Source organism: Burkholderia sp. S171 (assembly GCF_009766085.1).
Lineage (GTDB): Bacteria > Pseudomonadota > Gammaproteobacteria > Burkholderiales > Burkholderiaceae > Caballeronia.
The window spans coordinates 32,108-88,627 of record NZ_LMUF01000064.1 but is presented as its reverse complement, the minus strand read 5'-3'; the positions used below and the strand labels follow the sequence as shown (position 1 = coordinate 88,627).

Annotated in this window: 55 protein-coding genes (1 of these 55 running past the window's edge); 16 read left to right on the top strand and 39 right to left on the bottom strand. The window is 58.9% G+C overall.

The features are described 5' to 3' along the window. A protein-coding gene (alsB, locus tag GSQ93_RS35270) for a D-allose transporter substrate-binding protein (protein WP_158940612.1) crosses the window boundary here: on the bottom strand, positions 1-835 show its 5' portion. The gene continues 113 nt to the left of window position 1, outside the view; the window shows 835 of its 948 coding nt (coding positions 1-835); it begins with the start codon at positions 833-835; the stop codon falls past the left edge of the window. Positions 836-897: 62 nt separating this feature from the next. Further along, the gene (locus tag GSQ93_RS35265; RefSeq protein WP_158940610.1) at positions 898-2,034 is read right to left on the bottom strand and encodes a Gfo/Idh/MocA family protein; all 1,137 of its coding nucleotides are present in this window, start codon (positions 2,032-2,034) and stop codon (positions 898-900) included. A gap of 167 nt (positions 2,035-2,201) precedes the next feature. Between GSQ93_RS35265 and GSQ93_RS35260 the strand changes: the two genes are divergently transcribed. Beyond that, complete coding sequence (locus tag GSQ93_RS35260) at positions 2,202-3,449, top strand: ROK family protein (protein ID WP_158940608.1); 1,248 nt, start codon at positions 2,202-2,204, stop codon at positions 3,447-3,449. A gap of 158 nt (positions 3,450-3,607) precedes the next feature. Here the strand turns inward: GSQ93_RS35260 and GSQ93_RS35255 are convergent, their stop codons facing one another. The 8 genes from GSQ93_RS35255 to GSQ93_RS35220 form a co-directional block, all read right to left on the bottom strand. After that, positions 3,608-4,543: an SMP-30/gluconolactonase/LRE family protein gene (locus tag GSQ93_RS35255; protein WP_158940606.1), complete on the bottom strand. Its 936-nt coding sequence runs from the start codon at positions 4,541-4,543 to the stop codon at positions 3,608-3,610. Between the two features lie 9 nt (positions 4,544-4,552). After that, positions 4,553-5,521, bottom strand: coding sequence for an ABC transporter permease (locus tag GSQ93_RS35250; protein ID WP_158940604.1), 969 nt, complete (start codon positions 5,519-5,521; stop codon positions 4,553-4,555). Next, complete coding sequence (locus GSQ93_RS35245; RefSeq protein WP_158940602.1) at positions 5,518-6,450, bottom strand: ABC transporter permease; 933 nt, start codon at positions 6,448-6,450, stop codon at positions 5,518-5,520. The genes GSQ93_RS35250 and GSQ93_RS35245 overlap by 4 nt, the downstream gene beginning before the upstream one ends. Then, positions 6,447-7,916 (bottom strand): sugar ABC transporter ATP-binding protein, encoded by a 1,470-nt coding sequence (locus GSQ93_RS35240; protein WP_158940600.1) that lies wholly within the window; start codon positions 7,914-7,916, stop codon positions 6,447-6,449. Before GSQ93_RS35240 ends, GSQ93_RS35245 begins: the two co-directional genes overlap by 4 nt. 67 nt (positions 7,917-7,983) lie before the next feature. Then, the gene (locus GSQ93_RS35235; RefSeq protein WP_254074241.1) at positions 7,984-8,919 is read right to left on the bottom strand and encodes a substrate-binding domain-containing protein; all 936 of its coding nucleotides are present in this window, start codon (positions 8,917-8,919) and stop codon (positions 7,984-7,986) included. Positions 8,920-9,190: 271 nt separating this feature from the next. After that, the gene (locus GSQ93_RS35230; protein ID WP_158940596.1) at positions 9,191-9,943 is read right to left on the bottom strand and encodes an SDR family oxidoreductase; all 753 of its coding nucleotides are present in this window, start codon (positions 9,941-9,943) and stop codon (positions 9,191-9,193) included. Positions 9,944-10,091: 148 nt separating this feature from the next. After that, on the bottom strand, positions 10,092-11,486 hold the full coding sequence (locus tag GSQ93_RS35225) for an MFS transporter (RefSeq protein WP_254074223.1): 1,395 nt from the start codon (positions 11,484-11,486) through the stop codon (positions 10,092-10,094). A gap of 110 nt (positions 11,487-11,596) precedes the next feature. Beyond that, positions 11,597-12,547 carry an NAD(P)-dependent oxidoreductase gene (locus GSQ93_RS35220; RefSeq protein ID WP_367889803.1) on the bottom strand — a complete coding sequence of 317 codons (951 nt, stop codon included), beginning with the start codon at positions 12,545-12,547 and terminating at the stop codon, positions 11,597-11,599. Between the two features lie 62 nt (positions 12,548-12,609). On the opposite strand from GSQ93_RS35220, the gene GSQ93_RS35215 reads away from it, so the two are divergent. Then, positions 12,610-13,557 carry a 2-hydroxyacid dehydrogenase gene (locus tag GSQ93_RS35215; RefSeq protein ID WP_158940594.1) on the top strand — a complete coding sequence of 316 codons (948 nt, stop codon included), beginning with the start codon at positions 12,610-12,612 and terminating at the stop codon, positions 13,555-13,557. Between the two features lie 57 nt (positions 13,558-13,614). Then, positions 13,615-15,438: an IlvD/Edd family dehydratase gene (locus GSQ93_RS35210; protein ID WP_158940592.1), complete on the top strand. Its 1,824-nt coding sequence runs from the start codon at positions 13,615-13,617 to the stop codon at positions 15,436-15,438. Between the two features lie 38 nt (positions 15,439-15,476). Here the strand turns inward: GSQ93_RS35210 and GSQ93_RS35205 are convergent, their stop codons facing one another. Next, positions 15,477-16,535 (bottom strand): LacI family DNA-binding transcriptional regulator, encoded by a 1,059-nt coding sequence (locus tag GSQ93_RS35205; RefSeq protein ID WP_158940976.1) that lies wholly within the window; start codon positions 16,533-16,535, stop codon positions 15,477-15,479. 379 nt (positions 16,536-16,914) lie between these two features. On the opposite strand from GSQ93_RS35205, the gene GSQ93_RS35200 reads away from it, so the two are divergent. Next, the gene (locus tag GSQ93_RS35200; protein ID WP_158940590.1) at positions 16,915-17,157 is read left to right on the top strand and encodes a hypothetical protein; all 243 of its coding nucleotides are present in this window, start codon (positions 16,915-16,917) and stop codon (positions 17,155-17,157) included. A gap of 138 nt (positions 17,158-17,295) precedes the next feature. Continuing rightward, on the top strand, positions 17,296-17,544 hold the full coding sequence (locus GSQ93_RS35195; protein ID WP_158940588.1) for a hypothetical protein: 249 nt from the start codon (positions 17,296-17,298) through the stop codon (positions 17,542-17,544). 199 nt (positions 17,545-17,743) lie between these two features. Here GSQ93_RS35195 and GSQ93_RS35190 read toward each other — a convergent pair whose 3' ends face one another. Then, positions 17,744-18,217 (bottom strand): HU family DNA-binding protein, encoded by a 474-nt coding sequence (locus GSQ93_RS35190; protein ID WP_158940587.1) that lies wholly within the window; start codon positions 18,215-18,217, stop codon positions 17,744-17,746. A 495-nt stretch (positions 18,218-18,712) separates the two neighbouring features. On the opposite strand from GSQ93_RS35190, the gene GSQ93_RS35185 reads away from it, so the two are divergent. Beyond that, entirely contained in the window at positions 18,713-19,459 is a 747-nt protein-coding gene (locus GSQ93_RS35185) for an H-NS family nucleoid-associated regulatory protein (protein WP_158940585.1), read from the top strand. A gap of 198 nt (positions 19,460-19,657) precedes the next feature. Here the strand turns inward: GSQ93_RS35185 and glmS are convergent, their stop codons facing one another. Then, positions 19,658-21,487, bottom strand: a complete 1,830-nt coding sequence (gene glmS, locus GSQ93_RS35180; RefSeq protein ID WP_158940583.1) for a glutamine--fructose-6-phosphate transaminase (isomerizing) — start codon at positions 21,485-21,487, stop codon at positions 19,658-19,660. Positions 21,488-21,671: 184 nt separating this feature from the next. Here glmS and GSQ93_RS35175 point away from each other — a divergent pair, with 184 nt between their 5' ends. After that, the gene (locus tag GSQ93_RS35175) at positions 21,672-22,166 is read left to right on the top strand and encodes an Lrp/AsnC family transcriptional regulator (protein WP_158940581.1); all 495 of its coding nucleotides are present in this window, start codon (positions 21,672-21,674) and stop codon (positions 22,164-22,166) included. 20 nt (positions 22,167-22,186) lie between these two features. Here the strand turns inward: GSQ93_RS35175 and GSQ93_RS35170 are convergent, their stop codons facing one another. The 4 genes from GSQ93_RS35170 to GSQ93_RS35155 form a co-directional block, all read right to left on the bottom strand. After that, on the bottom strand, positions 22,187-23,740 hold the full coding sequence (locus GSQ93_RS35170; RefSeq protein WP_158940579.1) for a methyl-accepting chemotaxis protein: 1,554 nt from the start codon (positions 23,738-23,740) through the stop codon (positions 22,187-22,189). Between the two features lie 193 nt (positions 23,741-23,933). Beyond that, positions 23,934-24,449 carry a GNAT family N-acetyltransferase gene (locus tag GSQ93_RS35165; RefSeq protein WP_158940577.1) on the bottom strand — a complete coding sequence of 172 codons (516 nt, stop codon included), beginning with the start codon at positions 24,447-24,449 and terminating at the stop codon, positions 23,934-23,936. Continuing rightward, positions 24,446-25,636: an amidohydrolase family protein gene (locus GSQ93_RS35160; protein ID WP_158940575.1), complete on the bottom strand. Its 1,191-nt coding sequence runs from the start codon at positions 25,634-25,636 to the stop codon at positions 24,446-24,448. Before GSQ93_RS35160 ends, GSQ93_RS35165 begins: the two co-directional genes overlap by 4 nt. 27 nt (positions 25,637-25,663) lie before the next feature. Further along, positions 25,664-26,155, bottom strand: coding sequence for a RidA family protein (locus GSQ93_RS35155; RefSeq protein WP_158940574.1), 492 nt, complete (start codon positions 26,153-26,155; stop codon positions 25,664-25,666). Between the two features lie 340 nt (positions 26,156-26,495). Here GSQ93_RS35155 and GSQ93_RS35150 point away from each other — a divergent pair, with 340 nt between their 5' ends. Next, a complete protein-coding gene (locus GSQ93_RS35150; protein ID WP_158940572.1) occupies positions 26,496-27,989 on the top strand; it encodes an MDR family MFS transporter in 1,494 nt (497 codons plus the stop codon). A 222-nt stretch (positions 27,990-28,211) separates the two neighbouring features. On the opposite strand, the gene GSQ93_RS35145 is transcribed toward GSQ93_RS35150, so the two are convergent. The 5 genes from GSQ93_RS35145 to GSQ93_RS35125 all read right to left on the bottom strand — a co-directional run bounded on the left by GSQ93_RS35145 (position 28,212) and on the right by GSQ93_RS35125 (position 31,960). Continuing rightward, entirely contained in the window at positions 28,212-28,529 is a 318-nt protein-coding gene (locus tag GSQ93_RS35145) for an AzlD domain-containing protein (protein ID WP_158940570.1), read from the bottom strand. Further along, positions 28,526-29,227, bottom strand: coding sequence for an AzlC family ABC transporter permease (locus tag GSQ93_RS35140; protein WP_158940974.1), 702 nt, complete (start codon positions 29,225-29,227; stop codon positions 28,526-28,528). Before GSQ93_RS35140 ends, GSQ93_RS35145 begins: the two co-directional genes overlap by 4 nt. Positions 29,228-29,413: 186 nt before the next feature. Further along, positions 29,414-30,235, bottom strand: a complete 822-nt coding sequence (locus GSQ93_RS35135; protein ID WP_158940568.1) for an AraC family transcriptional regulator — start codon at positions 30,233-30,235, stop codon at positions 29,414-29,416. A 105-nt stretch (positions 30,236-30,340) separates the two neighbouring features. Continuing rightward, positions 30,341-31,414: an acyltransferase gene (locus GSQ93_RS35130; RefSeq protein WP_158940566.1), complete on the bottom strand. Its 1,074-nt coding sequence runs from the start codon at positions 31,412-31,414 to the stop codon at positions 30,341-30,343. 348 nt (positions 31,415-31,762) lie between these two features. Continuing rightward, positions 31,763-31,960 (bottom strand): type II toxin-antitoxin system VapB family antitoxin, encoded by a 198-nt coding sequence (locus GSQ93_RS35125; protein WP_158940564.1) that lies wholly within the window; start codon positions 31,958-31,960, stop codon positions 31,763-31,765. Between the two features lie 396 nt (positions 31,961-32,356). On the opposite strand from GSQ93_RS35125, the gene GSQ93_RS35120 reads away from it, so the two are divergent. Next, positions 32,357-33,148: a transporter substrate-binding domain-containing protein gene (locus GSQ93_RS35120; protein ID WP_254074240.1), complete on the top strand. Its 792-nt coding sequence runs from the start codon at positions 32,357-32,359 to the stop codon at positions 33,146-33,148. 875 nt (positions 33,149-34,023) lie between these two features. On the opposite strand, the gene GSQ93_RS35115 is transcribed toward GSQ93_RS35120, so the two are convergent. Beyond that, on the bottom strand, positions 34,024-34,212 hold the full coding sequence (locus GSQ93_RS35115) for a hypothetical protein (protein ID WP_158940560.1): 189 nt from the start codon (positions 34,210-34,212) through the stop codon (positions 34,024-34,026). A 112-nt stretch (positions 34,213-34,324) separates the two neighbouring features. Here GSQ93_RS35115 and GSQ93_RS35110 point away from each other — a divergent pair, with 112 nt between their 5' ends. Next, positions 34,325-34,720 (top strand): hypothetical protein, encoded by a 396-nt coding sequence (locus GSQ93_RS35110; protein ID WP_158940558.1) that lies wholly within the window; start codon positions 34,325-34,327, stop codon positions 34,718-34,720. Positions 34,721-34,951: 231 nt separating this feature from the next. Here the strand turns inward: GSQ93_RS35110 and GSQ93_RS35105 are convergent, their stop codons facing one another. From GSQ93_RS35105 to GSQ93_RS35090, 4 genes are all read right to left on the bottom strand, one after another. Beyond that, positions 34,952-36,553 carry a peptide chain release factor 3 gene (locus tag GSQ93_RS35105; RefSeq protein WP_158940556.1) on the bottom strand — a complete coding sequence of 534 codons (1,602 nt, stop codon included), beginning with the start codon at positions 36,551-36,553 and terminating at the stop codon, positions 34,952-34,954. Positions 36,554-36,787: 234 nt separating this feature from the next. Beyond that, complete coding sequence (locus GSQ93_RS35100; protein WP_158940554.1) at positions 36,788-37,006, bottom strand: hypothetical protein; 219 nt, start codon at positions 37,004-37,006, stop codon at positions 36,788-36,790. 266 nt (positions 37,007-37,272) lie between these two features. After that, positions 37,273-38,520, bottom strand: coding sequence for a multidrug effflux MFS transporter (locus GSQ93_RS35095; protein WP_158940552.1), 1,248 nt, complete (start codon positions 38,518-38,520; stop codon positions 37,273-37,275). A 4-nt stretch (positions 38,521-38,524) separates the two neighbouring features. Then, on the bottom strand, positions 38,525-39,490 hold the full coding sequence (locus GSQ93_RS35090; RefSeq protein WP_158940550.1) for a zinc-binding alcohol dehydrogenase family protein: 966 nt from the start codon (positions 39,488-39,490) through the stop codon (positions 38,525-38,527). 122 nt (positions 39,491-39,612) lie between these two features. Here GSQ93_RS35090 and GSQ93_RS35085 point away from each other — a divergent pair, with 122 nt between their 5' ends. After that, positions 39,613-40,536, top strand: a complete 924-nt coding sequence (locus GSQ93_RS35085; RefSeq protein ID WP_158940549.1) for a LysR family transcriptional regulator — start codon at positions 39,613-39,615, stop codon at positions 40,534-40,536. A gap of 39 nt (positions 40,537-40,575) precedes the next feature. On the opposite strand, the gene GSQ93_RS35080 is transcribed toward GSQ93_RS35085, so the two are convergent. Next, positions 40,576-40,779, bottom strand: a complete 204-nt coding sequence (locus tag GSQ93_RS35080) for a hypothetical protein (protein WP_158940973.1) — start codon at positions 40,777-40,779, stop codon at positions 40,576-40,578. Between the two features lie 240 nt (positions 40,780-41,019). Between GSQ93_RS35080 and GSQ93_RS35075 the strand changes: the two genes are divergently transcribed. Next, the gene (locus tag GSQ93_RS35075; RefSeq protein ID WP_254074222.1) at positions 41,020-41,610 is read left to right on the top strand and encodes a GNAT family N-acetyltransferase; all 591 of its coding nucleotides are present in this window, start codon (positions 41,020-41,022) and stop codon (positions 41,608-41,610) included. A 33-nt stretch (positions 41,611-41,643) separates the two neighbouring features. Here GSQ93_RS35075 and GSQ93_RS35070 read toward each other — a convergent pair whose 3' ends face one another. The 10 genes from GSQ93_RS35070 to GSQ93_RS35025 form a co-directional block, all read right to left on the bottom strand. Continuing rightward, positions 41,644-42,045, bottom strand: a complete 402-nt coding sequence (locus GSQ93_RS35070; RefSeq protein ID WP_158940548.1) for a type II toxin-antitoxin system VapC family toxin — start codon at positions 42,043-42,045, stop codon at positions 41,644-41,646. Beyond that, the gene (locus tag GSQ93_RS35065; protein WP_158940546.1) at positions 42,045-42,281 is read right to left on the bottom strand and encodes an antitoxin; all 237 of its coding nucleotides are present in this window, start codon (positions 42,279-42,281) and stop codon (positions 42,045-42,047) included. The genes GSQ93_RS35070 and GSQ93_RS35065 overlap by 1 nt, the downstream gene beginning before the upstream one ends. A gap of 110 nt (positions 42,282-42,391) precedes the next feature. Beyond that, complete coding sequence (locus tag GSQ93_RS35060; RefSeq protein ID WP_158940544.1) at positions 42,392-43,432, bottom strand: NADP-dependent oxidoreductase; 1,041 nt, start codon at positions 43,430-43,432, stop codon at positions 42,392-42,394. Positions 43,433-43,533: 101 nt separating this feature from the next. After that, a complete protein-coding gene (locus GSQ93_RS35055) occupies positions 43,534-44,484 on the bottom strand; it encodes a PfkB family carbohydrate kinase (RefSeq protein WP_158940542.1) in 951 nt (316 codons plus the stop codon). Beyond that, on the bottom strand, positions 44,481-45,920 hold the full coding sequence (locus GSQ93_RS35050; protein WP_158940540.1) for a cytosine permease: 1,440 nt from the start codon (positions 45,918-45,920) through the stop codon (positions 44,481-44,483). Before GSQ93_RS35050 ends, GSQ93_RS35055 begins: the two co-directional genes overlap by 4 nt. Before the next feature lie 75 nt (positions 45,921-45,995). Then, a complete protein-coding gene (locus GSQ93_RS35045) occupies positions 45,996-47,033 on the bottom strand; it encodes an ADP-ribosylglycohydrolase family protein (RefSeq protein WP_158940538.1) in 1,038 nt (345 codons plus the stop codon). After that, positions 47,033-47,764 (bottom strand): GntR family transcriptional regulator, encoded by a 732-nt coding sequence (locus GSQ93_RS35040; RefSeq protein ID WP_158940536.1) that lies wholly within the window; start codon positions 47,762-47,764, stop codon positions 47,033-47,035. The genes GSQ93_RS35045 and GSQ93_RS35040 overlap by 1 nt, the downstream gene beginning before the upstream one ends. A 313-nt stretch (positions 47,765-48,077) precedes the next feature. After that, a complete protein-coding gene (thrS, locus tag GSQ93_RS35035) occupies positions 48,078-49,325 on the bottom strand; it encodes a threonine--tRNA ligase (protein ID WP_158940534.1) in 1,248 nt (415 codons plus the stop codon). A gap of 316 nt (positions 49,326-49,641) precedes the next feature. Then, positions 49,642-51,774 carry a phosphocholine-specific phospholipase C gene (locus GSQ93_RS35030; protein WP_158940533.1) on the bottom strand — a complete coding sequence of 711 codons (2,133 nt, stop codon included), beginning with the start codon at positions 51,772-51,774 and terminating at the stop codon, positions 49,642-49,644. 104 nt (positions 51,775-51,878) lie between these two features. Further along, positions 51,879-52,148 (bottom strand): hypothetical protein, encoded by a 270-nt coding sequence (locus GSQ93_RS35025; protein WP_158940531.1) that lies wholly within the window; start codon positions 52,146-52,148, stop codon positions 51,879-51,881. 198 nt (positions 52,149-52,346) lie between these two features. Here GSQ93_RS35025 and GSQ93_RS35020 point away from each other — a divergent pair, with 198 nt between their 5' ends. Together GSQ93_RS35020 and GSQ93_RS35015 are read left to right on the top strand one after the other, a co-directional pair. Continuing rightward, positions 52,347-52,763, top strand: coding sequence for a MarR family winged helix-turn-helix transcriptional regulator (locus GSQ93_RS35020; protein WP_158940529.1), 417 nt, complete (start codon positions 52,347-52,349; stop codon positions 52,761-52,763). A 45-nt stretch (positions 52,764-52,808) separates the two neighbouring features. Beyond that, positions 52,809-53,198, top strand: a complete 390-nt coding sequence (locus GSQ93_RS35015) for a 4-oxalocrotonate tautomerase family protein (protein ID WP_158940527.1) — start codon at positions 52,809-52,811, stop codon at positions 53,196-53,198. Positions 53,199-53,259: 61 nt separating this feature from the next. Here GSQ93_RS35015 and GSQ93_RS35010 read toward each other — a convergent pair whose 3' ends face one another. Next, positions 53,260-54,120 (bottom strand): response regulator transcription factor, encoded by an 861-nt coding sequence (locus tag GSQ93_RS35010; protein ID WP_158940525.1) that lies wholly within the window; start codon positions 54,118-54,120, stop codon positions 53,260-53,262. 129 nt (positions 54,121-54,249) lie between these two features. Between GSQ93_RS35010 and GSQ93_RS35005 the strand changes: the two genes are divergently transcribed. Together GSQ93_RS35005 and GSQ93_RS35000 are read left to right on the top strand one after the other, a co-directional pair. Beyond that, entirely contained in the window at positions 54,250-55,095 is an 846-nt protein-coding gene (locus GSQ93_RS35005) for a carbon-nitrogen hydrolase family protein (protein ID WP_158940523.1), read from the top strand. An 89-nt stretch (positions 55,096-55,184) separates the two neighbouring features. Beyond that, positions 55,185-56,520 (top strand): APC family permease (locus GSQ93_RS35000; protein WP_158940521.1); only part of this gene is annotated, 1,336 nt, incomplete at its 3' end.

Here is a 56,520-nt window from a genome sequence, read left to right as displayed (position 1 = left end):
TTGCTGCGGAGTCCTGGGCAATGGTTGCGGTCAACTCGCCGCGCTTGACTGAATCGAGCGCTTCGGGAACGCCGTCGGTGCCGACCACGACCACTTTGCCGAGCTTGTCGGCGTTCTTGACCGCCTGCGCGGCGCCGAGCGCCATGGTGTCGTTCGCCGCGTAAATGGCCTTCAGATCAGGATTGCGCTGCAGGATGTTCGTGGTCACGTCCAGCGCTTTCGAGCGATCCCAATCGCCTGGCTGACTCGCTACGAGCTTGATGGACGGCACCTTTGCAAAGGCCTGCTTCGCGCCGTCGCGACGCGCGTCGCCGGAGACGTTGCCGGCCTTGCCTTCGATAATCGCCACGCTGCCGCCTGCGCTACCCAGCTTCTGGACGATGAAATCGCCCGCCTTGTTGCCTAGCGCCACGTTGTCGCTGGAGATGAAAGCAATCACTGCGCCGCCTGCTGCCTTCAACTGGCCCTGATCAATTTTCTCGTCGATATTGACCACATAAATACCCTTCTTCGTGGCCGCGGCCACAGCCTGGATCAGACTCACTGGCGAGATGGGCGCGACGCCGATCGCTTTGTAATTCTTGTTGAGCACGTCTTCCACCAGACGCTGCTGACCCTGGATGTCTTCTTCGCTGTTGCCCGCGAGGATGTCGACGCTCACCCCCTTCGCCTTCGCTTCTTTCTGAATGCCATCGCGCATGGCGACCCAGTAAGGATTGGACAATGTCTTCAGCACGATCGCGATATCGGCAGCCTGCGCCGGTGTCCAAGCCGTCAGCGTTAGGGCCAATGCCGCGATGCCGGTTGTCGACTTGAGCAACTTTTGAACCTTCATTTTCGTCTCCTGTTGTTCCGCGCCAAGGCGGGTTTTTAATAGATATCCAACGTGAACCGCAACTAGATTTGCTCCCATGCGCGCGCTTTCGATGAACGAAGCACCGCGTCAATGATCTGTGCCGAGCGATACCCGTCTTCGAACGTCGGCAAGCCTTCACGCGCTTCACCGCGAATCACCGCGTAGGTATCGGCGACAAATGCTTCGAAGCATTGCGCATAGCCCTGGGCATGGCCCGCCGGCAGCGTGGCAAGACGTCGTTGTTCAGCACCGCCGCGAGAGGGATCGCGCACGAACAGCCGGGTCGAGTCTCGTTCTCCTAACCAAAGTTTTTCCGGCTCCTCCTGATCGAATACCAGGCTGGCGCGAGCACCGTCGAGCTCGAACCACAACCGGTTCTTGCGGCCGGCCGACACCTGGCTCACGGTGAGCGTTGTCAGCACGCCGGTTGTGGTCCGGAACAATGCGCCGGCAACGTCCTCAGTCGTCACCGCTTGCCTTTCTAAAGAGGCGCCCGGGGCAGGAGACGAAAACGTCTCGACCGTGCCAGCCGGGCGGTCGGGCATGGTTGTCTGGAGTGTTGCGACGACAGTCTCGAATCGTTCGCCGCTGATCCATTCGATCAGGTCACACCAGTGCGACCCGATGTCCGCGAACGCTCGCGACGGGCCGCCGAGTGCCGCGTCCACGCGCCAATTCGTGTCGTCCCGTCCAAGCAGCCAGTCCTGCAGATAGCTTCCGTGGATGAGTTGAAGTGCCCCTACGGTGCCGTCCTGCACGAGCGAGCGCGCCTCCCTCACCATCGGGTGATATCGATAAACGAACGGAACCGCCGCGATGCGCCCCGCTGATTGGGCTGCCGACGCGAGCGCCTTCGCATCGGAGAGGCTGGTTGCAAGGGGCTTTTCGCACACCACATGCTTGCCGGCGGCCAGCGCCGACATGGCGAGGGGGAAGTGCGTGGAATTAGGCGTGCAGATATGGATGACGTCGACAGCAGGGTCCGCGATCGCCTCGTCGGCGCTCGAATAGGCACGCTCCATACCCAGATAAGCCAGATGAGCTGCAGCCTTTTTAGCGCTCTGCGGACTCGATGCCGCTATGCCCTTCAACGTTGCGCCTGCGAGCCGGCTCGCCCTGGAATGAACCGCGCCCATCATCCCCGCACCGACAATTGCCACACCAAGTGTCTCAGCCATTTTTTTAAACTCCATTGGGTTGACTGGACAATACCGAGGCACGCCTTAGCCCGATATTTTGTATTATTTAATTCGATTTCCGACATAAATACTTTGCCTATCGTCCTTACAATCACGCTTGTGGCTCACGCGCGGATTAAGTAAGCTCGATTTCTCAAGGCCTTGTCATGAACACGCCAAACCATTTGCTCGCCCCCTCTCGCCTAGCGACCTTCGACCGAGCCTTCAGGCTTGAAGAGTTTGAAGTTCAAAGCAAGCTCGCCCGGCTGATTGCTTCGTCTCAAGGGGTCAGCCGCGCCGACCTGGCGCGTAACACGGGATTCGCTCGCTCGACCGTGTCGCAATTGATCCAGCCGCTGATCGAATGCGACCTTGTCAAAGAGCAAACGCAAAGTGCGTCCGCCAGAGGACGGCCCGGTACGATGCTCGTGCTCAATTCCCGCGCCGGGCTCATCTTGGTAGCCGACATGGGCGCGACTCATGGACGACTCGTCATCTCTGACCTGGCTCAAAGGCGGCTGGCGGAGAGAGTATTCAGCATCGACGTTTCGCTTGGACCCGAGATCGTCCTCGACTCAGTCGTCGACCAGTTCCAGCAGTTGCTGCGGGAACATCGGCTTCTCGATCAATCCGTGCGCAGCGTTGTCGTTGGACTGCCCAGCCCCGTGGACTTCAGTCGCGGTGTTTGCGTGAGGCCACCCATCATGCCGGGATGGGACGGCTTCCAGGTCTCCGAGTATCTGCAGTCGCGCCTCAAGACCCCCGTGCTGGTCGACAACGACGTCAACCTCATGGCCTTGGGCGAGGCCCGCACGCGCCCCGCTCATCAGTCTCCGTTGCTGTTTGCCAAGGTGTCGACCGGGATAGGATGCGGGATCATCACGTCCGACGGGATGCTGCACAGAGGGGCCGATGGCTCGGCGGGTGATATCGGACACATCAGGGTTCCCGGGCGCGACGATGTCATTTGCCGATGCGGAAATATTGGTTGTGTCGAAGCGGTGGCGTCGACTAACGCGGTCCTTGCAAACCTGCAGGCATTGCCTGAGGCGGGCGCAAGAAATGTGGATGACCTGGTGCGGCTGGTTCGCTCCGGGGACTATCAGGCCGTCAGGCTTATTCGCGCCGCGGCTGCTGAAATAGGCGAGGTCATCGCGATGCTGGTCCACATGTATAACCCGGCCGCGATTGTCCTTGGCGGCCGGATGGCGAGAATCAGCGACGACTTGCTTGCGGGCGTTCGCGCGGTTGTCTATAGGCGGGCATTGCCGCTTGCGACGAGGAGCTTGCTTATCGAAAATACCGCGCTCAATCAATATGCCGGTGCAATCGGCGGGGCAGTGCTCGGGATCGAACGTGCACTGTCATCGAAGGGAATTGCTTCGATCCTGCATTCAGGCTCTAGCTCGACTTAGATGTTCGCTTGCGTCCGATGCGTCGTGATTGCGGCTTCGTCTGCCTTCATCTAGCTACACACGGTCGCTCAAGCCGTGGCTTTGCCATTCTTCACAGCGCCGCAGCACGTACGGTCCAAGGCGTCATGTCCGAGCTAAGAGCACTATCTCTCCGATGCTCAGGGACGCTGTATGCCTTGCGCGTTCACGTTGATACGGTACAGAGAAGTGGAAGCGACAATAAACATCTGGTCACGGTTCTCGCCACCAAACGTCAGGTTCGCCACAATCTCCGGTACATGAATGAGCGCAAGCCGGGTGCCGTCGGGATGAAAGACCTGGATTCCGATCGCGCTGCTACTGAAGACCCAGCCTCGGTCATCTAGTCGAAATCCGTCCGACAGTCCCTCGCCCTCAGCAATCGTGGCGAAGATCCGAGGGTTGCTCAAGGAACGGCCTTCTATGACATCGAATACGCGGATGTTGTGAAAACCCTTGTCGCCGTATGGGACCTTCGACGTATCCGACACGTAAAGCAATGACTCGTCCGGCGAGAACGCCAACCCGTTGGGGCAAATAAGAAGGTCCGTCATCACATCGAGCGTCTTATTACGCGGGTCAAATCGAAACACATGGCAACCGCGCATTTCCTGAGCGCCTTGATGCCCCTCATAGTCGGACAAAATGCCGTAAGGCGGATCGCTGAACCAGATCGTCCCGTCACTCTTGACGACCACATCGTTAGGCGAATTCAGCCGCCGGCCGTGGTAGTGGTCGACGACGACTTCATCAACAGGTTGACTGAGATTCGGGCCGAACCGGGTACGGATAACCGCACGCTGACCGTGAGAGCAATGCAGCAGGCTACCGTCCGCTTCACGTGTGTGGCCGTTGGTATATTCCACCTGGTCGCGCCAGACACTCACGCCCTCATCAGGATGCCAGCGCATCATCCGGTTATTCGGAATGTCGCTCCATAGCACGGATCTGTCTTCGTGCATCCAGATCGCGCCCTCGCCCCATATGCAACCCGTCGCGAGCTTCTCCAGTTTTGCATCGTCGCGCAGGAGATCACGTGCACGTTCGTCATATATTTCTATAGCAGGATTATTCATTTTGGCTTCCTAACGAGCTTGCCGTCTTTCAGTCAACGCCGCCACCATCACGATAATGACACCCGTCAACAACGTGCGCAAACCTGCGCTTGCACCAGCGGTGTTCAGCAAGGCGACCAGCAAAAACATAAACAAAGCACCACCCCAGATGCCACCCAAAGACGCCCGGCCACCCGCGACCGACGTCCCGCCTATGACCACGACCGCGACAGTCAACAACAGGTATTCGTTGCCCTGGTCCAGCGAATTTCCGCCGGAGTAAGAGGCGATCAGACAGCCGGTCAAGCCGGCTAACGCGCCGCTGATCGCGTATGTCAGCAAGACATGGAAATCCGTTCTCACACCCGCCAGTCGCGCCGCGTTTCGATTCTGACCAATAGCACAAAGCGCCCGTCCATAGATGGTGCGCGTGAGCAATAGCCAAACCAGCAACGTCAACGCCATCGCGAAGATGGAAAATACCGGGATATAGCCGATGCGGGCCACCAGCATCTCCGCCAACAAGGCGGGCGGCGCCGTGCGCATGCCGCGTCCATACGCAATCGCGCAGGACAGGACGATCAATGCGCTGGCCATCGTTGCAATGATCGGCGGAATCTTCAAGAGACGGATTAGCAAAAAGTTAACGACGCCTACCGCCATTCCCGACGAGAGCGCCACCAGGATACCCAAGGCAATCATCCCATTCGAGCTTTGCATCGCCCCCATCGACAGCGCGCCCGATAGCGCAATCACAGAAGGAATGGAAAGATCGATATTGCCCGGTCCGCTCGTAATAACGAGCATTTGTCCCAGAGAAACCAATACCGTGAAGGTCGAGAAGCTCAGTGCCGTGGTCAATAGAGGACCGAGACTAGGTCCCCCCTTGCCTGCGTTGAATAACGTCGTCGCAACAAGAACGACAGCCGTTGCCACCCAGGCGCTCAGCGAGTAGCTATTGCGTAACCGATTCAACGGAGAAAAGTGCATGTCGCTCATGCTGGTTTTCCTGAATAGCCAATGACGGTCCGCAAGCTGAGCGCCACAATGAGAATGATCCCTTGCATCGCTACTTGCCAGTCCGAGGAAACCTGGTAGAAGTTCAGGAATGAGGTTGCCAGCGTCATGGTCAGGGCACCGAACACACTGCCCAGTGCATAGATTTTTCCACCCACGAATTCACCGCCGCCCAAAATGACGCTCGCGATGGAAATCAAGGTATAGCTGGTTGCCTGGTTAGCGTCGGCGGACGTCGTCTGCCCCAACAGGAGCAATCCGGAGACAATTCCGAACACCCCAGCCAAAGCGTAGACCGCCGCATGAATGCCCAGGCTCGACCGGCCACTTCGTTCGATCACTTTGGGGTTGCCGCCGAAGCCGCGGACAACGGTACCGAATACCGTGATATTGAAAATGAAATAGCCTATCAACGCGGCAAGGACAGCGAACAATACCGGCAGGGGCACGAACGGCGGTTGCCACGTCATCAGGTCGACCAGATATTGAGGCGCCTGCCCGCCCGGGCTCGGAACCAATAAAAGCGCGAATCCCAGCCAGACAAAGGACAAACCGAGCGTCACGACAATTGACGACAGTCGACGCACATGGATCAGCACTCCGCAAAACACGTAGACGCCGATTGCAAGCACGTATAACAGTGCCGCTAGCCAAGGCGAGTTCGGCAGAATGATCGCGCCAATCGCCGCGCTCATTGAAATAAACGGTCCAATGGATAGATCCAGATCGCCCACCGACACCATCATCATCTGAGACAAGGTTGCAAAAACGATAGGAATAGACGCTCCCAATAGCAGCGTCAACCCCAGATACGACAGCGCCAGCGACTGATTCCTGTAGATCAACCCCAGCAGGACCGCGAAGGTAATGGCGGACAGCAGGCGAGTTATATGAGCGCGAAAATGTCTCATGCCAGCTCCTTGAAGGACAGCCGAAACAGCGCGCCTTCGCTCAGATCGGCATTTGCAATTTCCCCGACAATTTCACCTTCGTTCATCACATAGATGCGGTCGCAGTGATATAGCTCATCGAACTCCGTCGTGTACCAAAGGAACGTTCGCCCCTGGTCAGCTTGCGATCGGACAATGCTATATACCTCGTATTTCGTGCCGACATCCACGCCGCGGGTGGGATCGTCCATGAGGATCATTGGTGCGTCAGCGCCCAACGCGCGTGCAAACAATACCTTCTGCTGGTTGCCGCCTGACAGTGACGAAATAGGCAGGTTCATGTCGGGCGTTTTCACCCTGAGTTTTTCCATCCATTGCCCGATCAGACGATCTTCTTCCGCAAAGGAAATCATCCCCGCCCGGCCGCATTTGCCAAGCCAGGACAAACTCATGTTTTTCGCAATCGACCATAAGCCGAACACGCCATCGCTCTGCCTGTCTCCGGCAACAAACGCCGTATCGGCATGCAGTTCATTGCTGTGCCGATCCTGGTGACCCTTGCGCAATGCATGAATCAATTTGAGCAAGCGGGTTTGGCCGTGCCCTGCCAGTCCCGCCAGTCCGATAATCTCGCCTTGGAACGCCTTGAGCGGCAAACCCTCTACCAACAGACGCGCCTGTACCTGCAACTCACCCGCTTGATGATGGCGGGTCGCCGCTCGTTCGTCGCGGTTAGTGTGTCCTTGCCCCATTGCCTCAACCACTCGCTTGGCACTGGTTTGCGCGGTGTCGCTTTCGTAGATGACCGCACCCTCGCGCATCACAACAACGCGGTCGCTGAAGTTCATGACCTCGTGCATTTTGTGCGAGATCAATATGCAGATACCGCCGCCGCTGACGAAGTCGCGTAGATACGTGAGTAGTTGCTTCGCCGATTGTTCGTCCAGCGAGGATGTAGGCTCATCGAGAATGACCAGCTTTAACGGGTGATCGCCCGGCGTAAATGCCATGGCGATCTCGACCATCTGACGCTTGGTGATCGGGAGTTCCTCGATAATCTGGTTGGCACCAAGACCATGACGCGGGAAGATCTTGTCCAGCGCGCTGATCAACTGCGCACCGGCTTGTTTGCGCCACCCGAACGCGTTGCCCGCCGACGTTCGCAGACGCATGTTTTCCGCGAGACTGAGATTCGGGCACAACGACAACTCCTGGAATACGCAGCGTATGCCGTGCCTGATAGCTTCGTGGGTATTCCAGTGATGCTCCACGTTCTTTCCGTCTACATGCAGCGTGCCCTTATCATTCTTGAAGACACCGGAAAGAATATTCATCAACGTCGATTTGCCCGCCCCGTTGTGCCCGACAATACCGACGCACTCGCCCGGATAAAACGCCAGGGTTGCCTCGTTTAACGCCCTCACCGCACCAAACGTCTTACCGATTCTCTCGGTTTGAACAAATGCTGCGTCCGCACTGGATGTCATAAAAGTCCCTCATCACCCTCAATAATTTCATGCATCGTGCGGCGCCCTCCGGGCCGCTATGCACGCGTTAGTTGGCGGCGTGGTTTTTTACGTAATCAGTGACTTCCTGCTGCGTGAAAGAGCGGTCAAACACGCCGCCCTTCGGAGTGCTTGCCATCGACTGAGCCAGGTCCTTCTGGGTAATGACGGCAATCGGCAGATTGATTTCCTTAGGCAACTTCGCACCGGCCAGCACCTGCTGCGCATACCAGAATGCAAAAGTGGCGACGCCCGGTACGATCGAAGCTGATTGGGTCTCGTAGCCGTTTTTATCGTGCTCGTTTTTCCACAATTCAAGTTCGTCATAGCGATTGCCCATAAAAACCACAGGCAGTTTGCGGCCGGCATCAATAAACGCACGCGCCGTTCCCGCACCATCTCCCCCTTGGGTGGTGACCGCGACAACATCGGACAAGGTAGGCAAGAGTCCGGCGACCGCCTTCTGTGCGACCGTTTGCGTATAGTCGCCGTTGACCGATCCGACCACCTTGAAGTCCGGATATTGCTTGAGACCTTCTTCGACGCCAGCGTGTATCTGGTTATCCACCACGAAACCTGCCAGGCCTCGCACTTCGAGCACATTACCTTTCAAATTGCGTGCATGAAAATAATCGATCTGCATCTTTCCCATCTGCTTGAAATCGATACTGATCTTGTACGCGCAGGGCTCCGTGACCGTGCCGTCGAACGACACCACAACAATGCCCGCACTACAGGCCTGCTTGATGGCACCATTCACCGCAGTGGGTGAAGCCGCGTCGACGACAATCGCGTTGTAGCCTTGCAGGATCATGTTCTGAATCTGCTGGGATTGTTCGGTTGCCTGATTCTGCACCGTGGTGAAACTAGGCGCCGCTGCAACGACCTTGTTGGCCACCGCTTGTTTGGTGACCTTGTCCCAGTCCTGCAGCATCTGTTGACGCCACGAATTGCTCGCAAACGAATTGGAAAACGCGATCTTCATTGTGGTCGTCGGCTTTTCCTGAGCATGAGCGCCAACCGTTCCGAACAGGACAAAGCCCAGACACCCTAAAACCCGCACGCGGCGTGCCACATTTCCTTTCATGATTCGTCTCCAAGATATTGTGGGCCAGCGCAGGTCTGCAGGATGGCCATATGTGAAATCTCGCTACTTATCCACGCCTATGCATCAAGTAGCTTCCGAAACAACGCGTTGACGTCGGTCAATCTGCTCACGCGCCGGCCGGTTGTTGCGCCACCCTGTCCTGCTGTCTTCAGCCTCGGCCGACGAAAGGCATATGACTGGCCATGACCGTCATGAACAGGACGTTTGCATCCAGTGACAAGCTATCCATGTACAGGATTGCCTTGACCACGTTATCCATCGACATGCGTGGCTCTACCTTGATCGAACCGTCGGCCTGAAGCGTCCCTTTCGCCATCAATTCGCTCATGTCAGTCACCACATTGCCGATATCTATCTGGCCACAGGCAATGTTGTAAGGGCGACCGTCCAGCGAACTTGCCTTGGTCAAGCCGGTTATTGCATGTTTGGTGGCCGTGTACGGCGCTGCCTTCGGGCGCGGTGCATGCGCTGAGATTGAGCCGTTATTGATGATCCGGCCGCCCTGTGGCTGCTGTTTCTTCATCAGGCGGAAGGCGCCTTGCGTGCACAGGAAGGCGCCAGTCAGATTAACGTTGACGGCCTGAGTCCACTGTTCATAGCTGATATCTTCCAGTGAATTTTGCGGCGTGAATGTGCCGGCGTTATTGAACAACAGATCGAGACGGCCGAACTTTTCTTCAAGCTGGGTGAACAAGCGATTGACCGAATCGGGGTCGGCAACATCGCAGGGTAGTGCATGGGCATTGGCTGCATGTGCGCCCGCCATAATCGCCGTTTCAGTCAACGCACGCTCGTTTCGTCCCGCCAAGACGACGGTGTAGCCTTCAGTTAGTAAGCCTAACGCAACACCGCGCCCTATTCCTGAACCCGCGCCCGTAATCAAGGCAATTTTCCCTTCCATCGTCACCCCTTCCATTCATGGTTACCGGTAACTAATCCAACTGACTTTAGCATGAGGAGATGAGCATGCACAAGGCTGGCCGATTGGTACTAACCCGATATGCGGCGTAATAAAAACGTCTTCGTCGAGGCTAGCGCCTGGCTGATTTTCAACCCACTGCATCGTTCAGCTCGGTCAAATCCCGCTGCCGCGTTTCGGTGGACAGCGACACGCCGATCAACGTAATCACCGAGAGCGTCGCCATATAAAGTCCCATCACCCAAAACGCGCCATCCGATAGCCCGACAAGGTATATCCCCAGCAACGGCGCGATACCCCCCGACAACACCGCACCCAACTCACGCGCCAATGCGACGCCGGAGTACCGGTAGCGATTGCCGAAGAGTTCGGAGAAGTGAGCGCACTGCGCGCCCAGCATGCTGTTAGCCCCCAGCGCCAGGCCGCCGAACAGGGCCACGTCCACCCACAGCGCGTTGCCCGTGCTCACCATCCACCACGACGGCACGGACCAGAGCAGCATGAAGATCGCGCCACCCCGGTACACCGCGATACGGCCGATGCGGTCCGACAATGCGCCGAACAGTGGCGTTGTGATGACGCTCGCCATGCTGGCGATCAACGCGCCCGTCGTGCCGATCGATGTCAGCTCGGAGGGACGGACGCCCAGTTTCGCGGCCACGGTGCCGCCGAGGAATGCGATGGCAACCGTGGTGTAGATCGTCGATCCGCCCTGTTCGGCGAATCGCATCAGGGTTGCGGCGAGCACGGGACGGCGCGCGTGGGTAATGACGGTTTTCATCGGCGATTTGATTACTGCGTGCGCGCCCTCGAGGCTGATGAATGCAGGACTTTCTCGCAAGCGAAGCCGGATCCAGACCGCTACGCCAATGAGTAAGACACTAGAAAGAAAGGGGATACGCCACGCCCATGCAAGGATGGCCTGCTCTCCCAGCACGTGCTGCATGACACTGAAAGTGGCCGTGGCGAGCCCCAGGCCCGCGAAGATGCCCACGAACGGCAATGCTGCGAAGAAACCGCGTTGCTGCACGGGGGCGACTTCCGCCATGAGCGTCGATGCCCCCGCTTGCTCCGCGCCCGCACCGAAGCCTTGCAGTAGTCGCAGCAGCACGAGCGCGACCGCGCCGACGGTTCCATTGGGCAAAAAGCCGACCAACGTGGTGGAGGTCCCCATGATCGCTATGGTGACAAGCAAGACAAACTTACGCCCCTTCCGGTCACCGATAGACCCAAAAAACAGGCCACCGAACGGCCGTGCGAGAAAGCCCGCACCGTAGGTGCCGAAGCTCGCCATCAGCCCAGCTTTCGCGCCCAGCGCGGGAAAGAAGATATGGCTGAATACCAGTGCCGACGCGAGTCCGAAGATCGCGAAATCGTAGTACTCGAGCGCGCTGCCAACCGCACCGGTCAGGATCGCTCGCCTCAACTGTTGAGGCGATACAAGCGGTTTTTCAGCGGCCAATGATGGGGGAACCGGGGCAGCGGCGCTTACCTGCGAGGGCATAGGGGAATGCTGCAAATCCATTTGCGTCTCCTTTGCAAATCGGGGTGCCGTTTGATTGAACGCCGGCTATTACTTTATTTATGGAATGCCCGCCTGGATGATTCAAGCGGGTTAAATGAAACGAATAGTTTTTATGAAATGGCCGCCTGACTCTCACGCGACAAGCTTGCGTTGTGCGCGAACGCCAGCACGATCCCGCTATGATCGATATCGCCATGCTCCTGCAAAAGCATGCTAAAAAGTTGCGCGGTAAGCTCGGTGTAGGGCGTCGGGCTGCCGGCTTGTTGCGCTACCCGCAAAGCATTATTCAGATCTTTGAGCTGCGTGCTGGAGCGCCCTCTGATCCGCACATCCCGATCGACCATGCGCTGTGCGTCCAGTCGCAGGATCGTGCTGTCGGCATAACCCCCGGCCAGTACTTCAATCAATTTCGCCGGGTCTGCTCCGCCCTTTTCAACAAGAGACAATGCCTCGGCAATCACACCAATCGTTGTCCCAACTATCATCTGGTTCGCCAGCTTGGTGAGTTGCCCCAAGCCATGCGCGCCTATCAACACAGGACGCCCCATACAGCGCAATACGGGCGAAACGCGTTCGAAAACCCGTGGATCGCCACCGCACATGATTGCAAGCGTCCCGTTCTCCGCTCCGCTCGTGCCGCCCGACACCGGCGCCTCGAGATAAGCGACACCCCGCCGCCCGAGCAAACGTGCATGGTCCAGCGCTTCGTCGGGGCGAATGGAACTCATGTCGACCACGGTTGAGTGCGCCTGGAGGGAATCGGCCACGCCCTGGTTGAACAGGACCTCGTGCACGGCGTCGCCGTTGGCGAGCATGGTAATCACCACGTCGGCATCACGAACCGCGTCAACGGCCGACTCCGCAACGGTCGCGCCGTCGCGGCTCAACCGGCGCGCCTTCTCCCTGGTGCGGTTCCACGCATTAAGCCGGTAGCCGGCCCTCAGCAACACGCGCGCTTGCCGCTCTCCCATCAAGCCCGTTCCGAGAAACGCAATCTTCTCGGACGGACCCATCGAATTGGCCGTCATCTCGCTACCCTGGAGGAATGATCTGCTGGACACGGGTTTCGTCGTGTTGTATGGTTACCGGTAACCATTAATCAAATCTAACATGAGGAGATAGCATGCACAAGGCGGATTTACTGGTAGTCGTGCGTTACCCGGAAACGGACATGGCCGAACTTGAGCGGCACTACACGCTCCACGTCCTCTCCGATACGATCGATCGTGCCGCGTTGCTGGCGGAGGTGGGGCCACGCATCCGCGCCGTGGCGACCAATGGAGAAGCCGGCGCCGGCGCTGAGTTGATTGATGCGCTGCCGCAGCTTGAAATCATCGTGTCTTATGGTGTTGGGGTCGATGCGATCGATCTCGGCCACGCCGCGAAGCGCGGCATTCGCGTTACGAACACGCCGGATGTTTTGACGGGAGACGTTGCGGATATGGGGATGGGCCTGATGCTCGCGATGGCGCGCCACATACCCGCGAATGACCGCGTGGTCCGCGACGGTCAATGGGGAAAAGCGTCGTTGCCGCTGGCCACGCGGATGTTCGGCAAACGGCTCGGCATACTCGGGCTCGGCCGTGTAGGCCGTGCGTTCGCCAAGCGAGCGGCCGCATTCGATATGTCTATTGCCTATCACGACCGCTTCCGTTTCGACGACGTCAGCTATACCTATCGCGAAGATGCGGTGGCACTCGCGCGTGACTCGGATTTCCTGGTGATCTGCGCGGCGGCTGACCGGCAAAGCCATGCATCGGTGAGCCGTGATGTGCTCGACGCGCTTGGGCCCGATGGCATTCTGGTGAACGTTGCGCGGGGCAGCATTGTCGATGAACCCGTGCTGCTTGAGTATCTCACCACGCATCGCATCCGCGGCGCCGCGCTCGATGTCTTCTGGAACGAGCCGTCGATCGACCCGCGCTTTCACTCCCTCGACAATGTGGTGCTGCAGCCTCATCGGTCAAGTGCGACGGTCGAAACGCGCGCGGCAATGGGGCAACTGGTTCGAGACAATCTTCAGGCATTTTTTGAAGGCTCGCCGCTTGTTACCGAATTCCCCACGCATTGAGCCGCTCGTTAAGCGTCGGCGCCTCATCTCTCAATACAAAATAGCGGACAAGTCAGCATGTCTAATCAATCTACCCCCCCGAATTCTCACGATTCACACGACGATACCCCGCAACTCCGTCTGCGCAGCCGCCGCTGGTTCGACGATCCCTCCGACCCCGGCATGACCGCGCTCTATCTCGAGCGCTACATGAACTACGGCATCACGCGCGAAGAGCTGCAGTCGGGCAAGCCGATCATCGGCATCGCGCAGACGGGTTCGGATCTTGCGCCCTGTAACCGCCATCACCTTGAGCTTGCGAGCCGCGTACGCGACGGTATCCGCGACGCAGGCGGCATTCCGCTCGAATTCCCGGTTCACCCGATCCAGGAAACCGGCAAGCGCCCCACCGCCGCGCTCGATCGCAACCTCGCTTATCTGGGTCTCGTCGAGATCCTGCACGGCTATCCGATAGACGGCGTGGTCCTCACCACCGGCTGCGACAAGACCACGCCCGCGTGCCTGATGGCCGCCGCCACGGTCAACATTCCCGCCATCGTGCTATCGGGCGGCCCGATGCTAGACGGCTGGTACAACGGCAAGCTCGCGGGTTCGGGAACGGTCATCTGGGATGCGCGCAAGCGCTTGTCCTCAGGCGATATCGACTACCCGCAGTTCATGGACGAGGTGGCGTCGTCCGCGCCTTCCGCCGGCCACTGCAATACGATGGGCACCGCGTTATCGATGAACTCGCTGGCCGAAGCGCTCGGCATGTCATTACCTGGATGTGCCGCGATTCCCGCGCCGCATCGCGAGCGTGGATGGATGGCGTATGCGACCGGCAAGCGCATTGTAGAGATGGTCGCCGAGAAACTGCGCCCTTCCGATGTCATGACCAAGGCTGCATTCGAGAACGCCGTGGTCGCGGCGGCCGCGCTCGGTGCATCGTCGAATTGTCCGATTCACATGATTGCGATTGCGCGCCACATGGGCGTCGATCACACGCTGGAAGACTGGCAACGGCTTGGGCCCGACGTGCCGCTGTTGACCGATTGCCAGCCGGCCGGGCGTTTCCTTGGCGAAGCGTTTCATCGGGCAGGTGGCGTGCCGGCCGTGATGAAGGAACTGCTCGATGCAGGCAGGCTCAATGGCGCCGTGCGCACGGTGACGGGGCGTACGCTGGCCGAAGATCTTGCCGCTGTGCCTACGCCAGATCGCGAGGTTATACGTGAATATGCGAAGCCGCTCAAGGAAACCGCGGGTTATGTCGTGCTGTCGGGCAACCTCTTCGATAGCGCCGTCATGAAGGTCAGCGTAATCGACGACGCCTTCCGCAAGCGCTTCCTCGCTGACCCGGATCATCCCGATGTGTTCGAGGGCAAGGTCGTCGTGTTCGAAGGCCCGGAGGACTATCACGCGCGCATTGAAGACCCGGAGACCGGCGTCGACGAACGTTCGATTCTCGTGATCCGTAACTGCGGTCCAGTGGGCTTTCCGGGTGGCGCGGAAGTGGTCAACATGCAGCCGCCGGCAGCGTTGCTCAAGCGCGGTATCGACACCCTGCCGACTTTAGGCGACGGCCGTCAGAGCGGTACGTCGGCGAGTCCGTCCATTCTCAACGTGTCGCCGGAAGCGGCCGTTGGCGGCGGCCTTGCGTTGCTTGTATCGGGCGATAAAATTCGCATTGACCTGAAAACGCGCAAGGTCGACCTGATGATCCCCGACGCCGAACTCGACCAACGCCGCGCGGCCTGGAAGCCGCCTGTGTTGAAGAACATGACACCGTGGGAAGAGATCTACCGCAGCATGGTCGGCCAGCATGGCAGCGGCGCATGCCTGGAACCGGCGACGCTGTATCTCAACATTATCGAAACGAAGGGTGAGTCACGCCACAACCATTAATGTGAGCGGGTGCCGCGCGAGTCGCTAAGTGCTAGGTGCTAAGTGCTCTCGCGCGCCACCACTTCGTAGTGAATCTTGATGACCGTCGGCAGCGGTTTTCGCTTCGTTGCCACAACCGTTTTCGTCCCTCGGGTCTTGTCCGGCTTACCCTCGCCTTCCGCCTCATGGAGCGCCGCGAGAAGTGATTCGCCGGTAGCGCGTCCAATGCCATAGGCATCGACGGAAACAGTCGTGATCGTCGGATAACAGTGCCTGGACACTTCGAAGTCGCCGAATCCCGCCACCGCGATATCGCCCGGCACCGACAAGCCGAGCCGATGGCACGCCATGACCGCGCCGAACGCGTGGATGTCGCTGGCGCACATCACGGCGTCGGTGTCGGGCCAGCGCTCGAGCAACTGTTGCAGCGCGGCTGCCCCATGAGCCATGGCGACGCCGTGCGCCATGGTCGTCGTCCAGGCGCTTTTCGTGATGTCGCGCGGTTCGCAGCCGGCCGCCCGGACTTCCTTGAGATATCCGCGCCGGCGGTCAATACCGCGCCGGTCGAGTTTCGACGCGCTGCTCACAAAAGCAATACGCTCATAACCGCGCTCGTAGAGATGGCGGACCATGGCGCGGGACGCTTCCGCATTTGAAAAACCGACAACACGATCAATAGGATTTGCCGGCATATCCCATGTCTCGATGACAGGAATACGCGCGCGTGCCAGCAACGAATGAGTCTCGGCTGTGTGGTGGCTTCCGGTCAATACGATGCAACGCGGTTGATATCGAAGCAGCGCCCTGACAAGCTCTTCCTCGCGCGGCAGGTCATAGTCCGTATTCGCCAGCAGCATTTGCATGCCGACGGGTTCGATCACGTCGTTAATGCCGCGAACGGTATCGGAGAAATTCGAGCTTGAGAGCGACGGCACGAGGACCGCGACGAACGAAGACCGCCCCGACGATAACGCGCCGGCAGCCGCGTCCGCGACATAGCCCATTTCATTGACCACGTTCAGTACACGTTCGCGCGTGGCAGCGCTTACAGGCCTGCCGGCGAGCACACGTGACACCGTCATTTTGGAGACTCCGGCGATACGCGCCACGTCGGCCATGCGGGGAGGCGCGGAAATCGAAAGCTTGTCGTCGGACATCGTGTTCTTCGTTAACCTGGTGGGTCAATGATACTGGATGACGATTCGAGGCCGCAATGTGGACGGCGCTCGGGAAGTGGCGGTTGTATAGGCGTTCGGTCGGAGAGCATTCTCCCGAACAGCGCGTCTGTAGATGCGATCACCGCGATAGTAAGGGCGACAACAGTGTCCGGACATCACGTTATCCTAACCGTGCCAACCGCAATGTCTCATGGTCGGCTGCACGCCGTAACTGCGTGTTACCAATCTCGCAAGCTGGTTTCACTTGTGAGCGCGACTCGCACATAGACTCCAGCGACTGGACGGTATCCGAGTCCGATCATCTTTTTTGGAGCGACGAATGAACACACGAAACGTGGTCACTGCAATATCTGCGATGACATTACTTATGACTGTCGGCGCGGCGCACGCGGCGGGATGTCTGAAAGGTGCAGTGGTCGGTGGAGTGGCTGGTCACGTCGCCGGCCACCATGCCGTAATCGGGGCAGTGGGCGGTTGCATCGTGGGGCATCACTATGCAAAGGAACAGGAGAAAGAGCGGGCGGTAGCCGCGAGCCAACGCTCTGCGATCGCGCATTCCTGATGACTCGAAGCAGATAACGCGTATCTTGCTCACCGGCTATCGCGTGGTTCACGGTGCAATAGCCGGATTTGTTTTGCTGTAGTCTTGAGTCGCGGACGGGGCTTGCAGGGTCACCGCCTCTTCCCATTGGAGAAACCAATGCTGCGAATCCGTAGCCTTCGCGTCACTGCGCAGTTGGCAGACACAGAGATGTGCGCCGAGTACTGCGCGCAGACCGGCCGTCTTCGCATCCTCAAAGACGACGTTGCGCTGCGCGAATGGTTTCCACCGAATTCGTGGATTGCCATTGCCTCGGTCGCGGGCGCGCGCAACTGGGGAACACAGCCCGATTCCGATGAGCTTCGGGCATTGCTGGAAAGCCAGATATCGCTGCTGCAAATCGGGTAAGGGTTGCAGGCGTCTGGATGCAGCAAGCGGAGACAACAGCCGACGTCATGTGGTTTGCAAGTGAAGTCAGCTCGCTCGATGTCATCGTCCATTTTTGCAATCCTATTGCTGCGCCGACATCGCCGACCACGACGGTTAACGGAAAACGCCCCTCGGATTTTTCGTCGCGAGGGGCGTTATTACCTGAGAGCAGTTTCGCTTACAGCGCGGCGTCCTTCAGCTTCTTCAGCGGGCGCACCTTGAGGCGCACCGAAGCGGGCTTCGCCGCAAACCATTTGTCTTCACCCGAGAACGGGTCCTTGCCGAAGCGCTTCTTCTTGGCCGGCACGTCCTGTGCAACAATTTTCAGCAGACCCGGCAGCGTGAACTCTTTCGCACCCTTCTTGTGGATCGATGCGAGCACGGTTTCTTCCAGCGCTGCCATGAACGCCTTCGCAGCCTTGAGTTCCACGCCTGAGCGCTCGGCCAGGTAAACAGTCAGCGATGCTTTCGTGAACGAATCTTTGATAGGTTTCAAGGGAGCGGCCACAACCGGCTTCTTCACCGCAGGCGCGACTGCTTTCTTCGCGACTGGTGCAGCTTTCTTGCTGGCCGGTGCTGCTTTCTTCGTAGCGGGTGCTACCGCTTTCTTCGCAACGGGAGCCGCAGTTTTCTTGGTCGTAGTTGTTGCCATATATTCCTCGCTTCTAGTCAAAGGTTGCCCAAGACCTTTGCCTTTGCGCCGTCAACGACTAACGCAAAGGTACAAATCCTCGGGTTGGGCGCCAGCGTACCAACACCGACATGAAGAAGCAACGTCTGAGGCCATGAATTAAGGGGTTTTCGCACGAAAGTCACGAAAACGGTGACCCGTACCCCGCTTCACGCCGGCGGCTCTAATAAAAACCCCTGCAAAAGATCGCTTGAAGTGCGCTCAAAGACGGCCGAATCAGATTGCCGACGTACGCTGAAAGAGTCGATGCGATGCGAAGAACACTGTCTCATCTCGCAGGGAGTCGGCGTTATCGGGGCGTATACAGCGACAACACATAGCCCGAAATCGAGAAAGACCGTCGCTGGTCCTGCCGTAGTTGTTGGTTGCACCTGTGTAATGCGGAAACCCTCACAGCGCTTTCACACTCGCGAAGCTCATGGCATAGTGCGGCCATATCCATTTAAGGAGAGTGCAATGCCGTCCCTCGAACAAATCCAGGCAAAGATGAAGGCGCTGCAGGCGCAAGCCAATGCCTTGATCGCAAAAAAGACGCAGACAGCAGTCGACCAAATCCGAAAGATTATGTTGGCGCACGGTTTGACCACGGAAGATATCGAAGCCAAAGCAAAGGCAAAACGAGAAGCGAGAGCGGGGAACGGGAGTGCTCCGAAGGTCAAGTCGACGGCTGCCAGTAGTCTAAAGAGTGGAAGCCCGGCTAAGTACCACCATCCCAAAACCGGCGCGACCTGGACCGGGCACGGCCGGGCGCCGGCATGGATTGCGGACGCCAAGGACCGCACCAAGTTTTTGATCGCAAACGGTACTGATGCGGCTCGCGCAGCGAGTGTCGGTGCGGTGAGTAAGGCGAAGACTGCGTCCAAGAAGGCATCGACAGTGGCCGGCGCAGGTGCTCACAAGGGACAGCGCAAAGGACCACAGCCGGCGAAATACCTTGACCCCAAGACCGGGGCAACATGGAGCGGACGTGGGCCGGCACCGGCTTGGCTCGGCGCAGCCAAGGACCGGACGAGGTTTTTGATTGCCGGCGCTAATGCCGTCGCGACTGAAACCAGCACTGCGAGCAAAGCGAGTAAGCCGAAATCGTCGATTACCAGCGGTGCCGTTGCAAAGAAAAGTGCCGCCAAAAAAGCGATAGTGAAGAAGGCCGGTTCAGCGGGCAAGACAGCGTCGGCGAAAAAACAGATCGCAGCGGTAGGGTAATAACGCTTTCCGCCGCTCAGGCCACGACCGGCGCCGGGTGACCGATACCAGCCGCCTTGTCTCATTGCCACGGAAGAGAGTCGCGAATAGTAACAAGGCGTTGCGCGACCAGGTCGAGCGGCGCCTGTTCTGGCAGCTGCGTCATGGCTATTGCGCTTTCATTGCTCGCAAACAGTTTGTCGCTCGAGCCTTACCCCCTTACTCCACCGTCACTGATTTAGCCAGATTCCGTGGCTTATCAATATCCGTTCCCCTTGCGAGCGCCGCGTGAAACGCCAGCAGTTGCATTGGAATAGTATGCAAGATAGGCGATAGAAGACCGTAGTATTCAGTAAGCCGAATCACTTCAATACCAGGACTCGGTGAGATGCCGCAGTCTGCATCGGCGAATACAAATAGCTTGCCGCTGCGCGCACTCACCTCATGCATATTCGACTTGAGTTTTTCCAGCAGCCGGTCATTAGGCGCGACCGCAACCACCGGCATCTCGTCGCTAACCAATGCAAGCGGACCGTGTTTCAACTCGCCGGCAGGGTACGCTTCAGCATGGATATACGATATCTCCTTCATCTTGAGTGCCCCCTCCAGCGCGACCGGATAATGCATGCCGCGCCCAAGAAACAGGATGTTCTGCCTTCGCGTGAGTTGCTCCGCCCAATCAATAATCTGCGGCTCCAGCGCAAGCACCTTGGTCATCGCGTCCGGGAGATGGCGAAGCGCGCGAAGATGGGTTTGCTCATCCTGTTCCGATAACCGCTGACGCGCCTGAGCCAGCGTCAACGCCAGCAGGAACAACCCGACGAGTTGCGTGGTGAAGGCCTTCGTCGATGCCACGCCGATCTCAATCCCCGCCCGCGTGCAGAAAGTCAGCGCGCATTCACGCGCCAATGCGCTGGTTGGCACGTTGCAGATAGCGAGCGTGTTCAGCATGCCCTGCTGCCTCGCGACTTGGACCGCGCCCAGGACATCCGCCGTCTCTCCGCTTTGCGACACGGCGACAACCAGCGTCTTCGGATTCGGCACGCTTTCGCGATACCGGTATTCACTTGCGATCTCTACGCTCACCGGCAACTGTGCGAGGCTTTCTATCCAGTACTTGGCGGTCAGTGCGGCGTGGTAACTTCCGCCACACGCGAGCAGCAGCACGGAATCTACGGAATTCAGCACCCGCCATGCGTTGTCGCCGAATAGCTCCGGCATGATCGATGTGACGTCCTGAAGCGTGTCGGCAACTGCTTGCGGCTGCTCGAAAATTTCCTTCTGCATGTAATAGCGATAAAGCCCCAAGTCAGCCGCCCCGCTATGCGCCGCGACGGTATGCACCCGGCGCTCGACACGGCGGCCACTAGCGTCTTCTACGCGATGCCGGTGAAGCTGGATATCGACTACATCGCCGTTCTCAAGATAGGCAATCTGATCGGTTACGCTCGACAATGCAATGGCGTCGGAGGCCAGGAAGTTCTCGCCATTGCCTATGCCAATCACCAACGGCATGCCATCGCGCGCGCCGACGAGCCGATGCGGCTCGTCGCGACACAGCACTGCAATGGCATAGCTCCCACGCAGTTGAGTCACCGCTTCCTTGACGGCCTCGAACAAGTCGCCGATGTACAAATGATCGATCAGATGCGCGATCACCTCGCTGTCGGTCTGACTGGCGAAGACGTAGCCGCTTTCCTCAAGCTCCGCGCGCAACTCCTCGTGATTTTCGATAATCCCGTTGTGTGAAAGCGCTATGCGTGGCGCTTCTGCGTTCGGTGAAAAATGCGGATGCGCATTCGCGGTCACCGGCTTGCCGTGCGTCGCCCAACGGGTATGTGCGATCCCCGTATAGCCGGACAAGGCCTCGCCGAGGATCACGTCTTGCAAGTGCGCAACGCGATCGACGCTACGGGCCCGCACCAATTTCCCCGCCTGATATAACGCGACACCGCACGAGTCGTAGCCGCGATATTCAAGGCGTTTAAGGCCGTCGACCAGATTAGGCAGGATGTTGCGTTGAGCGACCGCGCCGACAATTCCACACATGATGTTGTTCCTTAGGCGGCTCCCCTTTGGAACCGGTGCAGGAATGGTAAAGCTGGCTCAATGGAATTTAATTTCATATTAATACCAGACATGAAATTTTCTGCTAGCAGCAATGTTTGATGAAATTTTATTTCACGCTAAGCTATGCGCGAGTTGCCACCCTTAGCGAAAAACGGAGCCCATCGTGCCCGGTATTTATCTGGACGAACTCGACCTTCGCATCCTTGCCATCCTGCAAAGTGATTCGTCTGTCTCTAACGTGGAGCTTGCTGCCCGCGCGCATGCATCACCGCCTACGTGCTTGCGTCGGGTGAGCAAACTCAAGGAAGCCGGAGTCATCCAGCGCGAAGTGGCCATTCTCGATTACGCCAAGATCGGTCCGACATTAACCGCGATCATTGAAGTGAGTCTTGACCGGCAAGCAGCCGAGGATCTGGACGCTTTCGAAACGTATATTTGCGCTGAGGGTGTGGTGACCCAGTGTTATCGCGTGTCGCCCGGGCCGGACTTTCTGGTCGTAGCGGAAGTGGTCGACATGCCGGAATACGACGAACTCGCCCGCCGCCTGTTCAAGACTTCTTCGAACATCCGCAATGTGCGCACATTCTTTTCGACGCATCGCGCCAAGTTCGAAGCGAATGCGCCGGTAAGAATCGTGGCTGATCGAGCGAGATCGTAAATTTCGTCAGTGCGTCGCCTTCACACCCTCGCCAACTGGAACACGTTGACGGTATCGCGCAGCATCTGGGCCTGCTCCTGCATCGACTGCGCCGCAGCCGTGGCTTGTTCGACCATCGCGGCATTTTGCTGGGTCGTCTCATCCATTTGAGCAATGGCGATATTCACCTGCTCAATGCCGCGGCTCTGCTCCTCGGACGCCACTGAAATTTCGCCGATGATATCCGTCACGCGCTGCACAGCCTGAACCAGCGAGTGCATCGTCGTGCCGGCCCGCTCCACCAGCGCCTTGCCGTCGTCGACCTTGCCGGTGGACTCTTCGATCAGGCTCTTGATCTCCTTGGCAGCGTCCGCGCTACGGCGTGCGAGATTGCGCACTTCGCCTGCCACTACAGCAAAACCCCGCCCTTCTTCGCCTGCGCGCGCCGCCTCAACGGCCGCGTTGAGCGCGAGGATATTCGTCTGGAAAGCGATGCCTTCGATCACGGAGATAATGTCGACCACGCGCGTGGAACTGGCCGCAATGCTTTGCATCGTCAATACAACCTGCTGCACCGCCGTCCCGCCTTCGCTTGCGATCTGCGATGCATTCGCCGCCATCTTGTTCGCTTGGTGCGCGTTCTCCGCATTCTGCTTAACCGTCGCGGTGAGCTGTTCCATGCTCGCCGCGGTTTCGCTGATCGATGACGCCTGCTGCTCGGTGCGTGCGGAGAGATCATGGTTGCCCGCGGCGATCTGCTGCGCGGCAACGGTAATGGTTTCGGTGCCGCCGCGAATGCGCCTCACGGTATCGGCGAGCCGTTGCTGCATGCGTTGCATGGCCGACAACATGCTGCTCTCGTCCGATGCGCTCAGCGCGACCTCGTGCGACAGGTCGCCGTTCGCAATGCCCTCGGCGACGGTGGTGGCATACGCAGGTTCGCCGCCCAGACTGTGCTTCACATTGCGGATGATCAACACCAGCGCCGCCGAGCTAATGCCGCCAATCAAGAGGATCACGATCAGGTATTGCAACAGGTTGACCTTGAACGCGTCGTTGATATCGTTCACGTAGACGCCCGAGATCAGGTACCAGTCCCAGGGCGCAAACCGCTTGACGAAGCTGATCTTCGGCACGTGTTCCGATTTTCCCGGCAAGCGCGCCATGTACGGCACGAAACCTTGTCCGTTCGCCTGAGCGACCTTGACCATCTCGACGAACAAAAGCTTGCCGTCCGAATCCTTGTAGTCGCTGACATCCTTCATGCGCAGATCGGCCAGCACCGGATGCATGATGACCACCGGGTGCGCGGTCGTAATGATCATGAAACCATTGCCGGAAAAGCGCATGGCGGAGAGCTTTGCCTTCGCCTGCTCCTGAGCCTGTTCCAGCGTCAGTTGATGGCTGTCCACTTGCTTCGCGTAGTCTGCAACAACCCCGTACGCCGACTCGACGACGTTTTCGACGCCCGTCTTGCGCTCAGCGGTCATGGTTTCGCGCGACTGCCACGCGGCCCATCCGCCGAGGAACACAAGTCCCAGCCAGGTAATGAGCAGCGCCAGCGATAATTTGGTGTTCAAACTAAGACGGTCCAATCGACTCTCCGATGCGAGGCACAGTTCATGACCCGGCGCATAGAGGAGTTCGCGCGCCGCTGTGTGCATATCGGCCGTCTGGGGGGATTCTGAAGTAAGGGAAACACCGAGCGGTGTGAACGCGAAGGGGATATGGCCAGACGCAGCGGGCAAGCAACTCACACTGCGATAGCGGCTGGCTTAATAATATTCATTAAACCTTCACTGAAAACACGAGCGTGTCGCGCCACTCGCCCCTGATCAGCACATTCTTTCGATAGAGATCCACCTGCTGCATCCCGAGCTTCTCCAGGACATGAATGGACGCGAGATTTTCCGGCCTGCTGGTCGCGAAGATTTCCCGCACTCGGCGCTCGCTGACCAGATAATCGACCAACCGCTTCGCCGCTTCGGTCGCGTAGCCCCGGTGCCAATAGCGGGGATTAAGTGAATAACCGATCTCTGCCTCCGTACCGTCTTCCGAGAGACTTGCCCGGTAGCTGCCTATCAGGCTGCCATCGTTCAGTACTGCTGCCAGTTCCAGCGTTCTTCTGTCGGGCAACGAATTCCCCAGCACACAGCCTGCTACATACTCCCTCGTCTGCTCGATCGTGTTGGGTCCCCATTCCTGATGCAACACGACCTCTAGCAAGCTCGCATATTCGTGCACTGCGTCGATATCGGACAGTTCCAGATCCCTGAGATAAAGGCGTTCGGCAAGCAGTTTCATATCGATGCAACTCCGTCGCGCGCAACGATCCTGCCGCGTGCAATCACGAGCTTGCGGACCGGTCGCGAAACAACCGCTTGAGCCACTGTTTCAGCGTCCACCAAAACAAGATCGGCCCGAGCGCCTTCGTGCAGCCCATAGCCCTGGAACCCGCACGCCCGCGCGCCCGATGTGCTGACACAGTCAAACGCAAGCGCCAGGTCTTCATCGCGCCGGAGGTCGTAGCGCATGCCAACGAACATGGCCCGCTCGAGCATGTCGGGCTTGCCGAAAGGCGTCCAGGTATCGCGTATTCCGTCGTTACCCGCAAACAGCGTTACGCCGGCCTCGATGCAAGCGCGCATCGAAGGGACGGGCACCGAGGGCGGCGCCGTGGTCAACAGCGCGACGTCGAGATCCGCGATCCTCACTAACAACGCATCGCGTTCACGATCCGCCAACATGCCCAGGCAGAACGCGTGGCTAACAACAACACGTCCTTGCATGCCTAACGCCTTGACGCGGTCCAGCAGCAGGTTGAAGGTGAACGCACCTACCTCGCCGGGTTCGTGAAGATGGATATCGATAGGCTTCTGATGGCGGTTCGCCATCTCGAACGTGGTGTCGAGCGAGGTTACCGGGTCCTGGTCGATGAGCGCAGGGTCCAGCGCACCGAGCACATCGGCTCCGGCCATTAGCGCGTCGCTTAACAGCGTGTCGGTCCCTGCACGACGCAGCATGCCCGACTGGGGAAATGCCACGATCTGTATCTCCATGACTTCGGCCAGCTTTGCGCGCGTCGCCAGCACCCCGTGCAAATGCCTGAGCCCGGCGTCCGTGTCTATATCCACATGCGTTCTAAGCCGCGTCGTTCCCGCCGCGAGAAAAGCTCGTGCGAGCGCTAACGACTGCGCACCCGCATCATGTCCCGTGCTCGCGCGCCATGATCGTTCGTTTTCGATCCGGTCGGTAAGCTTCGGACCTACATCGTTGCGATACCACGGCAAGCCCCAGTTCGTTTTGTCGAGATGCGTATGGCCTTCGACAAACCCCGGCAGGACCAGCGCACCCTGACCGTTTTCGCGCACGACGTCAGCGCTGCGCTGAAGGTTCGGGCCGATTTCTTCTATCCGTCCATCGTTGACGGCAATGTCCACCGGGGTGCCGTCCGGCAGACGAACATTGGTGATCAACAAGCTGGCTTCCACTAGTACTCCTAGAAACAGAAAAGACAATCAACGCACTTCAAAGATGGCGTCCACCTCCACCGACGCCCCCGCTGGAAGCGTCGCAACGCCCACCGCGGTCCGGGCATGCCGGCCTCGTTCGCCGAACACCGCGAACATGAGATCGGAGGCTCCGTTGATGACTTTCGGCACGTCAGGATAACCCGGCGTGCAATACACGAATCCACCCATCCGATGACAACTGACCACGCGGTCAAGGTCGCCATCGAGCGCGAGATGAAGTGCTGCGAGCAGGTTGAGTCCGCAAATTTGCGCTGCTCGTTGCCCCGCTTCAAGATCCTGCTCCGTGCCGACAGGACCCGCGTATCGAACGTCGCCTTCCCATTCACAAATCTGACCCGCAAGGAAGATCAGCGAGCCCGACCGAGAGAAAGGCTTGAACGCGCCGCGAGGCGCAGGCACGTTCGGCAGCACGAGTCCAAGCGCCTCAAGGCGCATGGCGGGGGAATCCGGATGGGTTGGAACGGGCGTGGATGTCATTGACGGTCCTCGATTAAAAAAGATATTGCCTTAAGCCAACGAACGGATGAAATGAAAGTGTTCGCGTCGAATATCCAAGTGTGTCACAACATCCCGAACGAACAAAAGCGTACGGCTAACAAGGCTTTGCGTACCAATTCGATAACGCCACGTCTCTAAGGAAGGGGCCTTAAAGACATGGCCACGCAACCAATCAAGCAGCCTTCAAACGCGACTCGGGTTCAGCGAACATTTCCGCAAGGGTGCATACTCTTTAACGGTCACGCCGCCGCGACCGTATCACGCGTCGCAGCTCCATGCTTCTGCGACTTTGTCCGCGCCCCTCATTACACCAAGATCAATGTCCCGCAGCCCGCAATCGTCGCGTCCTCTTGTCATTGCCGCGGTCATGGCTTCAATGGCAATGGTCGCCATCGAAGCCACTATCGTTTCTACCGCCATGCCGCAGATCGTCTCGCAGCTTGGCGACCTGCATCTCTATAGCTGGGTCTTCTCGTCCTTCCTGCTGACACAGACCGCCATGACGGTCATCTTCGGCAAGCTCGCGGACCTGTATGGCCGCAAGCCCATCGTTCTTGCCGGTATCGCGATCTTCCTGATCGGCTCGATACTCGCCGGTTTCGCCTGGTCGATGCCGGCCATGATCGTGTTCCGGCTGATCCAGGGAGTCGGTGCGGGCGCAATCCAGCCGGTCACGCTGACGATTGTCGCCGACCTCTACCCCGCGCGCGAACGCGGCAAGGTGCAGGGTTATCTGGCGAGTGTCTGGGCCATATCGGCGGTGGTCGGGCCAATGGTAGGCGGGCTCATCATCCGCGACTTTTCGTGGTCCTGGATCTTCTGGATGAACGTGCCGATCGGCCTCGCGTCGGCGGCTGGTTTTATCGCGTTCCTGAAAGAATCCGAGCGGCATGCGCGGCCGTCGATCGACTTTGCAGGGGCGGCGCTGTTCATGGTGTCGATCGCCGCGCTGATGATGTCGCTGACGTATGCAGGCAATGACGACATCACGAAGGCGTTGATCGCAGGCGGGTTGTTTATCGTGTGTCTGCTGTTGTTCCTGATGCAGGAGAAACGGGCGACTGAACCCATGATCTCGTTCGCGCTCTGGAGCCGCCGGCCGATCGCCGCGTGCAATGGCGCGACCGTCTTGTCCGGCATGATTTTGATGGGCGCAACCACGTTCCTGCCTATGTACGTGCAGGGCGTCCTGCACCGTTCGCCGGTGGTCGCCGGTCTTGCATTGACCATGATGATGGTCGGATGGCCCGTCGGCGCGACGCTGGCCGCGAAGTCGTTTCATCGAATCGGGCTGCGTCGCATCCTGATTGGCGGCAGCGCGTTTATCCCGTTGGGCGCCGTGTTCCTGATCGTGCTATCGCCGGGAAGCTCACCGCTAATTGCGGCATTTGGTTCGCTCATCATGGGCTTCGGCATGGGAACGGCAAGCGTCAGTTCGCTCGTGCTGATCCAGGAGATAGTCGACATTGCGCAGCGCGGCAGCGCGACTGCATCGAATCTGTTCTCGCGTAATCTCGGCAGTACGATCGGCGCGACCTTGTTTGGCGCAGTGCTCAACTTCGGTCTCAGTCATTCAAATGGCGCGGCGGCGGTCACATCGGACCAGTTGAAAGCCCTGCTTCAGAATCAGGTGACGAATCTCGGCAACAGCGACGCGATCCGTCAGGTGCTGCATCAGTCGCTTCACCTGACGTTCCTGTCGATTTTCGTGATCGCGATTTTTGTCGTCGGATTTTTCCTCTTCGTCCCTACTATCACGTTGGCACACGAGAAGAAGATGCCGCTCGAAGCGTTGTCGCCGATCGAAGACTAAGCACGCAACGCCGGGCTGATTCACGAGTCAGCCCCGGTCTAGCCAACGCCTGCGCCCTCTTGCATGGAGAGCGCAGACTTGGTCGTTACTTCCCGCGCGATCTAATCGGTCTCTTCGCAGGCTCTAATCTCATACGCTTTCATTTCAGACGACTTGCAACGGCCTCGTTCAACCCATAAATGTGATTGATTGGACGTAAGCCCCCGTGGCGCGAGTGAAAATCTAAACGATCATCTGCCAGCCGAAGAACACCGCAAGTGAGACCGCAATGGTCAGCAACGGCTTGCGCGTAACCGCACACACAACAACGGCCACCGCCGCCGCGATCAATTGGGAGTTACGCCAGGTAAGCTCGGCACCACCGCCGTGCGGCGCAAACGTCATCGGCACAATGATCGCCGTCAACACCGTTACCGGCACGAAATTAAGCGCCATCCGCACTATCGGCGGAAAACTCAGGCGCTCGCCGAATACGAATACCGCAGAGCGAATGCCATAGGTAATCACCGCCATGCCCAGGATCAGAAGAGCGTATTTCATTTAGCGCGCTCCATTTCCGCGGGACGTTGTGTCGAGCGTTGCGTGGAGTCTGCAGAGCCTTTTGCACGCATCGACAGCAGCATGCCCACCGCCACCCCCACCACAACTGCCGCTAGCAAACCGAGCTTGTAAGGCCAGTCACTCCATGCAAACGACAACACGCCAGCAGCCAGCGCCGCTGCCACAAAACGCAACGCAACAAGCTGCGGCACGATGATCGCAATGAAGGTGGCGACCATCGCGAAGTCGAGTCCCTTCGACTGGAGACCCGGAAACGCCGAACCGAACAGCAGTCCGGCGACGGTCCATATCTGCCAGTTCACGTACATGGATACGCCCGAGCCGAGGAAGTAATACGGCCCGGTTTCACCCGGTGGCCGGCGCTGATAATGCGCGTACGAGACGGCAAAGACTTCGTCTGTCATGAACGCGCCGAGCGTCCAGCGCCAGCGCGCTGGCAAGTGCGCGACGTACGGCGCAAGGGTCGCGGAGTACAGGACGTGACGCAGGTTGACGATGAACGTGGTTGCCCAGATCACGGCAAAACTCGCGTGGCCGGCGATCAGCCCAACCGCGATGAATTGCGCGGAGCCTGCAAACACGGCAAGCGACATCAACTGTACCGACCACGCATGCAGCGGACCGGTGGCCGCGAGCGTACCGAAGATCACGCCAAATGGCGCGGCGCCGACCATCATGGGAATGGTGTCGCGTGCGCCTGCGCCGAATTCGGCGAGGTTAGCCGGTTGATGGAGCTGATGGTCCTGATGCGTTGAGTTCAATGTCTCCTCCGTTGATAGCGAGGATAGGACGCGCCGCGTTCATGCGCTTGTACGTTCTTGCGGTCGGGTTACATCGACGAGGTATGACGTGGGTATGACGTGCTAGCGCCAGCGTCCAGGCGACACGCCGAAGGTCTTTTTAAAGTGCCGCGTGAAATGGCTCTGGTCGGTGAAACCGCTGGCCGCCGCCACGTCCGTCACCGGAACGCCCGCACGCAACGCATCGAGCGCGCGGTTGACGCGCATCTGGTTACGCCACGCGTGGGGAGCGAGCCCGGTCTCGCGCGTGAACAGGCGTGCGGCGTGGAAGGTCGACAGTCCCACCGTCTGCGCCAGTTCGGCAAGCGATAACGGCTCAGTGAGGTCATCGGTCAGGCGGGCTTGCATCGTATTCACACGCGTGGTGTCCTGACGCATGCGCTGCACCGGCGGCCGTTGTCCAGCGTGACGTGCAAGCAGCGTGGACACCGCGTCGAGCAACGCATGCTCCGCCCCGAGCGGATCCAGGTTGGCTTCCATTGCCTGATGCGCAAGCTGCACACGCTGGGCGAGATCGGCGTCGCGAATGACACCGGCGGAGAACCATGGCATTGGCTGGGCGCGGCCGGCCACTTCATCGGCGACAGACTGCACGAAATCGACCGGCAGATAAAACACGCGATATCGCCAGCCCAGATCCACCGCCCGCGCGCCTGTATGCAGTTCGCCCGGATTGATGACCGGCACCGAACCCGCCTCGGCCACGAAATTCGATCCGCGATAGTCGTACTGCTCCGCACCCGCTTCAATGACGGGAACGGTGTACGCATCGTGCCAGTGGGGCGTGAAGGAATGGTCGTAATACTCGGCCGTGAGCATTTCCGCGCCGGGCACGAGCGGCGAGCGCCAATAGCGCGCGGAATTGCTGAAACGGGAGGCGGTCATGGCTTTGCGAGTGCCGTTGGCGGAAACCGCAAGTTTAGCCCGGGCTGCGTTTTCAGCGGATTATGAATAACCCGCCGGTTTCTGACATGAGGGAAAAAGCCTCGATCAGACGGCCGCGGGAGACGTCTTGGTCTTGATGAAACTCGTCAGCTTCCTCCTCAGTTCCTGATCCGCACGCGCGAGCAGCAAGGCGAGCACGATCGAGATGCCGGCCACGACCAGCGTCTGGACGATGGGGTTGAGCACACGGATCTCGAACGACTCGAACACCAGCCGATAGATCGGGAAATGAATCACGTAAAGCGGATACGAGAGTTCGCCCAGCGCCTTGCAGATCCCCTTGCCGAACCCTTCTATGGACACCGAGCACAGCAACGCCACCGACAAAGGCACGAGCGTGAGCGAATTGACGAATGCCAGCTTGGGATTGCCCATCGAAAAGCACGCAAGCGCCGCGATCGTGACCGTTGCGGTGAAAACGACGTGCGGTTTTTTAAACTGAAGCCCCATCGAAAAGATGAACACGCCAGCGAAGAATTCAGCAATAACGCGCGGGAATCCGAGCAGAAAACTCTCAGCCCGCCAGCCTGGATTGATTTGCCGAAAGATGACTGTCAAGGCAATAAACGCGATGAACGCGAGTATCGAATATTTAGCACTCGGGAGTTTGCGAAACGTGTAAAGGTAAGCGGCAAATACAACATTGACGAATAACTCGAAGAATAATGACCACGATGGATCGTTCAACGGAAAGGTCGCGCCTACGATGGAATCCGATCCAAAAGGCCAGCCGATATTATTAAAATACGGCAGCCAGGCCGCGCCCAGCACGGTTGCTGTTGCGAGCTGCGTGCCCGATATTTGCGGCGTGCCGGTTTTTGCCATCGACAGCAACACGGCGCACACGCCGAGCGCCAGTCCCAAGAGGTAAAGGGGCGCAAGCCGGACGAGCCGCACGAAGGCGAACTCGCGGAACGACATTCCGTTCAAGATCTTCTTGCTATAACTGTGGGCGATCACGAAGCCGGAAAGCACGAAGAACAGGTCGACCGCGACCCATGCTCCGCCAAACCAGTCCCAACCCGTGTGCTGCGTGTAGTGGTGAAGCATCACGGCAATTGCTGCGACACCTCTCAAACCGTCAAGCAAATCAAACCGGGTGGACTTTATGGCGTTCATAGTGGCGGACCGTCATTATCGAGCGCCCAGTGTAGGGTGGAAAAAATGCAATCCGGATGCGGAAAAATATCCCTTTGAGGCGTCAGGTCGAGAAAATATTAGAAAATAATTCGATTGGGGGTTTTGTAAGCGAGAAACATCAAGGGTGAGATGCGAAGCCACTAGACCTATTAGTCAACGAGCGACCCGGATTCGCGGCTTTATCGGAAAGGCAAGACGGTTGATATTCCAGACTATGAAAATCCCGACCGGACAATATGGCTCAGTAAAAAGTAAAGTCGACCTCATTTACGCAGCCTGCGAGTGCCCGAGCGCCGTGGTTGCGACAGACTGACGTGCCGACGAGAATCATTCGACGTCCTGCGGTCGACGCGGCGCCCCTTTGATACCCGGTTGGCTACCGCCGAGATTTGCGAGCCGTTTTGCGACTTCACGTTGGATCAGCGCCTTGAGCGCTTCGTGCACAAGTGCCGTTTTTTCTTCCAGGCCCGTATAGGCTTGGGCCTTGGCGATCAAATCGTCATCGAGGGCAATGATTGTACGCATGAGAACCTCCGGTCGGTTACGCACCAATTCGACATCGTTTAATGCGGATTTACGCGCACAACTGCCTTCTTGGAGCATACCGCAGGGCAGTTGCCATGGATCCACTTCGCCGACCGCCTCGATACCTATCCGGGGTCAAGGCCGTCGTTCGGGCTTGAGGGAACCTGCGAAGTCCGTACTTATTTGTGGCCCCATCGGAAAACGCGGTTGCGCTGCCCCGCTCCTTCTTTCCGCCGCCCGTGAATTTTGAATCGTTTAAAAAACAAAGGACTTGCTACTAGACTTTGCGATGTCGCGAGCCAAGCGCTTCCGCCTCTCTCCGGCAAATAACCGGACGATCAACGTAGACAGACCACACCACGTTTCAGGGGAAACATGAAAACTTCGAAGTTGTTGATGACGCTTGGCGCAGTCGCGCTCAGCGTGTTCGCCCGTTTGACGCCGGTCCACGCGGAAGCACTGGATGACATCGAAAAACGCGGTGTGCTGCGCGTGGCCGTACCGCAGGATTTCGCGCCGTTCGGATCGGTCGGTCCGAGCATGCAACTAGAGGGTCTCGATATCGACGTGTCCGGGCTGCTTGCGAGGAAACTCGGCGCCAAGCTGGAACTGGTGCCGGTCACGAGCGCAAACCGCATTCCGTACCTGCAGACGAACAAAGTCGATCTGGTTATCTCAACCCTTGGCCGCGACGCGGAGCGCGACAAGGTCATCGACTTCTCACAGTCGTATTCGCCTTATAACAATAGCGTGTACGGTCCCGTGAATATGAAAATTGACGGTCCGGCGGATATGGCCGGGAAGACGGTGGGTGTTGCTCGCGGTACCTTTGAAGACCTGATGCTGACGAAAAGCGTGCCGCCCTCCACCACCATCAAGCGCTTCGAGGACAACAGCGGCATGATCTCCGCTTACCTCGCGGGTCAGGTGCCGCTGGTGGGCACGGGCGACTTCGTGGCTAACAAGATTGCGGCGACCTTGCCGGCATCGGCGCCGACTAAACCTGCGCTCAAGTACGTGATTCACGAGTCGGCGTGTCACGTCGGGCTGAACAAAAACGAGCCGAAGCTGATGGCGAAGGTCGATGCGATCCTGACTGAAGCCAAGAAAGACGGCGAGTTGAACGGTATCGTGGAGAAGTGGCTGCACGTGCCATTGCCGCAAAAGATGGCGCAGAGCACGGATTGAGTTTGTTGCGGACCCCGGCATCCGCTTGTCCGCTAGGTCCGTCTTACGGTGCATCGATGCTATCCGCGCGTTACTCCGTTTGTCATAGCCCGAACCGATGACCATGCGCACCCGTTATTTTGAGACGCGGGTTCGGAGAAGTGCGTTAACGTTTCGCGTGTGCCTAAAAAACAGGAGACAAAAAAGATGCGCGTGGAATTGTTCAAGCACGGACGTTACCGATACATGCTGTGCGGGCCGACAGATTTGTCGCCCGGAGAGCGCTACGAAACGGAGCTCGACGCGCTCGAAGCGGGCGCGGAACTGTGCAGATCGGAACGAAAGACATTGGGCCTCTCAAACTGAAGTAGTAGCCAGGATTCAAGCATTTTTACAGAAATCAATGCCGTGGCATCTTTCCGGGCAATGGGAAGACAGCCCACGGGAGGTCGTGACGTGTTTATGTCGCTGCGTTCTCGACGGGTCGGTCGTGATTCTCCGAGCGGAACCCGCCTACATTGCGCATGACGGCTTCGTTCCGACGCGTAAATATGTTGATTGCCAAGACGACGACTTAGCGCAACGAGTTAAAGCCTATTCGGACAGGTCTGCAGCGCATGCCGCCGACTTTACGAGCTATACGCAAGCAGTCGATGAACGCGTGCGAGCGTCGGAGATGGCGATCACTCCGTTCCGACACATTGAAACAATTGCCGAAGCGGGCGCGCGAAACCTTGCGGCGTGGTCTGCAAGTGGCGGGCTGACTTCTTGCATCAGCTGTTGAATCCGTCGCTTCCGCTGTCGCGTCGTCGTTTCCATCGTCAAATTTTCCGCCCGAGGACGAAGGCGTTTTAGACCTTGGCGAAGTATCAAAGCTCGGCGCGCGGCTAACGCCGTTAGGCAATGCCGCGCCGTTTGAGCTTGGCGATATTCCAAGCTTTGGCGATAGTTTCAACATTGCGAAAACGCCGAACCGTGGCGAGCCGGGAACGTGGTACACGAACCTCGGAAGCGGGCAAATGCGCCTTTACGGCGATACGGGCGCGCCCGTTGTCGATTTCGACTTCGATCACGATCACGGTCAAGGGGTTCCGCACGCGCATAACTACGGGCCACCCGGCCCGTTGGGTGAACTCAACCGCGAGACCGGACGTAGTTTCTCACTCCTCCCGTGGTAACGCAGCAGAGACAAACAAAATGAATACGAAAAAGAATTACCACGACGCCGAATTTATTGGCCTGCACTACACCCGAGACGAGCGCCGCTTGCGGCTCAATTTCCAGCTTGTGAGCGGTGAAGTCGCGGTTGTCCGTTGCGAGGATGTGTCGGTGTTCCGGCTTGGCGAGATGGGATTGCAGAACGTCGCTTCACGTTTGCTAATTTCGTCCGAGAGGGAATTTCAGCCGGACGATATCCGCGAACGTATCAATTGGGCAGCGAGCCGCGATAGCTGGGAATACGCAATGACGGATGAACAAGCCGCACACTTCGCAACTGAGATCGGGCAGCGGAAATTGATCGTGCTTGTTTTAGAGCCGTCTATCGGAGCGGAATTGGTCGTGGTCTGCAAGTCAGTTGAACACGTCAAGTAAAGCGGCTCCAGGTAACCGCGTCGCTCGTGGCTGGGCTTATGCGACGCTGCTATCGCCATTTGCGTTCGCGCGGACTTTACAGACGAAAAAAAGCCCTCCGCGCGAAGGGCCCTATGTGCGTAAAAACCGGCTAATTCCGGCGTTATGCGGCCATCGTGTAGCGGTCTGCTTGCGCGGGTTGACCAGGATGCGCACGATGCGCCTCGGCCACTACCGCGAGCAGTGCCCCCGTCAAATCGACTTCTGAAACGGCGCTCCGGAATGCTCGCGCAGTTCATTAAAAACGATCTTCGGCCAGGCCTTCTTCGCGACATCGATTTCCGATACATGCGAAGCGAGATACGTCGGCGCATTCGACGCATCGAGTGCAATGCGAGCCGAATACGCATCGGTAAAGCGGCGCAATTCAGCTGCATCGTCGCACGTAACCCATCGCGACATGCGATACCGCGCCGGCATGATCCGCACATCGACTTTATATTCCGCCGATAACCGGTGCGACACCACTTCAAACTGAAGCTGCCCGACCGCACCCAGAATAGTCGACCCGCCAAGCACCGGACGGAAGACCTGGATTGCGCCTTCATCGCCGAGTTGACGCAACGCTTCTCCAAGCTGCTTGGCGCGAATCGGATCGACCACTTCCACCGTCTGGAAAATTTCCGGCGCAAAGAACGGCAAGCCGACGAACTGCAACAACTCGCCTTCAGTCAATGTATCGCCGAGGCTCAGCGTGCCATGATTCGGAATGCCGATGATATCGCCGGGGAACGCTTCACTCACCGTCTCGCGGCGTTGCGACAGGAACGTCACCACGTTATTCGCGCGGAAGGTCTTGTTGGTGCGCGTCACTTTCAGCGCCATGCCGCGCTCGAAATGTCCCGAGCACACGCGAATAAACGCCACGCGGTCGCGGTGCGCCAGATCCATGTTCGCCTGCACCTTGAACACCACGCCGGTGAAACGCGGCTCTTCCGGCAGCACCGGACGTTGCACGGACATGCGCATGGACGGCGGCGGCGCGAGCTCGACGAGCGCGTCGAGAATTTCCTTCACGCCGAAGTTGTTGATCGCCGATCCAAACAATACCGGCGACTGCTCACCTGCGAGAAACGCAGCGCGATCAAACGCGGGCGTAGCACCCGTGATCAAGTCGATTTCTTCTTTCGCGCGCGCCCAGCTCGGGCCGAAGCGACGCTCGCCGTCGGCATCGTCGAGCGCACGCACGGTTTCAACCGCGCCGCCGGCGGTATCTTGCCCAGCACGGAATACCCGCACCTGATCGTGCGCAATATCGTAGACGCCCTGGAATTCCTTGCCCATGCCTATCGGCCAGGTGAACGGCACGGCCGCCACGCCCAGGTGCTGTTCAATTTCATCGAGCAGGTCGAGCGGTTGACGTACCTCGCGGTCGAGCTTGTTGATGAACGTGAGGATCGGCGTGCGGCGGCTGCGGCAGACTTCAAGCAGCTTGAGCGTCTGCGCTTCAACGCCGTTGGCGCCGTCGATCACCATCACGGCGGCATCCACTGCCGTCAGCACGCGGTATGTATCTTCGGAGAAGTCTTCGTGGCCCGGCGTATCGAGCAGATTGATGACGCAATCGCCATATTCGAACTGCATGACCGAGCTCGCGACTGAAATGCCGCGCTGCTTTTCGATTTCCATCCAGTCCGACGTCGCATAGCGGCTGCTCTTGCGCCCCTTCACGGTGCCTGCAATCTGGATCGCGCCCGAAAACAGCAGCAGCTTTTCGGTCAGCGTGGTCTTGCCCGCGTCAGGATGGGAAATGACCGCGAAGGTGCGGCGCCGTTTGAGTTCGGAGATTGACATCGGTACTGGAAAGAGCTGTGGGGTTGAGCATTCGGGCAGGGAATTGCCCGAAAAATGGCCCGAAAAAGCCGCGTGGTGTGGATGATACACGAGGGGGGTCTGCTCGCCCCGGGCTGGGCTTGCCGCTACGAACGAAATCAAAACGAAATCAAACGAAAAAAGCCCCGATTGGATCGGGGCTCTTCTCGAAAACGCTAAAACTTTTAAGCTTAAAACGTAAAGCTTGATAAAAGCTTAGGGCTTAGCTGCCGACGACGGGATTGCCGTAGCCGATGCTGCGTGCTTGTGATGCTTCTTGTGATGGTGCTTCTTGTGTGCGCCGCTAGCCGGTGCTGCAGCGTCAGCCGTCATAGCCGGACCTGCTGCGGGCGCCGGAGCCGGTGCCGAAGCTTGTGCGAATGCGCCAGCGGAGAACAAAGCGACGAGCGTCGCAGCAACGAGTTGTTTTTTCATGGCAGTGAGACCCTTAAGGTTGATTAACGACTACGCGGCGACGACGTCGCGTGTACCCGTTTAACGTCTCATCGCGAAGTGTGTTGACACGAACTCAAAGAAAAACTGACGGCGTCCAAAAAATTTTCCTGTGCAAAGGATTCCTTCGGTTGGTGCACAAAGTGGCACCCTGTCCCCCGTTTATGTCGGTGCATGAAATTCGATGTCGACACATAACGTTGCTTAACAATTGCAGGGGCCGATCACCGACCCGCGTTTCACTGTCTTCAAACCGGCGATGCTGAATTTGCATCGGCAACGGCTGCAGGTGTCTCGATTCCGCCTCGCTGCCCGAGCCAGATCCACACTATTCCCGCGAGCAACGCGCAGGCAATCATCACGCCGCTCATCGCGAAAATGCCGAGCACTGGAAACAGCATTGCAACGAATGAGCTGGACGCCGCGCCGCACAGCATCTGTATAGATGTCAGCAAGCCGCCCGCCACGCCCGCCAACTCCGGAATGGGATCAAGCGCGCCGCGTGCGGCACTGGGCGCCGCGAGCCCGAAGCAAAAAGTACTCGCCACGAGCAAGGGCATGAGGGTGATCAACGAGGCGTAATGCAACACGCTCAGTGCAATCAACCCGAGCGTTGCCGCAATGGTCGTGCAAATGGCGGTGGCGAGAATGCGCCGCGATTCAACACCGCGCGCGGCTATAAAACCGTTCAGCGTTGCGCCCGCGACAATACCCGCGCCGGTCATGGCGAACATCGCGGCATAGATGATCGGCCGGACGTGCAGGATATGCAGCAGCACAAGCGGCGAACCGGCGACGTACGCGAACATCCAGCCGAACCCAAAGCCGTTGATGAGAATATGCCCCAGCACCGCGCGATGCGTCAGCGCGCGGCGATATCCATCGCGGAGACTGGACAGGGCGAAACTGCTGCTCCGCTGCGGCGCTGATTCCGTCAGGCCGGCCCACGTGGCGAGCGCGGCTACCAGCCCGCAGACCGCCATGACGCCGTATATTCCCCGCCATTCAATCGCCGCCAGCAAGCCAACGCCAATAGAGGGCGCGACAATTGGTGCAACGTTCGCGACCACCGTGATGGCCGCGAGCCGGTGCTGCATCGCGTTGCCTTCGAACAAATCGCGGACGATCGCCAGCGCAACGGTCATCCCAGCGCCCGCCCCAATGCCTTGCACGAGGCGCGCGCCCAGCAACATGGCGATGCCTGGTGCCAGCGCTGAGACAATCCCGCCCACGGTAAATAATGCAAGGCCGAGCAGCAGCGTAGGCTTGCGGCCGCGTGCATCGGAAAGAGGACCGTATACGATTGGACCGACTGCAAAACCCGCCATGAAGAGACTCAGCGTAAGCCCCGCCTGACTCGCGCTCGCATGCAAAGTGTTTGCAATATCGCCAAGCGCCGGCAACGCCATATCAATGGAAATGGGTGGCAATGCAGCCAGCGCACCCAGAAAAACAGCGAACAGGATGGAGTGCGGCGCGAGTCGCCAGCGTTGCATCGCGTCAGTTCCGCTTCGTTTGCGGTGTCAGCACGACGCGGCCCTTTGTGCCCTCCGCCACCGCCTGGTAGGCGGCTTGCGCATCCTCCAGCGCGAAGGTGTGCGCGATGGCCGGCGCCTTGTAGCTGCCGTCTTCGAAGCCGGGACGCAGCGCTTCCAGCATCTGCGCGGACGCAACCAGGTCGCGCTTCAAGGTATCGACGCCAATCAACCGGCTCTCGTTGTGATAGAAATCCGCGAGGTTGAAGGTGACTTCGCGACGATCCGACGCCGATATCTCCACCAGCCGTCCGCCCACCTTCAGCATATGCAAGGCCGTTTCGAACATCGATCCGCCCACGGTATCGAATACGACGGACGCGCCGCCATTCGTCGCCTCACGAATCCGTTCTATGGCGTCGGGGGCTTGCGAGTCCACCATGGCATCGACGTAGGGACTGGTCGCGGCCGCTCCGCGCGCCACGCCCACCACCTTCGCGCCGATACGTTTCGCGATCTGCGCTGCCGCCCCGCCCACGCCGCCCAGCCCGATGATCGCGATGCTCTCGCCGGCCTGCAAATGGGCTGCCTCCACCACGGCGCACCACGCGGTGATGAAATTCACGCCGATTGCCGATGCTTCCTCAAACGTAAGATTGACCGGTTTACGACGCAAGCTCGCAACCGGCACGACGACCTGTTCAGCATGCGTGCCGTCGCGGGTGAAACCCACGTCGCCGCCCGATCCCCACACCTGAACGCCCAGCCATTCAGCAGGACCGGCGATAACCACGCCCGAGTAGTCGCGGCCGGGGGTGCGCGGCAGCGTCGTCTGGCTCATGCGCCCTTGCACGTTCTTTACGTCGCTCGGATTGATCGATGCCGCGAAGACCTGTACGACGGCTTCATCACCCGACGGCGCAGGCACGGGCAAATCGCTGGTGAAAAGGACCGATGGATCGCCGTGTTGGTTAAAGCGCAGTGCTTTCATGATGATTCCTCCTTTGTCATGTCCGCATTATTGCCGTGCCTGCCCGTGGCGAAAAGACATCTGTCCGCATAGAATCGTTGCGTCAAGTGGAAAGATGGACGGAATCAAGATGGATCTAATCGATGCCCGATGAAATCAACGACCTGCGCCTGTTCGCGCAGATGGTGGACGCCGGCAGCCTCTCGGCGGCGGCGCGCCGGACCGACGGATCGACCGCCGCCATGAGCCGGCGGCTGGCCGCGCTGGAGAAGCGTCTGGGCGTGCGCCTCGTCACGCGGACGTCGCGGCGCTTCGACCTGACGGTGGAAGGTGCACTGTTTCATGAGCGCGCAGTCGCCATCCTGCACGCTGTCGACGACGCCGAGGCCGAGATCAGCGCTCAGGCCCGCGTGCCGCAAGGTTTGTTGTGCATCGGCGCGCCGTCGGAGATTGGGCGCAAGCAGATTGCGCCGCTGATCGAAGCGTTCTCGGACCGGTATCCGGAAGTCGAGGTGCGGCTCGTGCTGTCCGATATCGGGCTGGACGTGATCGATGACAATCTCGACGTGGCGTTGCGCATCGGCTTACCGGCTGATACCGGCGTGATTGCGAAGAAACTGCTGTCGAGCCGGCGCATTGTGTGCGCGGCGCCAGCGTATCTGGCGCGGCACGCCACGCCGCCAACGCCGGCCGATCTCGCCACGCATGATTGCCTGCGGCTCGTGCGCGGGCAGCGTGTTTTCGACCGATGGTTATTCCTGGAAGATGGCCGGCGCCGTGAGATTCAGGTGCGCGGCACGCTGTCTACCGCGAGCGGTGAAGTGCTCCACGACTGGGCTCTCAAAGGCCGCGGCCTTGCGCTGAAGGCGCTGTGGGACATAGAAGACGATTTGCGCGCGGGCAGGCTGATTGAGTGCCTTGCGCCCTATCACTGCGATGAAATCGAGTTATATGCGGTGTTTGCGAATCGGCGGCATTTGTCGCCACGCGTGCGCGTCTTTCTTGATTTCGTACAGGAGGCGTTTAGCGAAGCAGCGCTTGACCCGGAGCGCCCGGCAGCACGATAAGCGCGCTTTAGACTTCAGCTTGAGCGCTTTCTGCGTACGTTAGCTGGAAGCCAGCGGCATCCACGGGTCATTGCCGGTCGCCGGATACATGAGCGAAACCTCTTTGCTCACGCGAACGATTTCATGGATGTTATCCCTGAAGTTCGGGCTCTTTTCGTAGCTGATAAAGCCAGCATCCGCAACGGCAGACATGGTTAGCAACGCGAAAGCGATGCGCTCGACAATCATAAAGCGGCGGGGCATTTCCAAAGTTCCTTGAGTCTTTCACTTTGAGAATTATAAGGGTTTTTACCTATCTTTTGCCAGTCCGAATTTAGGGCTGGTGACGGAAAACGACACAATCCAATGCACTGCTTAGGGAAATATTGCCTCTTTTCATCACACGAAAAGCTGGCTTTGATTCGTCGCGGTATTGTGGTTGTCTCGTTGTTATTTGTTCCCTGCATTGCCGTTGAACACAATCAAGGACGGGTGTCACCGCTTATGGCAATCGAAGCCGAGCACCGCGCCATGGCGCAATTTCCGCCGGAGGGCATGAAAACAGAGCGTGTTGTTCTGCGTCCGGCTAGCAGTCAGTACACCGGCGCGCTGCTGATCTACCGGCTCGCCAATCGCGCGCATCTGGACCACTGGGAGCCGTTGCGGGAAGACTCGTTCTTCACCATGCAAGCCGCGAATGAACGCATGGCGTTAATGGAAAATGCAATGGCTGCCGGTACTGCGCTGCATCTGTTGATTTTCTCGAGCGAACGCCGCAATGTGCTGATTGGCGACTGCCATTTCACGAACATCGTGCGGGGGCCGTTTCAGGCATGCCATCTTGGATATTCGATCGACCAGCATTACGAGGGACGCGGGCTGATGCGTGAGGCGCTCGCTGCGGCGCTGGGTTTTATCTTCGATGCCTGCGGGCTGCATCGTGTTATGGCAAGTTATCGGCCGGAGAATGATCGCAGCGGGCGCCTGCTGGCCAGCGTTGGATTCGAGCACGAAGGGCTGGCCAAGGCGTATCTCAAGATCGACGGGCAATGGGCGGATCACGTGCTGACGTCGCTGGTGAACCCGAAAGACTAAGCGGTGGATGCGTTGGCGCGGACCGCCATCGGATTACGCGTTTAGCCAGTTTTCAACTTTAACGCCAGGATAGTGCGCGAAATCGCGTTCGTTGTTGGTAACCAGAATTACGTCTAACGCGGAGGCATGCGCAGCGATCAGCTTGTCGAGATGATCCTTTTTCCGTTCGCGTGTTGCTTCCCGGATAGGGCCGTAGGCGGTCGCTGCCGCAGCGTCAAACGGCATCACTCGAATGTCTTGTGTCAGCGCCACAAGATTGCGTTGTTCACGCTTTGGATTAGCTGAAACCGCCACACCGTATTCCAGTTCGGCAAACGTGATAGCAGACATGACCACGTCGCCGAAATAACATTTCTCAAAACGTCGAGCAACTTGCTCGGGTTGGTTTTTCATCAGGTAGATGCAAATATTCGTGTCGAGCATATAAAGCGGCATTACAAATCCTCGCGGTCCGTCTGCTCGTGTTCATCACGACCTTCCACTGTGAAATCCGGTCCGAATTTCGCAAAGGTTTTCAGCACGCCCGCCAGAGATCGACGTACCGGTCGAATCCTCAATTCGTCACCCACCCGTTCGATATCGACTTCCATATCCATACGGTCATAGGCCAGTTCGGCGGGAATGCGCACGGCCTGCGAATTTCCATTTCGGAAAACTTTCGTGGTGGGCATAGCGAACTCCTTGTGTGTACATTGGATGTACTATAGTCGCAAACGCCCTCAATGTAAATACACGTGTGTACAATATCTCATCAATGAAAGACGGGATACACAAACAACGTTCATCGGGCTTTCGCTTCCTCAGACACCCGCACCAGCACCTTGCCGAAATTGCGGCCGTCGATCATGTCAAGGAACGCTTGCGGCGCGTTCTCCAACCCCACGGTGACGTCCTCCAGATGCTTCACCTGACCCGCACGCAAAAAACCGCCGACATCACGCAGGAAAGCGTCCCGGTACTCGGGCAGGAACTCATAGTTGATATAACCGCGCACCGTGAGGCTGCGCGTCAGAATCGCGCGCATGGTCGCGGCGAGGCCATCGTCTGCATCAGCATTGTGGCCCGACGTCTGCGCCATCAATCCACAGACGGGCACGCGGCCGTATTGATTGAGCAAAGGCAGCACAGCCTTCCACACCGCGCCGCCGATGTTCTCGAAATACACGTCGATACCCTTGGGACATGCATTCGCCAACTGATCGGCGAAGTCGGGCGCGCGATGATCAATGGCGGCATCGAAGCCAAGTTCATCCACCACATAGCTGCACTTCTTCGCACCGCCCGCAATGCCCACGACGCGGGCGCCGGCGATCTTGCCAAGCTGACCCACGAGCGAGCCCACCGGGCCGCTCGCCGCGCCGACCACCACCGTCTCGCCGCTCTTCGGCTTGCCGATCGCCGCCATGCCGGCATAAGCCGTGAAGCCCGGCATGCCGAGCACACCAAGATAAGCGCGCGTCGCAATGCCGTCTGCGGATAATGGACTCAGGTCGCGGGCATCGGCCACCGCGTGGCTGACCCAGCCCGCGTTCACGAGCACCTGGGCACCGGCCGGGAGTGTTGCGTCGTTTGATTCAATTACCGTCGCCACGCTCTCGCCGGGCATCGCCTCGCCGATCTGTGCGGGTTTCGCGTATGAACGTGCGTCGTTCATGCGGCCGCGCATGTACGGATCGAGCGATAGATAGTCCACACGCAGCAGCACCTGCCCTTCACCCGGCACGGGGATGGGCACTTCTTCGAGGCGAAAATCAGAGAGCGCGGCGCGGCCGCTGGCGGGACGCGAGGCCAACACGATTTGTCGAGCGGTAGCTGAGGTCATGCGGTTTCTCCAGGATGCATCGCGGGGAAACTGAGCATATACGCGCTGGCACAATCGCGCTTTCACCGCGCGGTTAGACGCTGGGGATTCGCTTAACTTGCCTAAGCATTCGACGCGATGAACGCATCGATCTCCGCCGCATCCGGCGACGTTGCAGGTCCGTAACGCGTCACGGCAATCGCCGCCGCAGCGTTCGCGCGACGAGCGGCCGTTCGTGGATCGACACCGGTCGCAAGCGCGGCCAGGAACACGCCCGCGTGAGCATCGCCGGCACCGTTGCTGTCGACTGCTTTTACCGCGAAGCCCGGTACGTGGTCGCGCGTTTCACCCACGCGCAGATGACAGCCCGAAGCACTATCGCGCACGATGGCGAGCGCGCCGTTTCTCAACCTCGCGATGATCGAATCAAATGCTGCATCGAAATTGTCGGTCTTGGCGAAACGCAATGCTTCCACGCGGTTGCTCGTCCAGATTGATACGACGGCGAGCATGCGCGCAAGCAACGTTGCATCGATCGCATCGACCAGCGGTCCCGGATCAAAAGCCACACGCGTTTCCGAAGGCAGTTGCTCAAGCCAGTCGACAAGCACAGCGCCCTTGTTCGCGAGCATCAGGCTATAACCGCTGACATAAACAATGTCGTGCGCGTTCACCGAGAGCGCATCGAGCACGTGCCGCTCGAGCACGCTTTCCGCGCCCATGTACGAGACGAACGTGCGCTCGGCGGATGCATCGACAATGGCAACGCACAAGCCGGTGTCCTGGTCCGCGACTTCGGGGCCCGCAATCTCCACACCTTCCAGCGCTAACGTCTGGCGTGCCATGTCGCCGAAACGTCCATGCCCATGACCGCCCGGATACACCACGCGCATGCCGCTGCGTCGCGCTGCGGCCATCACGTTGAAACCGCCGCCTACTTCGAAGCTTGCGTTGTGCGCGAGCACGTCGCCGCCGGGCGCAGGTAGCGTATCGATCTGCATGACCAGATCGACAATCACCTGCCCCGTATGAATCAATCTCGATGCCTGCTGCTGTAAGTCTGCTTGGGTCATGCTGTCTTCCAACGTTTAGCTGCACCGCGTGCACCGCCTAACAGGGCGTATAGGCCTGCTGCCACGACGAACGTCACGATCCATCCGAGGCCATTGCGTCCAAACCAGGAGTCCGCGAATATGCTGTGGATTGCACCGGTGGAGAGGAAACAAAAACCCAGCACGATCGCCAGCGCCCACGCACCGAATGCACGCCATTCAATGCCGCCCTTGTACCAGTAGGCGCTACGCGGGGAGACATCGAGCAAGTCGGTCGGGGAGTATTCGTGGCGATGAATCAGATCCACCACGAAGATACCAACCCACGCCGTGATAGGCACCGCCAGTAGTGAAATGAAGCCGATGAACGGACCATAGAAGCTCCCGGCAATCAGCATGAAGTAGATCGAGCCGGCAAAGATCACCACGACATCGACCACCACCGCTTGCACGCGCTTCACCTTCAGGCCGAGTGTGAGCGTCGTCAAACCCGCCGAATACACGGACAGATAGTTGGACAGCAGCAAACCGCCGAACGCTGTGATCAGGTACGGGATAGCCATCCACGTAGGCAACATTTCGCGGATCGCGGCGATTGGGTCTGTGGCTGACGCGAGATGATCGTTGCCCACTGACAGCAGCGCGCCCAGCGTGACGAGAAGGATCAGCGGAATGCCCGCGCCGAACGCGGCGGATGCCACCAGTGCCGGTCCCTTGACCGTCGGTGCCTGATAGCGCGACATATCGGCGCCCGCGTTAGCCCAGCCAATCCCGGTACCCGCTGCAATCGTCCCGATACCGATGATGACAGCGCTCAACGGCGCAGGCGCTGCGTTAAACACCGCATGCCAGTCGATCGCCGTCACGAGGAAGCCGGCCACCAGCAAGTTGAGCACGCCGAAGACATACGTGGACCACTTCTGGATCACGAGCAGCGTAGCGTGACCGAGCCCCGACACGATCATCGTCAGCACCACGAACACGGCGATGAACACAAGCGTCAGCACCGGCGCGTTCTTGGCTTCCGCCGGCGTGCCGAACACAATGGTTGCCAGCGACAGCAGCACGTACGCCGCGGTGGTCGTGTTGACGGTCTCCCAGCCGAGCCGTGACAACAGTGAAACGATAGTCGGCCCAATGTTGCCGCGCACGCCGAAGATCGCACGCGACAGTGTGAGACTCGGCGCATGCCCGCGCCGTCCGGCGATCGAGATTACGCCGACGATCGCGAACGATCCCGCCGCACCGATCACCGCGACAAGCGCGGCCTGCCAGATCGCAAGATGCTGGAAAGCAACCAGCGTCGCGCCGAGCGGCAGTCCAAGGATGCTGATGTTGGCGGCGAACCAGACCCAGAAAAGCTGCAGCGGATGCCCATGACATTCGCCTTCCGGTACGGGTTCAATACCACGCGTCTCGACTCGGCGAGCGCTGTTTGACGTGCGTGACGAAGCCATCTGAGTCCGATCTCCAGATTAGAGGGTACAGCGGGTGCTGCGAAAAAAGTGCGTTAAAGCGCGGGTTAAAGCGTGTCAGGCAGCCGCGGCGCGCAGTCCAAGCAAGCGGTCGACCAGCGGCTCTAGATCGAGCGAATTCACGCGTCGAATAATCTCGATAGGACCGGCCGGCAGCGCGTCGTAACCGGCGCACGCGCCGAGGATCGCGCCGAGCATGGCGGCGATCGTGTCGGTGTCCCCGCCCAGGCTCGCCGCAGCCCCCAGGGCGGCTTCGATCGTGCTGTTGCGTGCATCCAGATCAAAGGCCAGCGCGAACGTCGCCACAACCGATTCCTGCGATGCCACCGATGTGCCGATCACGTCATAGATCGTGTCCGCCACCTCGTGCGCGGCGCAGTTGCGCATCAGCTCACGTGCATGGCGAATGCGCGGTGCAATGCGCCCGCCCGCCACCCAGAAGCCTCGGCTCTCGGCGGCCTCGGCCATCGAAATGCCGGCTTCCAGTGCTTCAATCAGGCTCGCGCCGTTCAGTCCGGCCGATACCGCTGCCGCCACCGCCGCCGCGCTCGAAATGCCAAGCGTGGTGTTATGCGTCACGACGCACGACTGCACGACGGCATCAATAAACAGGTCCTGGCGCCTCAGGTCAAACGCAATCCCGACCGGCGTCACGCGCATGGCCGCGCCATTGGTCGTACCGAAACGGCCCGTACGCAGCGGATCTTCACCGGCGGCAATGCGCACGATGGCCTGTTTCGTCGATGGCCCCAGCAAGTCGAGCGAACCGCGCGCTTTCATGGACGCTTCCCATTCGATCAACGCATGCGCGAACGCCATCGGTTCGATCTTGCCGTGGCCGTCGGCCAGCAAATGCGCAACGAGGACCGCTTGTTCCGTGTCGTCGGTGATGGAGCCAGCCCGAAGACCCGGCGCGATCGGTTGATCCGGAAACGCGTTTTCCAGCTTGTCGATCCGTCCGAACTGCTCGACGATCCGCTCGCGGCTAAGCGACTGGGTCGGCATGCCGAAGGCGTCGCCGAGTGCAAGACCGTAGAAGGCGCCGCGTGCGCGATCCGCCAACGTGGTGTGATTCAAAAGCAAAGACGAAGACATCAGAATTCCAGGTGTAGTGCAAAAAAAGCCGGGTCCAGCAAGCTCACGACATATTCGATAATCCGTTCATCCCGGTCCCGCGTGAGCCGTCGCGAACGCAGGAACGAAGTGCCGGCACGACGCTTGAGCAGGCGTGCATCGGCCGCTTCCAGTCCGACCACTTCGGCCCATTGCTCGCCGTGATGCGGCACCATGCCGTGCTCGATCAACGTCCGGTTCAGCGATCCCCCTACGAGCCCTTCCAGCGGCAACGCGGCGAGGTCGTCGTTGAACGGCAAGCGGCTGCGTTCGAGCGAAATGCACTGCGCGTCGGTGTCGGTGCCAATCACGCGCATCCGGTCGATCGCCACGAAGGCTGTGCGCTCAAGCTTCAACTCCTGCGCAAGCGCCTCGTCTTCGATCAGCGCAATCTGCAGCAAACGGGTTTGCGCGCCGCCCGCTTTTTCTATCGCGGTGGTCCAGCCAAGCGTCCCGTCAAGTGCCTGACCGTTGAACGTCACGAATGAACCAATACCGCCCTTGCGCGTAATCAAGCCACCGCTCGTCAGCAGGTCGAGCCCCTTGCGAACCGTGTTACGGCTGACCGCGAAACGCTCGACCAGCTCGTTCTCGCTTTCCAGTTGCTGCCCGAACGGCAGACGCCCGGTGAGGATTTCCTGCTCGATCGTAGCGGCAACCATATGTGCCTTCGAGCGTCCGACCTCTGCGGTTTTTACTGCTCGTTTAACCATGGTGTGACTCCTGTGCCAATGAGATTTGAAAGGTCTAATCTCTGTAAAGCACAAGTATGCACATGTTTTGCTAAAAAGCGACGCCTGAAACCTGATTGAAAGCTCCAGGCATCCGTACGGTTTTAATCCGCGTTGCTTGTTCCTTTTATGAACCTCTAAAAAGAACATGTAGGAACATGTACATAATTTAGAACGTCATATTGCGATGGTCAAGCAGGAATTAATGAGGGGAAACCCTTGGAGTCACGCTAGATGATGGATGAACGGCGAGGTGCGCGCAGGGAAGAGCCGGTTCTCGGCTCCTTCCCTATTTTTACGATCGTGCTTTGGCGGGCGTTTGACTCATCTCACGCAAACGTTCGATACCCTCTCGAATGAGGAAGGTGCTTTGCGTTCCGTCCCGAAGTCGCAGCGACACAGTCTCGTCACGCTGGTCGCGTGCCCCCACCGTGATGAAAACGGGGATCCGCTGCTCGCGTGCATCAACAATCTTTCGTTCAAGCCGTTCAGGCCTGTCGTCGAACACCGCCCTGAGTCCCGCTTCATCGAGCAAGTCCATCACGCGTTGACCATAGCCCGCGCTGGCATCTGACACCGTTGCCACCGTCACCTGGTCGGGCGCAAGCCACAGCGGCAGCCAACCTTCATGATGTTCAAGAAGCATCGCGATAAACCGCTCCATGCTGCCCAGGACCGCGTGGTGAATCATCACCGGGCGAACGTGTTCATCCTCGAACGAGACGAAGCTTGCATCGAGTCGATCCGGCAACACGAAGTCAAGCTGGATCGTGCCGCACTGCCAGCTACGGCCACGGCTATCCATCAGATGGAATTCGAGTTTCGGGCCATAGAAAGCCCCTTCCCCCGGACGCACATCGAACGTCAGGCCGGCGGACGTCGCGGCCTTCGCAAGCGCCTCTTCCGCACGATCCCAGACCGCGTCATCGCCTGCCCGCTGATCCGGACGCGTAGCCAGTTGCACGCGGAACGTCGAGAAGCCAAGGTCGGCATAGACCGCGCGAAGCAAGTCGCAAAACCGCCCTACCTCGGCTTCCACCTGATCTTCCGTGCAGAACACATGGGCATCGTCTTGCGTGAAAGCGCGCGTGCGCTTCAATCCCTCGAGCGACCCCGAAGGCTCCTCGCGATGGCACGCGCCAAACTCGCTGTATCGGATCGGCAGGTCACGATAAGAACGAATGCGCTGATTGAAAATCTGCACATGACAAGGACAGCTCATGGGTTTCAGGCAATAAGGCTGGCCGTCGTGAGCTTCATCCTGGGCTTCACCATGAGCCTCATGCTGACTGCCGTTCACCGAATACATGCCCGCCTGAAATTTCTCCCAATGCCCGCTGCGTTCCCAAAGCGAACGCGCCAGCAGTTGCGGCGTACGCACTTCACGAAACCCCGCGCCCCGCATTCGACTCCGGATGTAATCCTCCACTACGCGATAAAGCTCCCACCCACGCGGATGCCAGAACACCATTCCGGGTCCTTCGTCCTGCTGATGGAACAGGTCAAGCTTGTTACCTAACTGCCGATGATCGATATCGTCCACAATGCTCTCCGTTAAATTCAAGAGCCGTAACGGACAGGGGGCTGCACAACGCAAAAGGCCCCGTCCGTTTCCGGCGGGGCCTTCTGAAAAACGCACCTCGATACTTTATCGCGCACGGCCTCCAGACGACCCGCCTGAGATGGTGGTCGTGGTAGTCGCGGTCGTGAGGGTGAAGAAATGCGAGTTCATGTGGCAAACAATAAAGGGCTTTAGTGCTTGCCGTCAATATCGTTATTGGAAAACGATGAATCTTCTAGCGACGCGAACCCGGACGTTTTGGACGACACGTACCGGGTTCGCGCTGGCTACCCCTGCGTTAAGCGAGCGTCGTCACCGGAGCAACAGCGGCCGGATCGCTGATACTCGGCCGGCCGTTTTCAACGTGACCCGCAAGACGGCGCAAGAACGTGGGATCTTCGTTGCTCGTGACGCTCAGGTCGTACCAATGGTGACTCGCGGCCAGAACCCACGACGCTTCCGTCGACCCCAACGAAGGCACCGACACCGAACGCGGCCGCGCACCATAGGCGTTATCGGCTACCGATAAGTGCGCAATGCCGCGGCCCCGGTTCGTGAACTTCACGGACACGTTGCCGTTCGCGACATCGTATTGCACCGCTAATTCGGGGTCAGCCGGCGGATGGGACAGACTGCCGCTACCCGGCGGCGTCAACGTACCGGCGAACTCGCGCACGAATCCGTTCGGACCATAGACCGTGAACGCGTAGATGCCCGCCGTTCTGTTGATGTCGAAGCTGTCGCGCAAAGTCTTGCCCGCCTCAACGGTATAGCGCCACGGACCGTCAGTGCGGTTCGATGAATAGACATAGAAATGCGCGCCCTGCGAGCCGGTATTGGCGAAATGAAGCGTCAGTGCCTTGTAGTCCGGATCGAGACTGCTTTGCACATACAACTCGTAGGGCAGCGCGCGGGCGAAACGGGTACCGGGCTCTTGCGGATCGATCACGCCGGGCACGGCCGGCACCGTCGGCGCCGGTTGCGTCGCACATTGATTGTCCGCGATCGTCTTGTAGTTGCTGGTGTCGGGCAGCACCGGCATTTGCGCATCGGGCGTGCGGAAATCGAAGGCCGTGGTCAGGTCGCCGCATACCGCACGACGCCACGGCGTAATGTTCGGCTCCATCACCCCGAAGCGCGCTTCGATAAAACGAATCACCGACGTGTGATCGAACACTTGCGAACAAACGAAACCGCCCTTCGTCCATGGTGAAACAACCGTCATGGGCACACGCGGGCCGAGGCCATACGGCAGGCCGTCGGCGGTGTAGCTGCCACCCCGCCCCGGATTGACGACCGTATGGAGCTCGCCCTCGGTGGTCACCGTCGACAAACCTTGCGCGCGCGACATAGGCGGCTGCGGCGGCACGAGGTGATCGAAGAAACCATCGTTCTCGTCGTACATGATGAACAATACCGTCTTGCTCCAGACTTCCGGATTAGCGGTCAGCGCATCCAGAATTGTCGACGTGTATTCCGCCCCGTAAGCCGGCGTGTATTTCGGATGCTCCGAGTACGCGGCGGGCGGACACAGCCACGATACCTGCGGCAATTTATTCGCCAGCACGTCGGCTTTCAGGTCATCGATCGTACGCACGGCGTTCGCGCGCAACTGCAGCGAAGAGCCTTGCGGCGCATTGATGATGTTCGCAAAATTCTGCAGCACGTTGGTGCCGTAATTGCCGTTCAGCGGATCAGCGCCGGTCAGGCCTTGCTGGTAGATCTGCCACGTGATGCCGGCCGCTTCCAGACGTTCCGGATAGGTCGTCCAGGAGAGCAACTGATATTGCGGCGGACCGTCGCCATCCACATAGTCATTGTTGTCGAGCAGCGGGCCGCCCTTCGTGCCCGTGGGATCAACCATCCCCGTCATGAGGTACGCGCGGTTCGGATGCGTCGGGCCGGGCAGCGAGCAGAAGTAGGCATCGCAGACGGTGAAGGCATCGGCGAGCGCGTAGTGAAACGGAATGTCGCTGCGCAGGTGATAACCCATCGTCATATCGGTCTTATACGCGGGCCACTGGTCGTAACGGCCGTTATTGATCGCGTAGTGCGTCGGGTACCACGAGTGGTCCAGGTCGCCTATGCATTGCGCACTGGTCGTCAGCGTATTCAGGTGAAACGGCAGCACGGGTTTCGTCGCATCTTCCTTCGATGGCTGGAACCACACCGGTTGGCCGCTGGGCAGCGGGATCGGGAAGCGGTCGTTGTATCCGCGTACACCTCGCAGGTGACCCATGTAGTGATCGAAGGAACGGTTCTCCTGCATGAACACGACAATGTGTTCAACGTCGTTGATCGATCCGGTGCGCCCTGACGCCGGAATGGCGAGCGCTTTGCGAATGGACTCGGGGAACACCGTCAGCGCAGCGGCGGCGCCGGCTGAAGTAGCAACGGTCTGCAGGAAACGGCGGCGGCTATTCAATGTCATTTTGATTCACCTCGTGGCGTCATGATGTTGCGGCAATGCCGTCCCGGTCGAAGGAGCCGATCAGGATGGGGATTTTTATTCAAGGGCGAGCGTTGCTTGCAGGCTCACTCGGATGAAGCAGGCGCGGAGTGGAGCACGGGCGCGACCTGCTGCGCGTCTGCCGCGAGGCTTGCCTGAGCGGCCGCAATGGGACTGCTCGCGGCCTGGTCGTCGGACGGTGCTGCCAGCACAACCGGCTCAACGGCGCTGGCTGGCAACGACGCGTTAGCCGAGGCTTGTTGCGTGGCGCTAACGCCCGCCTGATCGTCCGGTCCGCAGGCGGCGAGCGTCAACGTTGCCAGTGCTGTCAATGCCAATATCGCGGTTCGTCTCATGCTGTCTCCGCTTGTTCGGGGATACGCGCAAACGTTTCCGTTGCATCGCGGACGCCAGTCTGCAGACGATTCAAGAAAGTTTTGTGAAATATCCGGTAAGGATTGGTGAGAAGCAAAGTCTGTCAATTAGCTTACGTATTGCATATTGGGAAATCAAAACTAGTTGCATAGCGAATCATTTTCTTCTACAGTGTGTTCATGTTCGATCACTGCATTTACTTCAACACAACGGCACTTGCGCGAAGCCTCGAGCGCGAGTGGGCGAACGCGTACAAGGCGTTTGGCCTGACCCCGCCGCAGGGTTTCATGCTGCGCGCGGTGCTGGCGAAACCTGGCATCGTGCAAAGCGAGTTGGCCTCTGAACTGGCCATTTCACGATCCACTGCAACGCGGACACTGGACGGTTTGCAGAAGTTGATGTTTATCGAACGCCGGCTTACCGCATCCGACGGACGTGAGACCGCGATTCATCCCACTGACGAGGCGCTGCGAATCAAGGATTCGTTGAACGCTGCAAGTGCTGCGGTCACCAAACGTTTGAAGGCTGAACTCGGTGAGGAACGCTTTGCGACCACGGTCGCAAGCGTGAAAGATGCACGGTCGAGCCTCGACTGATTTTTTTCCTAAATAGTTGTATAGCGAACTAATTGGAGATGAGAAATGCCGATTCTAAACGTGAAGGTAAGCATTGAAAAATCACCCGAGGCTGTTGCTGCCATATCGGACATGTTGCTTGAACTGACCTCCAGTATCCTGGGCAAGAAGCGAGAGGTGACGGCGATCGCCATTCAGTTCATTAACCCGGATAGCTGGGTCATTGGTGGCCGGCTGCTAAGCGAGCAGAAGAAATCCAGTTTCTATTTCGATATCAAGATCACCGACGAAACGAATACCAAGGACGAGAAAGCACGGTACATCTCGGCGGTTTATGAAGGGTTCGGCAGGATATTGGGCGATCTGCATGAAGAAAGTTATATCCATGTTGAAGATGTCAGGGCAGCTTCGTATGGATACGGCGGGCGCACGCAGGAGTACCGCTACCATCATTGAATTTTTCGCTCGCACCGGCGGCCGGCTGATCTTTCGGCATTCTGCTGGCGCGAGCGAAACATCACCGATGCCCCGCGGGCGTCGTTATGTCCCCCTCCGAACCTTCCGCAAACGGGTGCAACCCCGGTTCATAGAACAGCGCAAACAACTCTGATTGCGAACCAATGCCGAGCTTCGAATAAATATGCTTTTTGTGCGCGCGGACCGTCTCGAACGAAATGGTCAGCTTCTCCGCAATCGCACGCGATGAGAATCCGCTCAGCGACAACATGGCGACTTCAATTTCGCGCGCCGTCAATGCACCGCGCCCGCTCTTCTCAGTGAGCATCCCGAACCGCGCGGGAAGATCGTGTTGCCCGCCCTCCGCGGCGTCGGAAGCTCCTGGCACCATACCGAAATTTTCGTATCGCAAGCGCTGCTGCATCAAGGCGAGCACCCAAGGCGAGAACAACGTCAGCAACGCCACTTCACGCTCGTCGTAACGGCGCATATTGCCGAGTGAAAACCCCATGGTGTGATTGGCGTCGATCAAAACATTAAAATGCACTTCGTCGCCAACAATGTTTTTCTTGAAGTAGCGCTGGTAGTACTCGGTCATCTTGAAGTTGTCGGGCGCGACATCGGCTAGCGTGTAGAAACCCGAGACCCGCTGCTCAAAGGCGGCCAGATAAAATGGATCGAGCTGGTAAAGCGCTGCCAGATAATCTTGGAACAACAGGTCGATCTTGCCGTCAGGCAACGCCTGCTCAGCGCAGACCAGCGGCGGTCCGTTGCGGGCAAAACGCAGCGCAACCCAACTGTCGAAGCTGATATGCCGCTCGAGCACCCGCGTAAGTCGAGCCCAGAAATGCGGGCCGTCCAGTGCGTCGATGGCTGAACCGATCTCTCTATGGAACGCGAGATCATGCCATTGAAACTCCATCGTCTCCTCCGGTAAGGGTAACCCTGGTGGGTAATTCCTGGACAAAAATAATGCCTCGATAATAGTCCGGACGAAAACGTGGGCACTCGAATAATGCCCTTGAAAGGTATCTGGAAGGAGACGGATTTAATGCAGGCAGAACTCGCACAACTCGCGCTCGTCGATGGCGACGTCGGGCACAACACCCGCAAGGTCATCGAAACAATCTGCCGCGCCGATATCGCCGGGGGCACGAAGCTGATCGTGTTCCCCGAAGCAACCCTGTCCGGTTTTCCGACGCGGGAAAACGTCGCGGACGTCGCGCAGTCGCTTGATGGCCCTGCACTGGCCGCCGTACGCGACGCTGCACGACGCGCTGGAGTTTCGGTCGCGGTGGGCCTGGCCGAACGCGAAGGCGCGCGATTCTACAACACGACCGTACTGGTCGATGACAAAGGAGAGATCACGCTGCGCTATAGGAAGACGCACCTGTGGGCGTCGGACGTGGGCGTGTTCACGCCGGGTGATCGCTTCGAAACATGCTTGTGGAACGGCATCACGGTCGGACTGCTGATCTGCTACGACATCGAGTTTCCCGAGACCGCCCGTGCGGTCGCCGCGCTCGATGCCGACCTGCTGATCGTCACCAACGGCAACATGGATCCGTTCGGCCCGGTGCATCGGCGGGCCATTACCGCGCGTGCAATGGAAAACCAGATGTTCGCGCTCATGGTGAACCGCTGCGGCACCGGCGACGACAACCTCACCTTCCCCGGCGAATCCGCGCTGGTTGATCCCTTCGGCGAGATCGTTGCTGCGGCGGGTGCGCAAGAAAAGTTGCTAAGCGTGGATATCGACTTCAAGCGGCTGGAGGCCAGCCGTGAGCACTATCGTTATTTGAACGATGCACGCGTGCCGCTCGGCCTCACGCCGGTCGATAACGCAAATGGATCACGTGCGCTTTTGATCGAAGAGCGCCGTCGCTTGATCGACTGAAGTTTTCAGCAGTTCCGTAGCACATGAATCGTCCGGAGCCCGTGCTCCAGACGCGCCCGCCCACGCCTGTCGAAAGTCCCGGAGATATCATGCAAGACTCGTCCGTAGCCGCGCAGTCGCATCTGAAACGCACACTCGGCTTGCCGTCCGTATTGCTGTTCGGCCTGGCCTATATGGCGCCGTTGATCGTATATGGCACCTATGGCGTGCTCGCCAAAGCAAGCGATGACACCGCCGCCCTCGCCTACTTACTTGCCCTCGTTGCTATCGCCTTCACGGCGCTGAGCTACGGCAAGCTTGCAAGGCTCTATCCGGTGGCAGGCTCCGCTTATACCTACACACGCAAGACCTTCAATGCGCATCTGGGCTTCCTGGTCGGCTGGGCAACGCTGCTCGACTATTTCTTCCTGCCGATGGTGATCTGGTTGATCGGCGCGGCTTATCTGAACGCCGCGTTCCCGACCGTGCCCACGTGGATCTGGATCGTCGCGTTCATCGTCTTGACGAGCGCGCTGAACATTGTGGGGATTGAACTGGCCGCGCGCTTCAATATTGTGTTGATGGTCGTGCAACTGGCGATTGTCGGTTTGTTTGTCGTGTTGTGCTGGCACTATGCATCGGCTGCGGCAGGTCCTGGCGGGATTGCGTTGGCGGAACCGTTCTTCAAAGGCCATGTGCCGTTCGCCTCGACCATGGCCGGGGCCGCCATTGCCGCGTATTCGTATCTTGGTTTCGATGCAGTCTCCACGCTCACTGAAGAGACAATCGACCCGAAAAAGAACATGCCGCGTGCGATCTTGTGGATCGCGTTGATAGGTGGCGCGATCTTCGTTTTGGCCGCTTATACGATGCAGCTTGCGCATCCGGGCGTGGAATTCAAGGACACCGATTCGGCCGCGTTCGAAGTCGCCAAGATGATCGGCGGCGATATCTTCGTGACCGTCTTCCTGGCCGGCCTGATCCTCGCGCAGTTCGCGTCGGGCATCTCGGCACAGGCTAGCGTCGGACGTCTGCTGTACGCCATGGGTCGCGATGAAATCCTGCCCAAGCGCGTGTTTGGTTTCATCCATCCGAAGTTCAAGACGCCGGCGATCAACATCGCGATCGCGGGCATTGTGGGTTTGATCGCCCTGAAGCTGGACGTGGCGACGTCAACGTCTTTCATCAACTTCGGCGCGTTCCTCGCGTTCACCGCCGTCAATCTTTGCGTGGTCAGGATCTATTTGTCGGGGGATCATGGTGACAAGAAGATTGGCGTGATCGGCGGGCTGGTGTTTCCGCTGATCGGTGCGATCGCGGATATCTGGCTGCTGGCGAGCCTTGAGAAGACAGCGCTGGTGCTAGGCGCAATCTGGTTCGTGATCGGGTTGGTGTACCTGTGCTGGATCACGCGATTGTTCCGGCAAGCCCCGCCGGAAGTGGCGG

Bases quoted from the DNA above. Each gene is read 5' to 3' on its own strand.
- GSQ93_RS35135 (WP_158940568.1), bottom strand. From the start codon at position 30,235: ATGACCGCCTCCCGTTTCAGCAATTCCGCGCGCTATTGGCGCTCGCCG.
- glmS (WP_158940583.1), bottom strand. From the start codon at position 21,487: ATGTGTGGAATTGTCGGCGCGGTCGCTCAACGCAACATCCTGCCTAAT.
- GSQ93_RS35060 (WP_158940544.1), bottom strand. From the start codon at position 43,432: ATGACCTCAGCTACCGCTCGACAAATCGTGTTGGCCTCGCGTCCCGCC.
- GSQ93_RS35105 (WP_158940556.1), bottom strand. From the start codon at position 36,553: ATGTCAATCTCCGAACTCAAACGGCGCCGCACCTTCGCGGTCATTTCC.
- GSQ93_RS35145 (WP_158940570.1), bottom strand. From the start codon at position 28,529: ATGAAATACGCTCTTCTGATCCTGGGCATGGCGGTGATTACCTATGGC.
- GSQ93_RS35090 (WP_158940550.1), bottom strand. From the start codon at position 39,490: ATGAAAGCACTGCGCTTTAACCAACACGGCGATCCATCGGTCCTTTTC.
- GSQ93_RS35200 (WP_158940590.1), top strand. From the start codon at position 16,915: ATGAACACACGAAACGTGGTCACTGCAATATCTGCGATGACATTACTT.
- GSQ93_RS35050 (WP_158940540.1), bottom strand. From the start codon at position 45,920: ATGGCTTCGTCACGCACGTCAAACAGCGCTCGCCGAGTCGAGACGCGT.
- GSQ93_RS35165 (WP_158940577.1), bottom strand. From the start codon at position 24,449: ATGAAACTGCTTGCCGAACGCCTTTATCTCAGGGATCTGGAACTGTCC.
- GSQ93_RS35255 (WP_158940606.1), bottom strand. From the start codon at position 4,543: ATGAATAATCCTGCTATAGAAATATATGACGAACGTGCACGTGATCTC.
- GSQ93_RS35250 (WP_158940604.1), bottom strand. From the start codon at position 5,521: ATGAGCGACATGCACTTTTCTCCGTTGAATCGGTTACGCAATAGCTAC.
- GSQ93_RS35030 (WP_158940533.1), bottom strand. From the start codon at position 51,774: ATGACATTGAATAGCCGCCGCCGTTTCCTGCAGACCGTTGCTACTTCA.
- GSQ93_RS35100 (WP_158940554.1), bottom strand. From the start codon at position 37,006: ATGAAAAAACAACTCGTTGCTGCGACGCTCGTCGCTTTGTTCTCCGCT.
- GSQ93_RS35150 (WP_158940572.1), top strand. From the start codon at position 26,496: ATGTCCCGCAGCCCGCAATCGTCGCGTCCTCTTGTCATTGCCGCGGTC.
- GSQ93_RS35120 (WP_254074240.1), top strand. From the start codon at position 32,357: ATGACGCTTGGCGCAGTCGCGCTCAGCGTGTTCGCCCGTTTGACGCCG.
- GSQ93_RS35025 (WP_158940531.1), bottom strand. From the start codon at position 52,148: ATGAGACGAACCGCGATATTGGCATTGACAGCACTGGCAACGTTGACG.
- GSQ93_RS35010 (WP_158940525.1), bottom strand. From the start codon at position 54,120: ATGGAGTTTCAATGGCATGATCTCGCGTTCCATAGAGAGATCGGTTCA.
- GSQ93_RS35085 (WP_158940549.1), top strand. From the start codon at position 39,613: ATGCCCGATGAAATCAACGACCTGCGCCTGTTCGCGCAGATGGTGGAC.
- GSQ93_RS35125 (WP_158940564.1), bottom strand. From the start codon at position 31,960: ATGCGTACAATCATTGCCCTCGATGACGATTTGATCGCCAAGGCCCAA.
- GSQ93_RS35140 (WP_158940974.1), bottom strand. From the start codon at position 29,227: ATGATGGTCGGCGCCGCGCCATTTGGCGTGATCTTCGGTACGCTCGCG.
- GSQ93_RS35225 (WP_254074223.1), bottom strand. From the start codon at position 11,486: ATGGATTTGCAGCATTCCCCTATGCCCTCGCAGGTAAGCGCCGCTGCC.
- GSQ93_RS35080 (WP_158940973.1), bottom strand. From the start codon at position 40,779: ATGCCCCGCCGCTTTATGATTGTCGAGCGCATCGCTTTCGCGTTGCTA.
- GSQ93_RS35045 (WP_158940538.1), bottom strand. From the start codon at position 47,033: ATGTCTTCGTCTTTGCTTTTGAATCACACCACGTTGGCGGATCGCGCA.
- GSQ93_RS35265 (WP_158940610.1), bottom strand. From the start codon at position 2,034: ATGGCTGAGACACTTGGTGTGGCAATTGTCGGTGCGGGGATGATGGGC.
- GSQ93_RS35020 (WP_158940529.1), top strand. From the start codon at position 52,347: ATGTTCGATCACTGCATTTACTTCAACACAACGGCACTTGCGCGAAGC.
- GSQ93_RS35070 (WP_158940548.1), bottom strand. From the start codon at position 42,045: ATGCCGCTTTATATGCTCGACACGAATATTTGCATCTACCTGATGAAA.
- GSQ93_RS35005 (WP_158940523.1), top strand. From the start codon at position 54,250: ATGCAGGCAGAACTCGCACAACTCGCGCTCGTCGATGGCGACGTCGGG.
- GSQ93_RS35130 (WP_158940566.1), bottom strand. From the start codon at position 31,414: ATGAACGCCATAAAGTCCACCCGGTTTGATTTGCTTGACGGTTTGAGA.
- GSQ93_RS35240 (WP_158940600.1), bottom strand. From the start codon at position 7,916: ATGACATCCAGTGCGGACGCAGCATTTGTTCAAACCGAGAGAATCGGT.
- GSQ93_RS35110 (WP_158940558.1), top strand. From the start codon at position 34,325: ATGAATACGAAAAAGAATTACCACGACGCCGAATTTATTGGCCTGCAC.
- GSQ93_RS35015 (WP_158940527.1), top strand. From the start codon at position 52,809: ATGCCGATTCTAAACGTGAAGGTAAGCATTGAAAAATCACCCGAGGCT.
- GSQ93_RS35195 (WP_158940588.1), top strand. From the start codon at position 17,296: ATGCTGCGAATCCGTAGCCTTCGCGTCACTGCGCAGTTGGCAGACACA.
- GSQ93_RS35205 (WP_158940976.1), bottom strand. From the start codon at position 16,535: ATGGCCGACGTGGCGCGTATCGCCGGAGTCTCCAAAATGACGGTGTCA.
- GSQ93_RS35155 (WP_158940574.1), bottom strand. From the start codon at position 26,155: ATGACATCCACGCCCGTTCCAACCCATCCGGATTCCCCCGCCATGCGC.
- GSQ93_RS35210 (WP_158940592.1), top strand. From the start codon at position 13,615: ATGTCTAATCAATCTACCCCCCCGAATTCTCACGATTCACACGACGAT.
- GSQ93_RS35095 (WP_158940552.1), bottom strand. From the start codon at position 38,520: ATGCAACGCTGGCGACTCGCGCCGCACTCCATCCTGTTCGCTGTTTTT.
- GSQ93_RS35055 (WP_158940542.1), bottom strand. From the start codon at position 44,484: ATGACCCAAGCAGACTTACAGCAGCAGGCATCGAGATTGATTCATACG.
- GSQ93_RS35040 (WP_158940536.1), bottom strand. From the start codon at position 47,764: ATGGTTAAACGAGCAGTAAAAACCGCAGAGGTCGGACGCTCGAAGGCA.
- GSQ93_RS35185 (WP_158940585.1), top strand. From the start codon at position 18,713: ATGCCGTCCCTCGAACAAATCCAGGCAAAGATGAAGGCGCTGCAGGCG.
- GSQ93_RS35190 (WP_158940587.1), bottom strand. From the start codon at position 18,217: ATGGCAACAACTACGACCAAGAAAACTGCGGCTCCCGTTGCGAAGAAA.
- GSQ93_RS35260 (WP_158940608.1), top strand. From the start codon at position 2,202: ATGAACACGCCAAACCATTTGCTCGCCCCCTCTCGCCTAGCGACCTTC.
- GSQ93_RS35245 (WP_158940602.1), bottom strand. From the start codon at position 6,450: ATGAGACATTTTCGCGCTCATATAACTCGCCTGCTGTCCGCCATTACC.
- GSQ93_RS35215 (WP_158940594.1), top strand. From the start codon at position 12,610: ATGCACAAGGCGGATTTACTGGTAGTCGTGCGTTACCCGGAAACGGAC.
- GSQ93_RS35065 (WP_158940546.1), bottom strand. From the start codon at position 42,281: ATGCCCACCACGAAAGTTTTCCGAAATGGAAATTCGCAGGCCGTGCGC.
- GSQ93_RS35235 (WP_254074241.1), bottom strand. From the start codon at position 8,919: ATGAAGATCGCGTTTTCCAATTCGTTTGCGAGCAATTCGTGGCGTCAA.
- GSQ93_RS35075 (WP_254074222.1), top strand. From the start codon at position 41,020: ATGGCAATCGAAGCCGAGCACCGCGCCATGGCGCAATTTCCGCCGGAG.
- GSQ93_RS35230 (WP_158940596.1), bottom strand. From the start codon at position 9,943: ATGGAAGGGAAAATTGCCTTGATTACGGGCGCGGGTTCAGGAATAGGG.